The 54,729-nt window shown below is 69.9% G+C and carries 57 protein-coding genes and 2 tRNA genes (1 of these 59 only partly in view); 37 read left to right on the top strand and 22 right to left on the bottom strand.

Features of this window, described 5'->3' with window-relative positions; translation table 11 throughout:
* From GON04_RS13065 to GON04_RS13030, 8 genes are all read left to right on the top strand, one after another.
* Positions 1–207: the final stretch of a LemA family protein gene (locus tag GON04_RS13065; protein WP_157398270.1), read on the top strand. 378 nt of this gene lie to the left of the window's left edge; 207 of the gene's 585 nt are visible here — the last part of the coding sequence; its start codon lies beyond the left edge, outside the window; the stop codon is at positions 205–207.
* Between the two features lie 62 nt (positions 208–269).
* The gene (locus GON04_RS13060; protein ID WP_181654024.1) at positions 270–926 is read left to right on the top strand and encodes a redoxin domain-containing protein; all 657 of its coding nucleotides are present in this window, start codon (positions 270–272) and stop codon (positions 924–926) included.
* The gene (gene rsmB, locus GON04_RS13055; protein ID WP_157398268.1) at positions 875–2,278 is read left to right on the top strand and encodes a 16S rRNA (cytosine(967)-C(5))-methyltransferase RsmB; all 1,404 of its coding nucleotides are present in this window, start codon (positions 875–877) and stop codon (positions 2,276–2,278) included. Before GON04_RS13060 ends, rsmB begins: the two co-directional genes overlap by 52 nt.
* A complete protein-coding gene (locus GON04_RS13050; RefSeq protein ID WP_232532983.1) occupies positions 2,229–2,858 on the top strand; it encodes a DUF4390 domain-containing protein in 630 nt (209 codons plus the stop codon). Before rsmB ends, GON04_RS13050 begins: the two co-directional genes overlap by 50 nt.
* The gene (locus tag GON04_RS13045; RefSeq protein WP_338050951.1) at positions 2,855–5,143 is read left to right on the top strand and encodes a sensor histidine kinase; all 2,289 of its coding nucleotides are present in this window, start codon (positions 2,855–2,857) and stop codon (positions 5,141–5,143) included. The genes GON04_RS13050 and GON04_RS13045 overlap by 4 nt, the downstream gene beginning before the upstream one ends.
* Before the next feature lie 38 nt (positions 5,144–5,181).
* A complete protein-coding gene (locus GON04_RS13040; RefSeq protein ID WP_157398267.1) occupies positions 5,182–5,901 on the top strand; it encodes a response regulator in 720 nt (239 codons plus the stop codon).
* A gap of 19 nt (positions 5,902–5,920) precedes the next feature.
* A tRNA-Phe gene (locus GON04_RS13035) sits at positions 5,921–5,996 on the top strand.
* Between the two features lie 250 nt (positions 5,997–6,246).
* A complete protein-coding gene (locus tag GON04_RS13030) occupies positions 6,247–8,283 on the top strand; it encodes an acyltransferase family protein (protein WP_157398266.1) in 2,037 nt (678 codons plus the stop codon).
* Between the two features lie 48 nt (positions 8,284–8,331).
* On the opposite strand, the gene GON04_RS26785 is transcribed toward GON04_RS13030, so the two are convergent.
* The 4 genes from GON04_RS26785 to GON04_RS13015 form a co-directional block, all read right to left on the bottom strand.
* A complete protein-coding gene (locus tag GON04_RS26785) occupies positions 8,332–9,153 on the bottom strand; it encodes a tyrosine-type recombinase/integrase (RefSeq protein WP_338050950.1) in 822 nt (273 codons plus the stop codon).
* A gap of 155 nt (positions 9,154–9,308) precedes the next feature.
* A complete protein-coding gene (locus GON04_RS13020; RefSeq protein WP_157398264.1) occupies positions 9,309–9,545 on the bottom strand; it encodes a DUF4224 domain-containing protein in 237 nt (78 codons plus the stop codon).
* A 6-nt stretch (positions 9,546–9,551) separates the two neighbouring features.
* Positions 9,552–10,064 (bottom strand): rolling circle replication-associated protein, encoded by a 513-nt coding sequence (locus tag GON04_RS27260; protein ID WP_420821529.1) that lies wholly within the window; start codon positions 10,062–10,064, stop codon positions 9,552–9,554.
* 381 nt (positions 10,065–10,445) lie between these two features.
* The gene (locus tag GON04_RS13015) at positions 10,446–10,826 is read right to left on the bottom strand and encodes a hypothetical protein (protein ID WP_157398263.1); all 381 of its coding nucleotides are present in this window, start codon (positions 10,824–10,826) and stop codon (positions 10,446–10,448) included.
* A 315-nt stretch (positions 10,827–11,141) separates the two neighbouring features.
* Between GON04_RS13015 and GON04_RS13010 the strand changes: the two genes are divergently transcribed.
* The 9 genes from GON04_RS13010 to GON04_RS12970 all read left to right on the top strand — a co-directional run bounded on the left by GON04_RS13010 (position 11,142) and on the right by GON04_RS12970 (position 18,923).
* A tRNA-Gly gene (locus tag GON04_RS13010) sits at positions 11,142–11,217 on the top strand.
* 335 nt (positions 11,218–11,552) lie between these two features.
* Positions 11,553–12,053 (top strand): hypothetical protein, encoded by a 501-nt coding sequence (locus GON04_RS13005; RefSeq protein WP_232532982.1) that lies wholly within the window; start codon positions 11,553–11,555, stop codon positions 12,051–12,053.
* A gap of 2 nt (positions 12,054–12,055) precedes the next feature.
* Positions 12,056–13,408 (top strand): c-type cytochrome, encoded by a 1,353-nt coding sequence (locus GON04_RS13000; RefSeq protein ID WP_157398262.1) that lies wholly within the window; start codon positions 12,056–12,058, stop codon positions 13,406–13,408.
* An 11-nt stretch (positions 13,409–13,419) separates the two neighbouring features.
* On the top strand, positions 13,420–15,222 hold the full coding sequence (locus tag GON04_RS12995) for a cytochrome c oxidase subunit I (protein ID WP_157398521.1): 1,803 nt from the start codon (positions 13,420–13,422) through the stop codon (positions 15,220–15,222).
* A 1-nt stretch (position 15,223) separates the two neighbouring features.
* A complete protein-coding gene (locus GON04_RS12990) occupies positions 15,224–15,925 on the top strand; it encodes a cytochrome c oxidase subunit 3 (protein WP_157398261.1) in 702 nt (233 codons plus the stop codon).
* 2 nt (positions 15,926–15,927) lie between these two features.
* Entirely contained in the window at positions 15,928–16,647 is a 720-nt protein-coding gene (locus tag GON04_RS12985) for a heme-copper oxidase subunit III family protein (protein WP_157398260.1), read from the top strand.
* 15 nt (positions 16,648–16,662) lie between these two features.
* On the top strand, positions 16,663–17,055 hold the full coding sequence (locus tag GON04_RS12980; RefSeq protein ID WP_157398259.1) for a cytochrome C oxidase subunit IV family protein: 393 nt from the start codon (positions 16,663–16,665) through the stop codon (positions 17,053–17,055).
* 32 nt (positions 17,056–17,087) lie between these two features.
* Positions 17,088–17,603: a DUF1269 domain-containing protein gene (locus tag GON04_RS12975; RefSeq protein ID WP_157398258.1), complete on the top strand. Its 516-nt coding sequence runs from the start codon at positions 17,088–17,090 to the stop codon at positions 17,601–17,603.
* A 303-nt stretch (positions 17,604–17,906) separates the two neighbouring features.
* Entirely contained in the window at positions 17,907–18,923 is a 1,017-nt protein-coding gene (locus GON04_RS12970; RefSeq protein WP_157398257.1) for a hypothetical protein, read from the top strand.
* A gap of 3 nt (positions 18,924–18,926) precedes the next feature.
* On the opposite strand, the gene GON04_RS12965 is transcribed toward GON04_RS12970, so the two are convergent.
* Positions 18,927–19,820, bottom strand: coding sequence for a LysR family transcriptional regulator (locus tag GON04_RS12965; protein WP_157398256.1), 894 nt, complete (start codon positions 19,818–19,820; stop codon positions 18,927–18,929).
* Between the two features lie 101 nt (positions 19,821–19,921).
* Here GON04_RS12965 and GON04_RS12960 point away from each other — a divergent pair, with 101 nt between their 5' ends.
* Positions 19,922–20,344 (top strand): cupin domain-containing protein, encoded by a 423-nt coding sequence (locus GON04_RS12960; RefSeq protein WP_157398255.1) that lies wholly within the window; start codon positions 19,922–19,924, stop codon positions 20,342–20,344.
* Between the two features lie 9 nt (positions 20,345–20,353).
* On the opposite strand, the gene GON04_RS12955 is transcribed toward GON04_RS12960, so the two are convergent.
* On the bottom strand, positions 20,354–20,824 hold the full coding sequence (locus GON04_RS12955; protein WP_338050949.1) for an LEA/WHy family protein: 471 nt from the start codon (positions 20,822–20,824) through the stop codon (positions 20,354–20,356).
* A 143-nt stretch (positions 20,825–20,967) separates the two neighbouring features.
* Positions 20,968–21,669 carry a transporter family protein gene (locus GON04_RS12950; RefSeq protein WP_157398254.1) on the bottom strand — a complete coding sequence of 234 codons (702 nt, stop codon included), beginning with the start codon at positions 21,667–21,669 and terminating at the stop codon, positions 20,968–20,970.
* A gap of 114 nt (positions 21,670–21,783) precedes the next feature.
* On the opposite strand from GON04_RS12950, the gene GON04_RS12945 reads away from it, so the two are divergent.
* The 5 genes from GON04_RS12945 (at position 21,784) to GON04_RS12925 (ending at position 25,302) form a co-directional block, all read left to right on the top strand.
* Positions 21,784–23,019, top strand: coding sequence for an NAD(P)/FAD-dependent oxidoreductase (locus GON04_RS12945; RefSeq protein WP_157398253.1), 1,236 nt, complete (start codon positions 21,784–21,786; stop codon positions 23,017–23,019).
* A 51-nt stretch (positions 23,020–23,070) separates the two neighbouring features.
* Positions 23,071–24,057, top strand: a complete 987-nt coding sequence (locus tag GON04_RS12940) for a Bug family tripartite tricarboxylate transporter substrate binding protein (protein WP_157398252.1) — start codon at positions 23,071–23,073, stop codon at positions 24,055–24,057.
* 2 nt (positions 24,058–24,059) lie between these two features.
* On the top strand, positions 24,060–24,773 hold the full coding sequence (locus GON04_RS12935) for a haloacid dehalogenase type II (protein WP_157398251.1): 714 nt from the start codon (positions 24,060–24,062) through the stop codon (positions 24,771–24,773).
* A gap of 111 nt (positions 24,774–24,884) precedes the next feature.
* Positions 24,885–25,118: a hypothetical protein gene (locus tag GON04_RS12930; protein WP_157398250.1), complete on the top strand. Its 234-nt coding sequence runs from the start codon at positions 24,885–24,887 to the stop codon at positions 25,116–25,118.
* Position 25,119: 1 nt separating this feature from the next.
* Positions 25,120–25,302 (top strand): hypothetical protein, encoded by a 183-nt coding sequence (locus GON04_RS12925; RefSeq protein ID WP_157398249.1) that lies wholly within the window; start codon positions 25,120–25,122, stop codon positions 25,300–25,302.
* On the opposite strand, the gene GON04_RS12920 is transcribed toward GON04_RS12925, so the two are convergent.
* The 10 genes from GON04_RS12920 to gspG are packed head-to-tail and all read right to left on the bottom strand — an operon-like array spanning position 25,289 to position 34,440.
* Positions 25,289–26,683 carry a GspE/PulE family protein gene (locus GON04_RS12920; RefSeq protein WP_157398248.1) on the bottom strand — a complete coding sequence of 465 codons (1,395 nt, stop codon included), beginning with the start codon at positions 26,681–26,683 and terminating at the stop codon, positions 25,289–25,291. The two genes, GON04_RS12925 and GON04_RS12920, sit on opposite strands and share 14 nt — an antisense overlap.
* A gap of 11 nt (positions 26,684–26,694) precedes the next feature.
* Entirely contained in the window at positions 26,695–28,890 is a 2,196-nt protein-coding gene (gspD, locus tag GON04_RS12915; protein ID WP_157398247.1) for a type II secretion system secretin GspD, read from the bottom strand.
* Between the two features lie 5 nt (positions 28,891–28,895).
* Positions 28,896–29,714: a type II secretion system protein N gene (gspN, locus tag GON04_RS12910; protein ID WP_338050948.1), complete on the bottom strand. Its 819-nt coding sequence runs from the start codon at positions 29,712–29,714 to the stop codon at positions 28,896–28,898.
* Positions 29,711–30,193, bottom strand: a complete 483-nt coding sequence (gspM, locus tag GON04_RS12905; RefSeq protein ID WP_157398246.1) for a type II secretion system protein GspM — start codon at positions 30,191–30,193, stop codon at positions 29,711–29,713. Before gspM ends, gspN begins: the two co-directional genes overlap by 4 nt.
* Positions 30,190–31,401: a type II secretion system protein GspL gene (gspL, locus tag GON04_RS12900; RefSeq protein WP_157398245.1), complete on the bottom strand. Its 1,212-nt coding sequence runs from the start codon at positions 31,399–31,401 to the stop codon at positions 30,190–30,192. The genes gspM and gspL overlap by 4 nt, the downstream gene beginning before the upstream one ends.
* A 57-nt stretch (positions 31,402–31,458) precedes the next feature.
* Positions 31,459–32,442, bottom strand: coding sequence for a type II secretion system minor pseudopilin GspK (gene gspK, locus GON04_RS12895; protein WP_157398244.1), 984 nt, complete (start codon positions 32,440–32,442; stop codon positions 31,459–31,461).
* Entirely contained in the window at positions 32,439–33,146 is a 708-nt protein-coding gene (locus GON04_RS12890) for a prepilin-type N-terminal cleavage/methylation domain-containing protein (RefSeq protein ID WP_181654023.1), read from the bottom strand. The genes gspK and GON04_RS12890 overlap by 4 nt, the downstream gene beginning before the upstream one ends.
* A 1-nt stretch (position 33,147) precedes the next feature.
* Positions 33,148–33,534, bottom strand: a complete 387-nt coding sequence (gene gspI / locus GON04_RS12885; protein ID WP_157398243.1) for a type II secretion system minor pseudopilin GspI — start codon at positions 33,532–33,534, stop codon at positions 33,148–33,150.
* Positions 33,531–34,007 carry a pilus assembly FimT family protein gene (locus GON04_RS12880; protein ID WP_157398242.1) on the bottom strand — a complete coding sequence of 159 codons (477 nt, stop codon included), beginning with the start codon at positions 34,005–34,007 and terminating at the stop codon, positions 33,531–33,533. Before GON04_RS12880 ends, gspI begins: the two co-directional genes overlap by 4 nt.
* On the bottom strand, positions 33,982–34,440 hold the full coding sequence (gene gspG / locus GON04_RS12875) for a type II secretion system major pseudopilin GspG (RefSeq protein WP_157398241.1): 459 nt from the start codon (positions 34,438–34,440) through the stop codon (positions 33,982–33,984). Before gspG ends, GON04_RS12880 begins: the two co-directional genes overlap by 26 nt.
* A gap of 60 nt (positions 34,441–34,500) precedes the next feature.
* On the opposite strand from gspG, the gene GON04_RS12870 reads away from it, so the two are divergent.
* Positions 34,501–34,929: a type II secretion system protein N gene (locus tag GON04_RS12870; protein WP_338050947.1), complete on the top strand. Its 429-nt coding sequence runs from the start codon at positions 34,501–34,503 to the stop codon at positions 34,927–34,929.
* Positions 34,930–34,941: 12 nt separating this feature from the next.
* Here GON04_RS12870 and GON04_RS12865 read toward each other — a convergent pair whose 3' ends face one another.
* The 3 genes from GON04_RS12865 to ilvA are packed head-to-tail and all read right to left on the bottom strand — an operon-like array spanning position 34,942 to position 37,861.
* Complete coding sequence (locus GON04_RS12865) at positions 34,942–35,499, bottom strand: histidine phosphatase family protein (RefSeq protein WP_157398239.1); 558 nt, start codon at positions 35,497–35,499, stop codon at positions 34,942–34,944.
* Positions 35,490–36,317, bottom strand: coding sequence for an adenosylcobinamide-GDP ribazoletransferase (locus GON04_RS12860; RefSeq protein ID WP_157398238.1), 828 nt, complete (start codon positions 36,315–36,317; stop codon positions 35,490–35,492). Before GON04_RS12860 ends, GON04_RS12865 begins: the two co-directional genes overlap by 10 nt.
* Positions 36,317–37,861 carry a threonine ammonia-lyase, biosynthetic gene (gene ilvA, locus GON04_RS12855; protein ID WP_157398237.1) on the bottom strand — a complete coding sequence of 515 codons (1,545 nt, stop codon included), beginning with the start codon at positions 37,859–37,861 and terminating at the stop codon, positions 36,317–36,319. The genes GON04_RS12860 and ilvA overlap by 1 nt, the downstream gene beginning before the upstream one ends.
* A gap of 256 nt (positions 37,862–38,117) precedes the next feature.
* Between ilvA and GON04_RS12850 the strand changes: the two genes are divergently transcribed.
* Positions 38,118–38,567, top strand: coding sequence for an OsmC family protein (locus GON04_RS12850; protein ID WP_157398236.1), 450 nt, complete (start codon positions 38,118–38,120; stop codon positions 38,565–38,567).
* 24 nt (positions 38,568–38,591) lie between these two features.
* Here the strand turns inward: GON04_RS12850 and coq7 are convergent, their stop codons facing one another.
* A complete protein-coding gene (gene coq7, locus GON04_RS12845) occupies positions 38,592–39,209 on the bottom strand; it encodes a 2-polyprenyl-3-methyl-6-methoxy-1,4-benzoquinone monooxygenase (protein ID WP_157398235.1) in 618 nt (205 codons plus the stop codon).
* 286 nt (positions 39,210–39,495) lie between these two features.
* On the opposite strand from coq7, the gene GON04_RS12840 reads away from it, so the two are divergent.
* From GON04_RS12840 to GON04_RS12800, 9 genes are all read left to right on the top strand, one after another.
* Positions 39,496–40,668 (top strand): porin, encoded by a 1,173-nt coding sequence (locus tag GON04_RS12840; RefSeq protein WP_157398234.1) that lies wholly within the window; start codon positions 39,496–39,498, stop codon positions 40,666–40,668.
* Positions 40,669–40,772: 104 nt separating this feature from the next.
* Positions 40,773–41,549: a DUF3047 domain-containing protein gene (locus tag GON04_RS12835; RefSeq protein ID WP_157398233.1), complete on the top strand. Its 777-nt coding sequence runs from the start codon at positions 40,773–40,775 to the stop codon at positions 41,547–41,549.
* A gap of 110 nt (positions 41,550–41,659) precedes the next feature.
* Positions 41,660–43,240, top strand: coding sequence for an ABC transporter substrate-binding protein (locus tag GON04_RS12830; RefSeq protein WP_157398232.1), 1,581 nt, complete (start codon positions 41,660–41,662; stop codon positions 43,238–43,240).
* 124 nt (positions 43,241–43,364) lie between these two features.
* Positions 43,365–44,345 carry an ABC transporter permease gene (locus GON04_RS12825; RefSeq protein ID WP_157398231.1) on the top strand — a complete coding sequence of 327 codons (981 nt, stop codon included), beginning with the start codon at positions 43,365–43,367 and terminating at the stop codon, positions 44,343–44,345.
* Positions 44,345–45,571, top strand: coding sequence for a M20 aminoacylase family protein (locus GON04_RS12820; protein ID WP_157398230.1), 1,227 nt, complete (start codon positions 44,345–44,347; stop codon positions 45,569–45,571). The genes GON04_RS12825 and GON04_RS12820 overlap by 1 nt, the downstream gene beginning before the upstream one ends.
* A 33-nt stretch (positions 45,572–45,604) precedes the next feature.
* Positions 45,605–47,179 (top strand): ABC transporter substrate-binding protein, encoded by a 1,575-nt coding sequence (locus GON04_RS12815; RefSeq protein WP_157398229.1) that lies wholly within the window; start codon positions 45,605–45,607, stop codon positions 47,177–47,179.
* Positions 47,180–47,238: 59 nt separating this feature from the next.
* Positions 47,239–48,150, top strand: a complete 912-nt coding sequence (locus tag GON04_RS12810) for an ABC transporter permease (protein ID WP_157398228.1) — start codon at positions 47,239–47,241, stop codon at positions 48,148–48,150.
* Positions 48,150–49,127: an ABC transporter ATP-binding protein gene (locus GON04_RS12805; protein WP_157398227.1), complete on the top strand. Its 978-nt coding sequence runs from the start codon at positions 48,150–48,152 to the stop codon at positions 49,125–49,127. The genes GON04_RS12810 and GON04_RS12805 overlap by 1 nt, the downstream gene beginning before the upstream one ends.
* Positions 49,124–50,188: an ABC transporter ATP-binding protein gene (locus GON04_RS12800; RefSeq protein WP_157398226.1), complete on the top strand. Its 1,065-nt coding sequence runs from the start codon at positions 49,124–49,126 to the stop codon at positions 50,186–50,188. Before GON04_RS12805 ends, GON04_RS12800 begins: the two co-directional genes overlap by 4 nt.
* A gap of 25 nt (positions 50,189–50,213) precedes the next feature.
* Here the strand turns inward: GON04_RS12800 and zwf are convergent, their stop codons facing one another.
* Complete coding sequence (gene zwf / locus GON04_RS12795; RefSeq protein ID WP_157398225.1) at positions 50,214–51,668, bottom strand: glucose-6-phosphate dehydrogenase; 1,455 nt, start codon at positions 51,666–51,668, stop codon at positions 50,214–50,216.
* Positions 51,669–51,757: 89 nt separating this feature from the next.
* Here zwf and tal point away from each other — a divergent pair, with 89 nt between their 5' ends.
* The 3 genes from tal to GON04_RS12780 are packed head-to-tail and all read left to right on the top strand — an operon-like array spanning position 51,758 to position 54,678.
* Entirely contained in the window at positions 51,758–52,705 is a 948-nt protein-coding gene (tal, locus tag GON04_RS12790) for a transaldolase (RefSeq protein WP_157398224.1), read from the top strand.
* A gap of 2 nt (positions 52,706–52,707) precedes the next feature.
* Positions 52,708–54,258, top strand: a complete 1,551-nt coding sequence (gene pgi / locus GON04_RS12785; RefSeq protein ID WP_157398223.1) for a glucose-6-phosphate isomerase — start codon at positions 52,708–52,710, stop codon at positions 54,256–54,258.
* Between the two features lie 51 nt (positions 54,259–54,309).
* Entirely contained in the window at positions 54,310–54,678 is a 369-nt protein-coding gene (locus GON04_RS12780; protein ID WP_157398222.1) for a DUF805 domain-containing protein, read from the top strand.
* Positions 54,679–54,729 lie beyond the last annotated feature (51 nt).

The following is a 54,729-nucleotide window of genomic DNA, read 5'->3' as shown; positions in this document are numbered from 1 at the left end:
GGGCCCCGGCTGCCCGACGCGCTGATCGCGGCGCGCACCCACGTCACGCTGCAATGCATCGCCGCCGCCGACCGCTTCAGCCGCGCCGTGGCGCACTACAACGCCGCCATCCGCCAGTTTCCGGCGCTGCTGCTCGCCTGGCTGTTCGGCTTCCGGCCCGGCCTGGGCATCGCGCCGCTGCCGCCACCCAAAGGCCCCGCCGTTTGACAGGCTCTGGCGTGGCGGCGCATGATCGTTGCCCCTTGTCGAATCATCCCCAGGAGATTGACGTGCTGCGCATCAACGACACCGCCCCGAATTTCAGCGCCGACACGACGCAAGGCAAGATCGACTTCCACCAGTGGATCGGCGACAGCTGGGCGATCCTGTTCTCGCATCCCAAGGACTTCACGCCGGTCTGCACCACCGAGCTGGGCTACATGGCGCGCATCGAGCCCGAGTTCACCAAGCGCGGCGCCAAGCTCATCGGCCTGTCGGTCGACCCGGTCGACAGCCACAGCCGCTGGCTGGGCGACATCGAGGAGACGCAGGGCGCCAAGGTCAACTACCCCATCGTCGCCGACGGCGACCTCACGGTCTCCAAGCTGTACAACATGCTGCCGGCCGAGGACACCACCACCGACGGCCGCACGGCGGCGACCAACCAGACGGTGCGCTCGGTCTTCATCGTCGGCCCCGACAAGAAGATCAAGCTGATGCTCACCTACCCGATGACCACCGGGCGCAACTTCGACGAGATCCTGCGCGTGCTCGACTCCATGCAGCTGACGGCCAAGTACAAGGTGGCGACGCCGGCCAACTGGAAGCAGGGCGAGGACGTCATCATCGCCGGCTCGGTCTCCGACGACGACGCCAAGAAGCTGTTCCCGCAGGGATGGAAGGCCGTCAAGCCCTACCTGCGCGTGACCAAGCAGCCGGGCACCTGAACGCCGCGTTGGTCACCGCACTTCCCCTCTGGCGGCAGCTTCAGGCTGCCGCTTCCGTTCTGGCGGCGGTGCGCGGCGGCGAGTCCGCCACCCCGGCCATCGCGCGCGCCGCGCCGGAGCTGCGTGCCGCGGCCCAGGCGCTCGCCTACCAGGCGCTGCGCCAGCTCGGGCGGGCCGAAGCGCTGCGGCGCCAGCTGGCCCGGCGCGCGCCGCCGCCGGCCGCGGACGCCCTGCTGTGCACCGCGCTGGCGCTGTGCTGGCGCGTCGACGAGGCGCCCTACACCCCGTTCACGCTGGTCGACCAGGCGGTCGAGGCGGCCAAGCGCGCGCCCGCCACCGCCGCCCAGGCCGCCTTCCTCAATGCCTGCCTGCGGCGCTTCCTGCGCGAGCGCGACGCCCTGGTGGCGGCCACCGACGACGACCCGGTGGCGCGCTGGAACCATCCGCGCTGGTGGATCGAGCGCCTGCGGCAGGACCATCCGCACGACTGGGAAGCGATCCTGGCGGCCAGCAATCGGGCGGCGCCGATGACGCTGCGCGTCAACCGCCGCCGTGCCACCCGCGACGACATGCTGCGTCGGCTGGCCGACAACGGCATCGGCGCGCAGCCGGTGGGCGAGGACGGGATGGTCCTGGACCGCCCGCGCGACGTGCACGCCATCCCGGGCTTCGACCAGGGCCTGCTGTCGGTGCAGGATGCCGCCGCCCAGCTGGCCGCGCCGCTGCTGCTCGACGGCCTGGTGGCGCCGCCCGGGCGCCGGCTGCGCGTGCTCGATGCCTGTGCCGCGCCGGGCGGCAAGACCGCCCACCTGCTCGAGCGGGCCGACGCCGACGTGGTCGCCATCGAGGTCGACCCGCAGCGCGGCCAGCGCATCGAGCAGACGCTGGAGCGGCTCGGGCTGCAGGCCCGGCTGGTGGTGGCCGATGCCGCGGCCGTGCCGTCCTGGTGGGACGGCCAGCCGTTCGATGCCGTGCTGCTGGACGCGCCGTGCACCGCCTCGGGCATCGTGCGCCGCCATCCGGACGTGCGCTGGCTGCGCCGCCCGACCGACCTGCCGCAGCTGGCCGCCCAGCAGGAACGCCTGCTGCAGGCGCTGTGGCCGCTGGTGGCGCCCGGCGGCCGCCTGCTGTACTGCACCTGCTCGGTGTTTCGCGAGGAAGGCGAACGTCGGATCCGATCGTTTGTTGCGCACAACACAGAGGCCGTTTTGCAACCCGCCCCCGGTCATTTGCTGCCCCAGGATGGCGCCAACGTGGGGGGCGTCCGGGACAATCCCGGGAGTGATCACGACGGTTTTTTCTATGCGTTGCTGGCCCGCGATGCGGCTGGCGGCCGCCCGGCGCCCGCTTGAGGCCGCCCTGCGGCTGCTGGCCGCGCTGCTGGTGCTGCTGGCCGTGGCCGGCCCGGTGCACGCCGACGCCGAGGTCACGCAGATGCGGCTGGAGCGCAGCGAGGACGGCGTGCTGCTCAACGCCAGCGTGGCGTTCGAGCTGCCGCCGGCGGTCGAGGACGCGCTGCAGAAGGGCATCCCGATGTTCTTCGTGGCCGAGGCCACGCTGCTGCGCGACCGCTGGTACTGGTACGACAAGCAGGTGGCCTTCTCGCAGCGCCACATGCGCCTGTCCTACCAGCCCCTGACCCGGCGCTGGCGGCTGCAGGTCTCGCCCACGGCGATCGGCAACTCGGGCCTGGCCCTGGGGCAGAGCTTCGACACCCGGGAGGAGGCCCTGCGCGCGGTGCAGTCCTTCGCCCGCTGGAAGATCGCGGAACTGTCCGACCTGGAGCCCGACGCGCGCTACAGCCTGGACTTCCGTTTCCGCCTCGACGTGTCGCAGCTGCCGCGGCCGTTCCAGATCGGCGTGGTCGGTCAGGCCGACTGGAACGTGGGCGCCGCGCGCACGCAGCGCATCGCGGTCGAGAACGGGCGGTGAGCACGCAGGCCCCCTCCGCGCTGGCGCCGAAGCCCACCTTCGGCAGTTCGCGCGCCGTGCGCTGGGCCCTGGCGGTCGGCGCGGCGGTGATGGTGGGCATCGGCATCGTGCTGATGTTCCTGCTGACGCAGGCCACCGGCAACCGCGAGCTGTACGAGCGCAACTACGGGCGCCTGTTCGCCCTCAACATGGTCATCGCCGGCCTGCTGGCGCTGGTGATCGGCTGGGTGGTGGTGCGGCTGGTGTCGCGGCTGCGGCGCGGCAAGTTCGGCAGCCGCCTGCTGGTCAAGCTCGCCGCCATCTTCGCCCTCGTGGGCTTCGTCCCCGGGCTGCTGATCTACGTGGTGTCCTACCAGTTTGTCTCGCGCTCGATCGAGAGCTGGTTCGACGTCAAGGTCGAGGGCGCGCTGGATGCCGGCCTGAGCCTGGGCCGCTCGACCCTCGACACGCTGGCCAACGACCTGGCCAACAAGACGCGGGCGGCGGCCAACCAGCTGGCCGAGACGCAGGACACCTCGGCCGGGCTGGCGCTGGACCGCATGCGCGAGCAGCTCTCGGCCAATGACGTCATCCTGTGGGGCGCCAACGGCCAGCTGCTGGCCAGCGCCGGCCAGTCGCGGTTCCTGCTCAATCCCGAGCGGCCCAGCCCGCAGCAGATCCGCGCCGTGCGGGCCCAGCGCCAGCTCGCCGTGGTCGAGGGCCTGGACGAGCCCACCCTGGCGGCCGTGAGCCAGGGCCGCATCAAGGCGCTGGCGGTGGTGCCGGGGCCGGGCCTGGGCCTGCTGGCCGAGCCGCGCGTGCTGCAGGTCACCCAGAGCCTGTCGCCGACCCTGGTGGCCAACGCCATCGCCGTGCAGGAGGCCTACCGCGAGTACCAGGAGCGCGCGCTGGCGCGCCAGGGGCTGCGCCGCATGTACATCGGCACCCTGACCCTGAGCCTGTTCCTGTCGGTGTTCGGCGCCATTTTCCTGGCCGTGCTGCTGGGCAACCAGTTGGCGCGCCCGCTGCTGCTGCTGGCCGCCGGCGTGCGCGAGGTCGCGGCCGGCGACCTGTCGCCCAAGCCGGTGCTGCAGGGCAAGGACGAACTGGGCGGGCTGACGCGTTCGTTCGCCGAGATGACGCAGCAGCTCGCCGATGCGCGGGGGGCGGTGGAGCAGAGCATGGGCCAGGTGAACGCGGCCCGCGCCAACCTGCAGGCCATCCTGGACAACCTCACGGCTGGCGTGATCGTGCTCGACGAACAGGGCCGCATCCAGTCGTCCAACCCGGGCGCCACCCGCATCCTGCGCGTGCCGCTGGCGGCCCACGAGGGGCAGCCGCTGGCCTCGGTGGAAGGGGTGGAGGCGTTCGGTGCCGCGGTGCAGTCGCAGTTCGACGACTACATGACCGAGCGCCTGCAGCACGGCCTGGACCACTGGCAGCAATCGTTCGAGCTGAACGCGAGCCTGCCCGGGCTGCCGGCACCGAACAACGCGCTCACGCTGGTGGCCCGCGGCGCCGAGATGCCGTCGGTGGTGCCGGGGCAGATCGCGCGGCTGCTGGTGTTCGACGACATCTCCGAGGTGGTGTCGGCGCAGCGGGTGCAGGCCTGGGGCGAGGTCGCACGGCGGCTGGCGCACGAGATCAAGAACCCGCTCACCCCGATCCAGCTCTCGGCCGAGCGCCTGGCCCACAAGCTGGGCAACCGCCTGGCCGAGCCCGACCAGGCGGTGCTGCGCAAGTCGGTGCAGACCATCGTCGACCAGGTCGACGCGATGAAGCGGCTGGTCAACGAGTTCCGCGACTACGCCCGGCTGCCGGCCGCGGAACTCAAGCCGATCGACCTGAACGCGCTGGTGACCGACGTGCTGAACCTCTATGCGCGCGACGGCGAGACGGCGCACGGCTCGCACGTGCCGGTACGGGCCGACCTCGACCCGCACTGCCCGACCATCCTGGGCGACGCCCAGCAGCTGCGCCAGGTGGTCCACAACCTGGTGCAGAACGCGCAGGACGCCACCGAGGGCGCGGCCCGGCGCGAGGTCGTCATCCGCACCCAGTGGAGCGAGACCAGCCGGCGCGTCCGGCTGGTGGTGCAGGACACCGGCAGCGGTTTCCCGGAGCACATCCTCAAGCGGGCGTTCGAACCCTACGTCACCACCAAGGACAAGGGCACCGGGCTCGGCCTGGCGGTGGTCAAGAAGATCGCGGACGAGCACGGCGCCCGCATCGACGTCAAAAACCGGCTCGACGACGGGGTGGTTGCCGGGGCACAAGTCTCGCTATCATTCGCAGTTGCGGCTTGACAACACTTTCCGGCAGGCAGCGGAGCACACATCCATCCATGGCAAACATCCTCGTGGTCGACGACGAACTGGGCATCCGGGACCTGCTCTCGGAAATCCTCAACGACGAAGGCCACAACGTCGAGCTGGCGCAGAACGCCGCCCAGGCCCGCACCGCCCGCGCGAAAGCGCGACCCGACCTCGTGCTGCTGGACATCTGGATGCCCGACACCGACGGCGTGACGCTGCTCAAGGAGTGGTCGAGCGCCGGCCTGCTGACCATGCCGGTCATCATGATGAGCGGCCATGCCACCATCGAGACTGCCGTCGAGGCCACCAAGATCGGCGCGCAGTCGTTCCTCGAGAAGCCGATCACGCTGCAGAAGCTGCTCAAGGCCGTGGAGGCCGGCCTGCAGCGCGAGTCGGCTCCCACCCCGCCGGCCGCCCTGGTCGGCCAGCGCAAGCCCCTTCCCGGCTACCTGATGCCCAGCGTGCCGGTGATGACCGAACTCACCGTCGAAGCCGCCATGACCGGCGGCCAGACCCTGCCGGCGCCGGTGGAGATGGGACCGCAGGCGCGCCAGACCTTCGAGCTGGACAAGCCGCTGCGCGATGCGCGCGACGAATTCGAGAAGAGCTACTTCGAGTTCCACCTCGCCAAGGAAGGCGGCTCGATGACCCGCGTGGCCGAGAAGACCGGCCTGGAGCGCACCCACCTGTACCGCAAGCTCAAGCAGCTCGGTGTGGACCTTTCGCGCGGCAAGCGCACACCCGGCTAGGGTATACTTGCGGGCTCACGGCCCGGTAGCTCAGTTGGTAGAGCAGCGGATTGAAAATCCGCGTGTCGGTGGTTCGATTCCGCCCCAGGCCACCAGTCTTCATGCGCCCCAGCGCCCGATTCGGGTTCTGGGGCGTTTCTACAATTCGGTCTGGTTTTCTACAATTCCTTGCGAATGCCTGCTTCCGGCCAGGAGCGGACTTGCGACTCTGCAGATTGAGCACGACCAGGTGATGCCGGTATTTCTCCAGGCATGGCCATCTTTCCGGGCGGCCTGGAATGAGCATCTAGCGGAGTTCGCCGGCAACGCTTGGCTCTAATCGCAGCCGTAGACTTCTCGCGTCATTTGCAAAACAAGAAAGCACCGGGCCCTCACGGGTATCGGCCCGACATCGACGGGCTGCGGGCGCTGGCTGTCCTAGCCGTCGTTGTTTACCACGCGTTTCCGCAGTGGCTGCCCGGTGGCTTCACCGGCGTCGATGTCTTCTTCGTCATCTCGGGATACCTGATCACTGGCATCGTCCTCGGCGAGCTCGCGCTGGATCGATTCAGTCTCACGGATTTCTATGCTCGCCGGGTCCGGCGCATTTTCCCTCCGCTCCTGCTGGTGCTGGTGGCGTGCTGGGCGAGTGGCTGGTTCGTGCTATTGCCAGATGAATATTCGCATCTCGGGCGATACGTGCAGGGTGGTGCGGCGTTCGTCGCGAACTTCACTGCCATGAAGGAAGCCGGCTACTTCGATTCGGCAATCGAGATGAAGCCTTTGCTGCACCTGTGGAGCCTGGCAGTCGAGGAGCAGTTCTACTTGGTGTGGCCGCTGCTCCTCTGGTTCGCGGCACGCCGCCGGATGGCGCTGGTTGTGGCCATTGCGGTGCTGGGCGCCTGCTCCTTCGCGGTGGCTCTCGTGGCCGACCAGGAGGGCAGCGCGCGCTATTTTTCGACGCAAGCCAGGGGCTGGCAGTTGCTATGCGGTGCCTTGCTGGCCATGGTGGCCGGGCAGCCGGCGCCAAGCTGGGCGCGCGCGATCGGTGTTCGACTCCCGACGTTCGCGAAGGCTCGTGCAAACGTCGCAGCCACGGTTGGCTTGGCTCTCGTCGCCGCCGGCGTCATCTCGCTAAACAAGGTTTCCGCTGTGCCGGCGCCGGGCGGCCTGCTGCCGGTGGTTGGTACCAGCCTAATGATCTATGCCGGCTCCCGAGCTTGGGTCAATCGCCGCATCCTGTCGCACGCCTGGTTGGTCGCGCTGGGCCTTGCCAGTTATTCGCTCTACCTGTGGCATTGGCCGTTGCTGTCGCTCCTGCACATCGCAGAAGGGCGCGAGCCCTCCGCGTGGATTCGCGCGGCAGCGGTAGGCGTTGCCGTGCTGCTGGCCGCCGGCACTTACCAGTTTGTCGAGTTACCTCTGAGGCGGCACCACCGGCCCCGCGCCGCCGCCCTCGTGCTGCTACCAGCGATGGCCATAGTCTGCACGGTGGGCTGGCTCACCGCACGCTACGACGGCTTTGAGTTCCGTAAGCAGGCACTGCACGACGCGTTGGGCGACCTGAAGACGCCCCGTGTCGTCGACGATATATATTGCCGCGCCGCCCACCCCTACGCGCGCTCGGGGTGCTACGACTCCCCCAATCGGCACGCGGCGACGCTGTTCATGGTGGGCGACAGCCACATGGACGCCCTGGCGGTTGGTTTTCGCCGGATGGCCGAAGCGGATGAACTTCCGTTCAATCTGACGACCATCGGGCAGGGGGGATGCGGCCCTCTCCTCGACGTGGAAGCGTATTGGCCAGGGACAGGTGCGTCCCAGCATTGCCGGGACATCGTCACGCCGGCTCTGCAGGAAGCACTGGCGCGTGCCGACGTTCGATGGGTCATGCTGGTCGGCCGCCATGCCCTGTGGACGGAGGGCACGGGATTCGGCAACGCCGAGCGCACCTGGATCGAGAATCGCTGGCGGCATAGTTATGCCGATGAGGAAGGGACGTCCGCGCAGGCCTTCGAGCGGGGACTGAACCGCACGTTGGATGAACTGGAGCGGGCCGGCAAGCGCGTCGTGTTCGTGCACCAGGTGCCAGAGTTCGGATTCCAGCCGCGTAGTTGTTTGACGGGCTTTAGGCAGTTCACTCCCAAGCCTTGCGACATCAGCCGCGCCGAGGTCGAATTCCGGCAAAAGAGCTACCGGGACGTCGTCAGCCGGGTGCTTGCCACGCGCCCAGCAGTTATCGAATTCGATCCGCTGCCCCGGTTCTGCGATTCGGTGCGATGTTCGCCCTTTGATGCAGATGGCAAACCCTTGTACCTTGACGATGACCACCTGAACTGGCGGGGTGCCGAAGCTGTTGCAAGAGAGCTGATGGGGCGGATTGGTAACCTAGGAACGAGGTAGTCGCCGATTTGCTGAGTGTCTGCTATTGGCGGCGGACCTTGTACTTGGCTAGCGAAGCGGCTTAACGCGCTCGCCAAGCCGGGCGCGAACGTAGTGCTCTGTCATGTCCCGGTTTCGATGCGCGAGCAGCTTTTGTGAGTGCGCCAGGTCACCGGTATCAGTCGCAGCCTTGGCCCTCAGATCGCGGAACTGGAAGCTGACGCCCGCGGCTTGCCTTGCCTTGTCGAACCGTGAGCGCAAGGAGCCTTGGGTGAGTGGCTGGCCGACCTCGTCCTGAATTAGGTACGCGCTGATTGCGCGGCGGGGTCGCAGGTTGATGCGCTCCAACGTGGCGGCCAACTCGCCGGTTACCTCGATGCCAATGCGAGCGCCGGTCTTGTTTTGGACCACCCAAAGGGCTCCATCGCGAATGTCAGTGCGCTTCAGCTTAAGTACGTCAGCGGGACGTTGGCCGGTGAGCAGCGCGAGGTCCATCGCATCCGCCACCGTGTGGTGAGCCAGCGCTTTGACCTGGGCGAACTCGGCATCGGTCACGTAGCGGTCGCGCCCTGTCTCGCGGAAGCCCTTGACGCCTTGGCAAGGGTTCTGCGCCGCCGTGTAGCCCCATTCACGGGCCTTGTTGAAGATGTGCGAGAACAGTGCCTTCTCCCGATTGGCCCGGACCTTGGCGGCCTCACCGCGAATGTCCATGTATTGGCGGATGTGCATGGGCAGCACGGCATCAATTGGCATGTGGCCGAACACGCGCAGCAACTGCGCCAGTTCCTTGTCGTTGTCCTTTCGCGTGCGAACGGCCTTGGTTGGGTAGACCTCGCGAACGTACCGCTTGGCAATAACCGAGAACAGGCGGCTGGAGTCGTCCTCTTTCACGCCCTCCAGCTGGGCCCACAGTCGTAGCGCCTCGGCGCGATCTGCAGAGAGCTTGCGCCAAACACGCGGCCCGGAGCCGCTCACGTGGTAGTACGTATTACCCTTCTTGTGGAAGCGCGGAGGGTCGTCGTGATTGGATTGCCGCCGGCGGCCCATCAGGCGGCCCTCAGAGCGCCGAAATTGGGGCGCAGGACTACTGCCTCCTCATCAGCGCAGCCGAGCATCTTCTCGGCGTACTTGCGGGCCACCACGGGGCGGCCGATAGCATTGACCTCAAACCGCCAGCCCCGGCGACTGAGCCAGTCAACTTGAAGACGGCTTAGCTTGAAGCCTGTGATGTCCTGCACCTCTTCAGGCGTCAGGAGGAAGGGGGTGGTTCCGGCGTAACCCATGGCAGGTCACTGAACACAATTGCCGATTTCAAGGAGCGAATAAGGCCCGTCCGCCCATCGATCAGGTAGAGGGCCATTGGGGTACAGGCGCATGCCGGCAGGGACGACAACTCGCGTGTACATGGGCTCGAGAACTTCACCTGTCTCCCGCACCACACGACGACCGGCGACCGAGCAGAGTTGGCCAACTCCAAATCGCTGCTTACACCATTGGGGCCAATTGAGCCAGGTGCAGACCGACCGGGCCTGCGTTGTGAGTCCCCCATAGCCATGGATTCGCGCTCCTTTCGGAAAGGCCTGCAACGGACCGGTTTTCGACAGGTATTTCATGAGGTAGCCCACCGGAGCACGCCCGATGACCGTTTGAGTCATGCCGTGCGGCCACCAGCCGCGCCCGTCGAACTTCGGCAGCTGGAGGCGGACAGGGAGCCAGATCGCAAGGTGGTAATGGGGATCGCGCCGCGCTTCTGCAGCTCCGCCACCCAGACGTACTTGAAGATCACAGCTTGCCGCTGGCACCGTGCCTTGGAAGCCAGTCCCCAACGCGTCGATATGTGAGGGTGACGAACCACACGCGTTCCCTGTGGCCCTTCGGTACGGTGAGCAGGTGCCAGTTGGAGCACGCCCAAACTGTGCGCTTCAATCGACCCAGCCGTCGACGCTGCACCTCGCCGACGTCGAAGCTGACTTCTATTGGTGGTGTCCCACTTGTTTTAGATGAGACAAGCCCCGCGCGCGGAACATCAGCCGGAGTCACCCCGCACAGCGGGGCCCCCTCCGGCTGATGCCCGCACGCAGCCAGGTTGCCAAAGGAAGATGAAGGGCGTTTCATGTTCCCTCCGACTATGGAGGGAACGTGAGATGCCTGTCAAGGGAACTTGATTGTCCCTTGTTGCGGAGCTACGACGTGAAGTGCTTGCGCTCGTCCCTGGGTACGTCGAGCTTGGCTTCTCCAGAGACGATCTTCCAGAAGTTGGAAAGCGCCTGAGCGGCGGTGTACGCAATTGAACGATCAGATTCCGGGCCTGTTTCGGGGAACTCCTCGCGCACCACGATGCCGAGAATCTGTTCGTACTTGCGAATCGTCGCCTTGCTGTGCATCAGCACCAACACGCGCCAGCCTACGTAGTGGCCGAGGACATACATGCCAATGGCCGACTCCAACTCGTCAAATGAACCGTCGAATCGTTGCACCGCATCCCGGAAGCGCTCCATCGCGCGCTCGACTTCGGGAGGCTCCAGCAGTCGTACGGGCGGGCGCTTCGGCTTCGTCTTTGCCATCCCGCCAGCATAGCAGTCGAGGGAACATGGCGACCCCTCCGCCGAGTTGCCCACCGCGTCGGTCGGTTCGTCGCAAGCGCCGCCCGCCGCCGTGGACAACTCTCCGACTTCTACAAAGCAGAGGAAGCGCCCTCTTAGCAGTGGTATCATTCGACCCGGTTTTTGTAGGTGGACAACCGAGCTAAGTGCTTGAAGCACAAGGCGATTCGCGGCAGATTGAAAATCCGCGTGTCGGTGGTTCGATTCCGCCCCAGGCCACCAGATTCCAAGGCGAAGCCCTTGATCGCAAGATCAGGGGCTTTTTCTTCGGCATCCGCGGGAGTAGCTCAGTTGGTAGAGCGCAACCTTGCCAAGGTTGAGGTCGAGAGTTCGAGACTCTTCTCCCGCTCCAGTCGCAGCCCCTGATCGGAAACGATCAGGGGCTTTTTTCTTGGCTTCACGGTCGGAAACCGGGCGACAGCAGCCTCAGGACCTTGGAACGGTACAAGCTCTGCTGTTGCGAATGCATACCCGCGCATCAGCTTCGGACGAACAAGAAACGCGTGCCTTGCTTGTAATGCTGGGCGCTCGGGTGTAGAAAAAAGTCATTTGCGGCAAAGCCTCGGCAAGATGTGAGGCGGCATGCGTCGACAGGTCGGCGCTCCTCGGCCACGTGCCGAGCGAGCGGCCATCCGGACCGCATGGACTGGCAGGGCGGGACTGCGCCGCGCACGACAGGAGCTCACCATGGAAACGCTCATGGGGTCGGGTACTTGGAAGTGGCGCGCGATGGACTGGCCGGCGGCGGCGGTGTCCGGATTCGCGGCGGGCGCGGTGCTGATGGTGCTGGACCTGGTCTGGTCGGCCCTCTTCAACCCGGACGGCCCATGGCGAACCTCGCACATGATCGCGCCGATCCTGACCGGCGCCGATCAGCCGTCCAGCTACGAGTTCCGACTGGGCGTGGTCGCCACCTCGCTGGGTATCCACTACCTCCTGGGCACCGTCTTCGGCATGGTGATGGCGGCACTGCTGGTGCAGGCCAAGCTCGATTCCACGCCGGGCCGGGCGATGCTGGCCGGCGCGTTGATGGGCTTCGCGCTCTACCTGATCAATTTCCATCTCCTGGTCGCACTCTTTCCCTGGCTGACGGCCCTGCGTGGCATTGACACCCTGGCGGCGCACGCTGTCTTCGGCGTCGCGGCGGCGTACCTCTACACCAGGCTCAAGAGAACGGCCGGGGAGTAGCCATGGGCATCGCGATTGTCCTGATCCTCCTGGCACTCGGCTCGGTCCTCTTCCACTTCCTGAGTCCCTGGTACTTCACGCCAATCGCTTCCAACTGGCATGCCATCGACACCACGATCTCCATCACCTTCTGGGTGACCGGGATCGTGTTCGTCGCCGTCGCCGGGTTCATGGCCTGGGCGCTGATCCGCTACCGCCACCGCCCGGGCGGGCGTGCCAGCTACCAGCCCGAGAACAAGCGGCTCGAGGGATGGCTGATGGTCGTGACCACCGTCGGCGTGGCCGCCATGCTGGCCCCGGGCCTGCTGGTCTGGGCCCAGGTCATCGAGGTGCCGCACGAAGCCATGGTGGTGGAGGTCGTGGCCCAGCAGTGGAACTGGAGCTACCGCCTGCCCGGCAAGGACGGCAAGCTGGGAACGGTCCATCCCCGTTTCGTGAGCGACGCCAACCCGTTCGGAATCAACCCGGCCGATCCCCACGGGCAGGACGACGTGCTGGCGCAGACCCCCGAGCTGCGCCTGCCGGTGGGCAAGCCGGTCAAGCTGTTGCTGCGCTCCAAGGACGTGCTGCACGACTTCGCCGTGGCCCAGCTGCGCGTCAAGATGGACATGGTGCCGGGCCTGGTGACGTACTCCTGGTTCACGCCCACGCGCACCGGATCGTTCGACCTGCTCTGCGAGGAGCTGTGCGGCGTCGGCCACTTCTCGATGCGCGGCCGGATCGTGGTCGACGAGCCCGGCGCCTACCAGGCCTGGCTCGAGCGCCTGCCCACCTTCGCCCAGGCGGCCAGCCGGGCACCGGGCAATGCCGTGGCCGGCAAGGCCCTGTACGCGACCTGCGCCGCCTGCCATGGCGCCGGCGGCGAGGGCAACCTGGCCATGAATGCGCCCAAGCTGGGTGGCCAGGGCGCTTGGTACCTGGAGCGGCAACTCAGGCAGTTCAAGCTGGGCGCCCGCGGCACGCACGACAAGGACGTGTTCGGCAAGATGATGGCGCCGATGGCGGCCACGCTCGCGGACGACACCGCCATCGCCGACGTCGTGGCCTACATCGGGACCCTGCCCGACGCGCGGGTGGCCGCGACGATCAAGGGCGACGTGGACACCGGCCGCCGGCGCTACGCCACCTGCGCGGCCTGCCACGGTGCCGAGGGCCAGGGCGTGGCGGCGACCCAGGCACCCCGGTTGCAGGGGATGAGCGACTGGTACATGGCCCGGCAGCTGAAGAACTTCCGCGAGGGGGTTCGCGGCGCGCATCCGCAGGACGTGTACGGCGCGCAGATGGCGCTGGTCGCCGGGATGCTGGCCGACGATGCAGCGGCCGGCGACGTGCTGGCCTACATCAACACACGGTGACCGGGGGCTCCATGGCCACGCACATTGCACACGACGAATCGGACTTCGCGCCGCCGGCGGAGGTCGCCGAGGTCGAGCTGCACCACCCGAAGACGTTCATCGGCAAGTACATCTGGAGCCAGGACGCCAAGGTGATCGCGATCCAGTACGCGGTGACGGCGATGGCGATCGGGCTGGTGGCGCTGGTGTTCTCGTGGCTGATGCGGCTGCAGCTCGGGTTCCCGGGCCGCTTCGCCTTCATCGATCCCGGCGTCTACCTGCAGCTGGTGAGCATGCACGGGATGATCATGGTGATCTACCTGCTGACGGCCCTGTTCCTCGGCGGCTTCGGCAACTACCTGATCCCGCTGATGGTCGGGGCCCGCGACATGGTGTTCCCGTACGTGAACATGGTCAGCTACTGGCTCTACCTGCTCGCGGTGCTGCTGCTGGTCGCCAGCCTGTTCGTGCCGGGCGGGCCCACGGGCGCCGGCTGGACCCTGTACCCGCCGCAGGCGATCCTGGACGGCACGCCGGGCGCTCGCTGGGGGATCATCCTCATGCTGGTGTCGCTGGGCATCTTCGTCATCGGCTTCACCATGGGCGGCCTGAACTACGTGGTGACCGTGCTGCAGGCGCGCACGCGCGGCATGACGCTGATGCGCCTGCCGCTCACCGTGTGGGGCATCTTCATGGCCACCATCCTGGCGCTGCTGGCGTTCCCGGCCCTGTTCGTCAGCGCCATCATGATGCTGCTGGACCAGGCGCTGGGCACCAGCTTCTTCATGCCGGCCCTGGTGTCCAAGGGACAGCAGCTGAGCTATTCGGGCGGCAATCCGCTGCTGTTCCAGCACCTGTTCTGGTTCTTCGGCCACCCCGAGGTCTACATCGTGGCGCTGCCCGCCTTTGGCATCGTCTCGGACCTGATCAGCACCCATGCGCGCAAGAACATCTTCGGCTACCGCATGATGGTCTGGGCCATCCTGATCATCGGCGGCCTGAGCTTCGTCGTGTGGGCGCACCACATGTACGTCAGTGGCATGAACCCGTACTTCGGCTTCTTCTTCGCCACCACCACGCTGGTCATCGCGGTCCCCACCGCCATCAAGGTCTACAACTGGGTCCTGACGCTGTGGCGCGGCAACATCCGGCTGACGGTGCCGATGCTGTTCGCCATCGCGTTCATCTTCACCTTCGTCAACGGCGGCCTGACCGGCCTGTTCCTGGGCAACGTGGTGGTGGACCTGCCGCTGTCGGACACGATGTTCGTTGTCGCCCACTTCCACATGGTGATGGGGATCGCACCCATCCTGGTGGTGTTCGGCGCCATCTACCACTGGTACCCCAAGGTCACCGGCCGCATGCTGGACGACACGCTGGGCAAGCTGCACTTCTGGGTCACGTTCATCGGCACGTACACGATCTTCTACCCGATGCACTACCTGGGCTTTCTGGGTGTTCCGCGCCGCTACTACGCCATCACCGGCACCAACTTCATTCCCGACTCGGCCCATGCCCTGAACGCGGGGATCTCCATCGCCGCCTTCGTGGTCGGCGCGGCGCAGATGGTGTTCCTCTACAACCTCATCGCCAGCTACTTCCGCGGCCGGCCGGCCGGCGGCAACCCCTGGGAGGCCACCACGCTGGAGTGGCAGACGCCGCAGACGCCGCCCAAGCACGGGAATTTCGGCAAGGAGCTGCCGGTCGTCTATCGCTGGGCCTACGACTACGGCGTCCCGGGCCTGCAGACCGACTACATCCCGCAGAACGTCCCGCCCGCGCAGGTCGCGGCCGAAGCCTGGGCCGGGCGCGCGCAGCCGGCAGGAGGCGAGTGACATGACCATCGGCCTGGTGTCCCTGTCGCTGCTGATGGCCGTCATCGTGGGGTGGCTGTTCCGGCAGACCATCCACGTGCAGCCGTGGCAGGCGCAGGCCCTGGTGCCCGAGGCTGCCGGCGACGCGGTGCCGCCGTCGGCGATCCGCACGGCACTGTGGGTCTTCCTCGCCGTCGCGACCTCGCTGTTCGCGCTGTTTGCCAGCGCCTATGCGATGCGCCTGGGCGCGCTGGCGGACTGGAGCCCGCTGCCGCGGCCGCGGCTTCTCGTCCTGAACACCGCGCTGCTGGTCGGCGCGAGCCTGGCCATGGAATGGACGGTCCATGCCGCACGGCGCGCCGACCTCGGCGACGTGCAGCGGCGCCTGCTGGTCAGCGGCCTGCTGACACTGGGCTTTTTGCTGGGGCAGCTGGTGGTCTGGAAGCAGCTGAACGACGCCGGGTTCTTCCTCACCAGCAGTGCCGCAGCCGCCTTCTTCTACCTGCTCACGGCGGCGCACGGCCTGCACGTGCTCGGCGGCCTGGTGGCCTGGGGCCGTGCGGCGATGAGGGCTTGGCGTGGCGCGGACCCGGCTGCCCTCCGGCTGCTCGTCGGGTTGTGCGCGACCTACTGGCACTACCTCCTGGTCGTCTGGGTGGTGCTGTATGCGCTGCTCGTGTCCAACGAACTCGGGCTGGCGATCTGCACATCGGAGCCTCTCTGATCATGAAGATGCACGAAGCCAACGGCGTGACCGACCTGATGCCTCCCGGCGGCTGGCGCAGCGCGGTCGCGGACGTGTCCTCGGACCAGCGGGTGTTCAAGGACGTGCCGTGGGGCAAGCCGATGATGTGGATCTTCCTGCTCAGCGACACCTTCATCTTCGGCAGCTTCCTGATCTCGTACATGGCGGTCCGCATCTCGACCACCGTGCCCTGGCCCAATCCGAGCGAGGTGTTCTCGCTGACCATGTTCGGGCGGGATGTGCCGCTGCTGCTGATCGCGATCATGACCTTCGTGCTGATCAGCAGCAGCGGGACCATGGCCCTGGCGGTGAACTACGGCTACCGGCGCGACCGCCGAGTCACCGCCGGCCTGCTGCTGGCCACGGCCGCCCTGGGCGCCACCTTCGTCGGCATGCAGGCGTTCGAGTGGTCCAAGCTGATCCACGAGGGTGTTCGCCCCTGGGGCAATCCGTGGGGCGCGGCCCAGTTCGGCTCCTCGTTCTTCATGATCACCGGCTTCCACGGCACCCACGTCAGCATCGGCGTGATCTTCCTGGTGATCGTGGCGGTGAAGGTGCTGCGCGGCGATCTCGACCGGCAGCGGCCCGGGTTCCTGACCGGCCGGCGGGGCAACTACGAAATCGTCGAGATCCTGGGCCTGTACTGGCACTTCGTGGACCTGGTGTGGGTCTTCATCTTCGCGTTCTTCTATCTCTGGTAACCCGAGGAGCTGCTCATGGCCGACGCCGACCTGACCCACGCGCCACCCACCGGCGAGCCGCCGGCGCCGCAGGCGCACGGGCAGCAGCACCCGCTGGGCATCTACTTCAAGATCTGGGGCCTGTTGTTCCTGCTCAGCCTGGCGTCCTACCTGGTCGACTACTTCCACTTCCAGGGCCTGCTGCGATGGACGCTGATCATCCTGTTCATGCTGCTGAAGGCCGGCCTGATCGTGTCGGTCTTCATGCACATGCTGTGGGAGCGGCTGGCCCTGGTCTACGCCATCCTGGTGCCGCCGCTCCTGTTGATCACGCTGCTGGGGATCGGCGCGCTCGAGGCCGACTACACGTTCCTGACCCGGGGCACGTTCTTTGCCCCCGTGGCGGAGCAGCCCGCAGCGACGCATTGAACGGTTGAGGGGATCACCCCGAAGGAGATGACATGCACAGTCGAATCTACTGGCTCCTGCCCGATGTCGAGAGCGCCCGGCGCACGATGGACGACCTCCTGCTGGCGCGCATTCCCTACAACCGCATGCATTTCGTCGGCCGCGAGGGCAGCGACATGCGGGGCCTGCACGCCGCGAACGTGCTGCAGACGTCCGACATCGTCCGGTCGGCCGAGGTGGGACTGATCCTCGGCGCCGCGACGGGCGCCTTGGTCGGCGGGCTGGTCGCGGTGTTCTATCCGATCGTCGGCGACCAGCCGCAGTGGATGCTGGCCCCGGCGCTGGCCGTCGCCGGTGCCCTGTTCGGCACCTGGGCGTCGACCATGCTCGGCATCTCCACGCCGAGCAAGCGGCTGGCGCGCTTCACGCCGCAGATCGAGGAGGGGCAGATCCTGCTGATGGTGGACGTGCCCATGTGGAACGTCGAGGCCATCGAGGCCCGCCTGCGGGCGCTGCACCCGGAGGCACACCTCGAGGGCACCGAACCGGACATCCCGGCCTTCCCCTGAGCCGCGGGCGGGGCGCGCCCTCAGTCACCCGCCAGCCGGTCCACCTGCGCCGCCCTGTGGCACCGTGGTGGAGGACGACTTCGGCCCGGCTGCGCCGGCCCAGCTGCGCCGGCCCAGCTGCGCCGGCCCACCCATTGGACAAAGGTCCACTTCTCCCGTCCGGCTGCAGTGGCCATGCTCGCGTTGGCGTGACGGCGGGCCGATCCGGTGCGGATGGCAGGCGCGGACGGGGCCGCGGCGCGCGAGGCAGCGACCTGGGGCCGGCACGGCCGGCCCCTGCCGCGGCGGGGAGACCTCATGCACATGACCAGGCGATCCGTCCTTTCCGTGCTGGGCGCCGGCGCGCTGGCCGGCTGTGGCGGCGGCAGCAGCGGCGGTGGCGGCGGTGCGGGCGGGGCCGGCGCGGGCCGCCCCACTGGTGGCGCCGCGCTGCGCGGCGTGCAGGGCACCAGCCTGCCGGACCTGCTGCAGGTCGGCAGCGCGCCGGCCTACTGGATCGGCGACGACGCGTGGAATGCCGTGGGCCTGCGGCGCGGGACCTACACCGGCCCGGGCGGGACCGAGTTCGAGTCCGACTACGCCCGCTCGGCCACGCTCGGTCCCAACGGCGAGGTTGCCTGGCGCTCGGGGTGGAAGTGGCCGATCGGCATCACCGAGGTCAAGGCCTATCCGTCCGCCATCTTCGGCAGCAAGCCGGGGCTCGCCAGCGACGGGCCGCGACCGGGCGGCTTTAACGTGGTGCTGCCGGACAACACGGTGTCGACGGCCCGGCCCTCGGGCACCACGCCGGGCTCGTTCCTGCCGGTCACGCCGCCGGCGGGAGCGCCGGGTGCCTGGCCGGACATGTTCGCCTCGTTCGACTACGCCCACCTGGTGGCGCCGAGCGGCCGCGGCCAGCTCACGTTCGACCTCTGGCTGCAGGATAGCCCGGTCCAGGCGAGCGACTTCGACGCCGCGCCGATCACCCACGAGATCATGATCCCGCTCGACTACTGGGGCGGCTACGGCGCCCACGGCAGCCGCGACCGCTCCTGGTACTCGCACGATGCGGTGATCGACGGCCGCCTCTGGCACCTGTACTTCGTGCGCAACCTGCTGAACCGCGGCTGGGACCTCGTGGTGTTCGAGCCCGATGCGCCGCTGCGCGCCGGCACGCTGAACCTCGGCCTGTTCCTGCAGCACCTGTCGACGCGCACGGATCCCAGCGGCGCGCCATGGGTGACCGGCACCGAGGTCCTGGTCAGCATCGAGCTGGGCGTCGAGCCGGTCGAGGGCATCGGCAACCTGCAGCTGTCGAACTACCGGGTGTGGCGGGCGTGACCGCTAGCCGGTCAGGATCGGCCGCAAGGTCGCCGTCTCCTGCACCATGAAGTCGAAGAACGACGCGACCCGCGGCGTGCGGCGCAGCGCCCGGGTGGTCAGGAGGCGCCAGATGCGCGTGAGCTCGGGCACCGGCCCGAACAGGCGCACCAGGTCCGGCTCGGCATCGCCGAGCGCGGTGGGCAGGGCGGCCAGGCCGACGCCGGCCTTGGCGGCATGCACCAGGCCCAGGACGCTGCCGCTGGTGGCCGCGATCCGGGCGTCCGGGGCCGCCTGCCGCATCCACTGGGTGGAGCGATGCTTCGGCATGGTCGCGTCCAGCGCCACCCAGTCGAGCCCGGCCGCCGCCGCGAGCGAGGCCGGCGCCGCCCGCGGGCCGAGATAGCCGCGCCCGGCGTAGACCGCCCACAGGGACTGCCCCACCTTGCGGCCGACGAGCTGGTTGTCGACGGTGTCGCCGGAACGCAGCGCCACGTCGGCTTCGCCGCGTGTCAGGTCGACATAGTGGTCGGTGGTGATGAACTCCAGCCGCAGCCCGGGATGGCGCGCATGCAAGTGGTCCAGCAGCGGCGAGCGCGTGATGCGCGGCACCAGCGGCTCGGGGCAGGTGAGCCGCAGCAGGCCGTTGACTTCGCGCGCGGAGCGGCGGATCTTGTCTTCCAGGCGGGCCACCTGCTGCTCGACGGCTTCTGCCAGGGGGAGCAGTTCGGCGCCATAGGCGGTGAGGCGGTAGCCGCTCGGGCTGCGCTGCACCAGCGGCTGGCCGATGCGCCGCTCCAGTTCCACCAGCCGGCGCTGCACGGTCGACTGGTCGACGCCCAGGGCGCGCGCGGCGGCCGTCGTGCTGCCGTGCCGGGCCACCGCCAGCAGCGGCTTCAGGTCGTCCCAGTCGAACATGCGGGCCCCCGCAGAAGTGCGGCCCCATTATGCAAACGCGCGGCTGTTGCCGGCGGGCTTGCGTCCCTAGACTGGGCCCAGGTCCCCTCCAGGAGTTCGCCATGCACCCCGTCGTCCTGCGCGCCAGCGCATCGCTGTTCCTGCTGGGCTGCTGGCTCACGGCAACCGCTCAGCAGCCGGGCATGGCCCGCCCCGACCTGGTGTTGGCCCAGACCGTGGAGCAGATGCCGCGCGGCGAACGGCAGCAGGTGCGCGTGCTCAAGGCGAAGTTCCAGCCTGGCGACCGCACGGTGTTCCACAGCCACCGCGCGCCGGTCACCGTCTACGTGCTCAGCGGCCAGTTCACGCTCGAACTGGAAGGCCGGCCGACGGTGCGCGTGGATGCCGGCACGGCCTACGTGGAACCGGCGCACGTCAGGATGACCGGCTTCAACCGCAGCGCGACGGAGCCGCTCGAGGTGGTGATCTTCTACGTCAGCGACGTCGACACGCCGTTCCTGGATCCGGTGTCCAGGGCGCCCTGAACCCGGTGCTCACTGCAGGGCCGATCCTCCCGTCATCACGGGGATGGCCATCTCGCCGTTCATGGTGAAGCTGTTCGAACCGATGCCCGGGCTGTCCAGCTTGCCTTGCAGCGTGTAGTTCACCTTCTCGATGCGCGGGCCGGTCACGAAGCCCAGTGCACCCATGGCCACCCGCAGGGCCGACACCGTCACCGGCACGCTGATGACCGCCTCGCCATAGCGCGGCACGGTGCCGCGCACGTCGCTGACGCCGGTGGCGAAGGTCTTGTTCAGCACGTCGAGCTTGACGTAGACGCCGTCGTAGTCGACCGGCGTTTCGTTGGGGTTCTGCACCCGCAGCTTGACCTCCATGCGCAGTTCCAAGCCTTCGCCGGGGAGCGATTCGATGCCGGCCACGGTGACCTGCAGCGGCTCCTGGTGCGGCAAGGCCGCGCAGGCGCAGAGCAGCAGCGCGAGGAGGGTGGTCAGGAAGGTGCGCACGATCGGCTCCTTGGCGGTGCTGTCGGGGCGCCTACTCTAGGCTCTGGGCCGGCGAATGCAACCATGACCGCTCCGTGCAGGACATGTACTCGGCAGTGCCGATTCCACCCCGGCAGCCGGCGTGGCCGCGGGCCGGCGCGCCCTCAGGGCAGGAAGGCCGGCGTGAGCACCCGCAGCCCGATCGAGACCCAGCGTTCCTCGCCCGCGCTGCCATTGCGGTTGCCGTAGGTCGCATCGACCTGCAGCCGGTTCGGCACGATCCAGTGGCGCAGTCCGAGCTGGTGGAAGGGCGCGCCCTCGCCTTGGCGGAACATCTCGGCGATCAGCCAGGTGTTGCTGGCCAGCTGGGCTTCGGTGGCCAGGCCCCAGGTCAGGTGCGTGCGGCGCTCCTCGCCGACGCGCAGCGCGCCGACATTGGTGTGCAGCACGATGCGGTCGTCGCGGTAGGAGAAGCTGGCCGGCACGTAGCCATAGAAGTCGCGGCTGCGGCCATCCGGGTGGCCGATGGTGCCGGCGGCCAGGCCGATTCCCCAGCCGTTGGTCTCCAGGCGCCGCAGCAGCGTCTTGGCCTGCGCCTGCACGTCGGTGGTCTGCGTCCGGCCCGCCTCGCGGGTCCGGGCGCCGCCCAGCGTGAGCTCGAGGTTGCCGGTGAAGTTGCACGAGGGCAGGGCCCAGAACTCGGTGCTGTTGTCGCGGTTGCTGCGCACCCAGCTCTCCACCTGGCAGGACTTGGCATCCACCAGCCGGGCGTCGTCGGTGATCATGGGCCGTGCGGCCCGGGCCGGTGGCAGGGCAACGGCGCCGAACGCGAGCAGGAGGGGCAGGAGGAAGCGGCGACCAAGCATGGCGGGCGATTGTGCAGTGTCACCGTGACACCGGGTCCGCCCGCTGCCGCGTGCCTTCATTGCCCAGGGCGCGCCGGCGGCGCCGTCCCGGCGCCCCTCGCTACACTGTCCCGCATGCATCTGGTCGTGCTCGGCACCGGCATCGTGGGCACCTGCACCGGGGCCTGGCTGCAGCGCGACGGTCACCAGGTCACCTTCGTCTCGCCGGTGCCGCCGGGCGAGGCCTGTTCGTTCGGCAACGCCGGCTCCCTGTCGCCCAGCGCCTGCCTGCCGGTCGGCATGCCGGGCATGTGGAAGCAGGTGCCGGGCTGGCTGCGCGACCCCGATGGTCCGTTGGCGATCCGGCCGTCCTACCTGCCGACCGTGCTGCCGTGGCTGCTGCGCTTCCTGCGCCATTCCAGCCGCGCCGAGGTCGTGCGCATCGCCGGCGCCCTGCGCGGGCTGCTGGCGCCGATCTTCGACAGCTATGCGCCGCTGCTCGAACGTGCCGGCGCCACCGCGCTGGTGCGCCGCAGCGGCTGCCTGTACGTGTACGGCTCCAGCGCCAGCGCGCGCCGCTGGCAATGGGGCATGGACCTGCGGCGGCGGCTGGGCGTGGACCTGCGCGACGTCGGCGAGCAGGAGCTCGCGCAGCTCGAGCCGGACCTGCGGGGCCGGTTCCGCTTCGGCATCCTGGCGCCCGACAACGGCTCGACGCTCGATCCCGAGGCGCTGGTGAAGGCGCTGCACCGCCAGTGCATCGCCGATGGCGCGCGGCTGGTCCAGGAGGCGGCGGCGGGCTTCGAGCAGCACGGCGACCGCGTGCGCGGCGTCCGGCTCGCCTCGGGCCAGCGGATCGAGTGCGACGGCGTGGTGGTGGCCGCCGGCGCCTGGTCGCGCCCGCTGGCGCAGGCGCTGGGCCTGCGCATCCCGCTGGAGACCCAGCGCGGCTACCACGTCACGGTGCAGAGCAGCAACCTGGGCCTGCGCCACACCGTGATGGCGCCCGAGTACAACCTGATGGTCAACCCGATGGCGATGGGGCTGCGCCTGGCCGGCAGCGTCGAGTTCGCGGGCCTGCGGCCGCCCCCCAACGAGCGCCGCGCCGACGTGCTGCTGGCCAAGGGCCGCGAGATGTTTCCCCACCTCGACAGCTCGCGCTACACGCGCTGGATGGGCCACCGGCCCTGCCTGCCCGACAGCCTGCCGGTGATCGGCCGCGCGCCGCGCCTGGCCAACGCCTGGCTCGCGTTCGGCCACGGCCATGTCGGCATGTGCGCCGGCGCCAGCACCGGCCGCGAGGTCGCCCATCTCGTGGCGGGACGGACGCCGCAGGTGGACCTGCGGCCCTTCGCGCCCGACCGCTTCTGAGCACGCTTCCTACCTCCCCCAGCCCAACCGACTTCCTCGAAGGCCCACCGCATGACCCTCTCGCTGTCCCGTCGCCGTCTGGCCGGCCTGCTGGCCGCCGCGCTGCTGCCCGGCGTGGCGCTGGCGCAGGCCTTTCCGTCCCGCCCGATCCGCATCGTGGTGCCGTTCCCGCCCGGCGGCAGCACGGACCTGCTGGCGCGCCGCCTGGGCGAGAAGCTGGCCGTGGCGCTGGGCCAGCCGGTGGTGGTGGAGAACCGGCCCGGTGCCGGCGGCACCACTGGCGCCGATGCCGTGGCCAAGGCGCCCGCCGACGGCCACACGCTGCTGATGGGCGTGACCGGCAGCAATGCCATCGCCGCCAGCCTGTATCCCCGGATGCCGTACGACACCCTGCGCGACTTCACGCCGGTGAGCCTGGTCGTCTCGGCGCCGCTGGTGCTGGCGGTCGGCAGCGGCAGCCCGATCCGGACGGTGCGCGACTACGTGGCGGCGGCCAAGGCCGCGAGGCCGCCCATGACCTACGGCACGCCGGGCAACGGCACCTCGATGCACCTGACCGGCGAGATGTTCGACCTGGCCACCGGCGCCGGCCTGACCCACGTGCCCTACAAGGGCAGCGCGCCGGCCATGAACGACCTGCTCGGCGGCACGTTGCAGTCGATGTTCGGCGACTTCCTGGTGCTGCTGCCGCAGATCAGGGCCGGCAAGGTGACGCCGATCGCCGTGACCTCGACGCGGCGGCATCCGTTGCTGCCGGAGGTGCCGACCCTTGCCGAGAGCGGCGTGCCCGGCCTGGAGCGCTTCGAGGCCACCTCGTGGCAGGGCGTGTTCGCGCCGGCCGGCCTGCCGCGCGAGGTGCTGGCCCGCCTGAACGCCGAGGTGGTCAAGGCGATGGAGGCGCCCGACATCAAGGAGTTCTTCGGCGGCCAGGGCTTCATCGTCGGCGGCAGCACGCCCGAGCAGTTCCGTGCACTGGTCGAGGCCGAGGTCCCGAAGTGGGGCCGGGTGATCAAGGCCGCCAACGTGAAGGTGGACTGACCATGGCCGCTCCTGCGGATCTGGCTGGCGTGCAGGTGCTGGCCTTCGACATCTTCGGCACCGTGGTCGACTGGCACGGCAGCATCGTGCGCGAACTGCAGGAGCTGTACCCCGAGGTGGACGGCGATGCGTTCGCGCGCGCCTGGCGGGCCGGTTACCAGCCGGCCATGGCGCGGGTGCGCAGCGGCGAGCTGGGCTGGACGCGCATCGACGAGCTGCACCGCCTCATCCTCGACCAGATCCTGCCGCCGTTCGGCCTGGCCCACCTCGACGAAGCGGCGCGCCGCCATCTCAACCGCGTGTGGCACCGCCTCGATCCGTGGCCCGACAGCGTGGCGGGGCTCACGCGGCTGAAGGCCCGCTACACGCTGTGCACGCTGTCCAACGGCAACCTCGGCCTGCTGACCAACATGGCCAAGCGCGCCGGCCTGCCCTGGGATTGCGTGCTGTCGGCCGAGGTCTTCCGCGCCTACAAGCCCGACCCGGCCACCTACCTCGGCGTGGCGAACGTGTTTGATCTGGCGCCTGCCCAGGTGATGCTGGTCGCGGCCCACCACGACGACCTGGCCGGCGCCCGCGCCTGCGGCCTGCGCACGGCCTACATCGAGCGACCGCTCGAGTTTGGCGCCGGCCACCCCAAGGAGGTGGCGCCCCGGCCCGGCAATGACCTGCATTGCGCCAGCCTGCTGGCGCTGGCCGACCGGCTGGGCTGCTGACACCGCCGGGCTTGTCGTCCTGCACCGACAGCCAGGTTCGGCGCCGGCCGAGTGCCGGCGGCGCGGCCGCGGCGCAGCATGAGCCCATCCGATGCAGCAGGAGGATCTGTCATGCCCACCGACACCACCCCCGACCCGCTCGACATGGAGCGCCGGTCCGAAGCGCAAGTCATTCCGCAGGCCGTGCCGGGCGGCCGCCGCGTGGAGGCCCCCAAGCCGGACATCTCGCAACGCCCCGGCCTGCCCGAGCGGCCGCAGATCATGGCGGCCGACATCGAGGACGAGGACGAGGATCCCGTGGTCGACAGCGGCCCGGGCATCACCGACCAGGGCGAGCGGAGGTGAGATGCAGCGCCTGCACGACGTCCCGGCGCCGGAGTCCGTGCCGCCGGTGAACAACCCCGACCCGCAGCCGGGGGACGAGAAGCCCAGGATGCCGCCCTCGGAGGGCGGGCGCGACCAGGTGCCGGTGGAACTGCCCGGCAAGCCGGGTGTGCCGGAACGGGTGGGCGGCGCTAGTCGCGCGTGACGCGCAGCAGTTCCTCGCGCGAGGTGATGCCCTCGCGCACCAGCCGCTCGCCGTCGTCGCGCATCAGGGTCATGCCGGCGGCCAGGGCGGCCTCGCGGATCTCGGCCTCGGACGACCGGCCGTGGATCTGAGCGCGGATCGCGTCGCTGGCGGTCATCAGCTCGAACACCCCCGTGCGGCCCTGGTAGCCGGTGGTGCCGCAGGCGGCGCAGCCGCTGCCGTGGCACACGGGACAGAGCTTGCGCACCAGCCGCTGGGCCAGCACGCCCAGCAGGGAGGAGCTGAGCAGGAAGGGCTCGACCCCCATGTCGGTCAGGCGGGTGACCGCGCTGGCGGCGTCGTTGGTGTGCAGCGTGGCCAGCACCAGGTGGCCGGTGAGCGAGGCCTGGATCGCGATCTGGGCGGTCTCGTAGTCGCGGATCTCGCCGATCATGATGATGTCGGGGTCCTGGCGCAGGATGGCGCGCAGGGCCTTGGCGAAGTCGAGCTCGATGCGCGAGTTGACCTGGGTCTGGCCGACGCCGGGCAACTCGTACTCGATCGGATCCTCGACCGTCATGATGTTGCTGCTGCTCGCGTCCAGGCGCGACAGCGCGGCGTACAGCGTGGTGGTCTTTCCCGAGCCGGTGGGCCCGGTCACGAGGATGATGCCGTGCGGCTGCGAGATCAGGCCGAGGAAGCGGCGCAGGGTGTCGCCGGTCATGCCCACCGACTCGAGGCTGAGCTTGCTCTCGCTCTTGTCCAGCAGGCGCAGGACCGCCCGCTCGCCGTGCGCGCTGGGCAGGGTGGACACGCGCACGTCGACCGCGCGGGTGCCGATGCGCAGCGAGATGCGGCCGTCCTGCGGCAGGCGCTTCTCCGCGATGTCGAGGTCGGCCATGATCTTCAGCCGCGAGATCAGGGCCGCATGCAGCGCGCGATTGGGCTGCACCACTTCGCGCAGCGTGCCGTCGACCCGGAACCGCACCGAGGAGTGGCGCTCGTAGGGCTCGATGTGGATGTCGCTGGCGCCGTCGCGTGCCGCCTGGGTGAGCAGCGCGTTGAGCATCCGGATGATGGGCGCGTCGTCGCTGGTCTCCAGCAGATCCTCGACCGCCGGCAGCTCCTGCATCATGCGCGACAGGTCGGCCGCGTTCTGCACCTCGCTGACCACCGTGGCCGCGCTCGATTCGCCCTGCGCATAGGCGGCGCTGATGCGCTGGGCCAGGGCGGCCGGGTCGAGCTGCTGCAGCGCCCGCACCTGGAACTTGCGCATGACCTCGCTCCACGCGCCCGGCGCCGGCGAGCCGGCGTGCCACAGGGTGGGCGTGCTGCCGTCGTCCTCCACCAGCAACTGGTGGCTGCGGGCGAAGCTGTAGGGCAGGGGGTAGCGGGTGGGCATCAGGTGGGCAATCAGCGCACGGGCGCGGTCTGGGCGGGGGCCGGTGGCGCGGCCGGTGCCACCGGTGCGGCCGGCGCAGGCACCGCGGGGGCGGGCGCGGCTGGCGGCACCGGAGCGGTGGGCGACATCGGCATGGACCCGCCCGGGGTGGTGCGGGTTCCCGGCACCGGCAGCATCGGCCCCTCGTTGATCGGCACCACCACGCTGGAGCGCGGCTGCACGCTGTCCTGCTTCAGGCGCATGAGGTCGTAGCGGTCGAGCGACAGCTCGTCGGTCTGGGCGGCATCGCGCACCACCACCGGACGCATGAACACCATCAGGTTGGTCTTCTTGCGGCTGCGCGCCTCGCTCTTGAACAGGTTCCCGAACACCGGCACGTCGCCCAGGCCGGGCACCTTCTCCACGCTGCCCGCGTATTCGTCCTGCAGCAGGCCGCCCAGCACCACCACGGCGCCGTCCTCGACCAGCACGTTGGATTCGATCGAACGCTTGTTGGTGATGAGGCCGGTGGGCGAGTTGACGGAGGTGGCCAGCACGCTCGAGACCTCCTGGAAGATCTGCATGCGCACCGTGCCGTTCTCGCTGATCTGCGGCCGCACCCGCAGCGTCAGGCCGACGTCCTTGCGCTCGATGGTCTGGAACGGGTTGACCGAGCCGGCGGCGGCGCCGGTGTTGGTGAACTGGCCGGTGATGAACGGCACGTTCTGGCCGATGACGATGCGCGCTTCCTCGTTGTCCAGCGTCAGCAGGTTGGGGGTGGAGAGGATGTTGCCGTCGGCGTTGGATTCCAGGAAGCGCGCCAGCGCACCCAGGTAGAAGGTGCCGTTGATGTTCTTGACGATGCCGAGGTTGATGCCGGTGGACGGCGCCACGGTGCCGTCGGCGGCGCCGCGCTGCAGGCTGATGATGTTGGTGCCGCCGACGCTGAAGTTGGTGCCCAGCACGCCGATCCGGCTGCTGCTGCTGTCGCCGAAGATGTTCTGCCACTGCACGCCGAACTCGGCGGCCTTGTCGGCGTTGACCTCGGCGATCAGGCTCTCGACGAAGACCTGGGCCCGGCGCGCGTCCAGCCGGTCGATGACCGCGCGCAGCTGGCGGTACTGCGGCTCCGGCGCCGTGATGATCAGCGAGTTGGTGGCGGGGTCGGCCTGGATCTGGCCGCCGGTGGACGGCTGGGCCGTGGGCTGGGCGGCGGTGGTGGCCGGGCCGCTCAGGGTGCTGCCGAGCGTGCCGCCGATCTGCTGCGGCTGCACCGCCGCCGCCGTCGGGATGGTGCCGCCCTGCACCGAGAGGGCGCCGGTGCCGGTGCCCATGGCGGCCATCGCCGCACGCAGCGTGGTGGCCAGCCGGGTGGCCTCGGCGTTCTTCAGGTAGACGACGTAGATGTTGCCGGCGGGGTTCACGTCGCGCGGCTGGTCGAGGCGGTCGACCAGGGTGCGCACCAGGTTCATGCGGGCTGCGTTGGAGGCGCGCACGATCAGCGTGTTGGTGCGCGGCTCGGCCAGCACCGTGGTGCGGAACGAGGTGTCGGCCTGGCCCTGCGCCGCCGCGGCCGGCGAGCCGCTGGCCTCGACCAGGCGTTGCACCATTGGCGCCAGGTCGGACGCGAGGGCGTTCTTCAGCGGCAGCACCTCGACCTCGGTGGCATTGGAGACGTCCAGCGCCGCGATGATGCGGCCCATGCGCTGCAGGTTGTCGGCGTAGTCGGTGATCACCAGCGAGTTGTTGCCGGGATTGACGTTGATCGTGTTGTTCGGGCTGATCAGCGGCCGCAGGATGGGCACCAGGTTGTTGGCCGTCTCGTAGTTGAGCCGGAAGATCTGCGTCACGATCTGCGCGCCGCCCGGCGGCGAGCCGACCGACACCGTGCCGCCCTGCAGCTTGGCGTCGGCCTCCGGCACCACCTTCAGCAGGCCGGCCGCATCGACCACGGTGAAGCCCGACAGGCGCAGCGTCGAGACGAACTGGTTGAAGGCCTGCTGCGGCGGCACCGGGCGTTCGGTGGACAGCGAGATGGTGCCCTTCACGCGCGGGTCGACCACGATGTTGCGGCCGGTGATGGCGGCCATGGTGCGGGCCACGGCCTCGATCTCGGCGTTGGCGAAGTTCAGCGTCACCGGCTCGCTGGCCCGCTGCGCGTGGGTGCCACTGGCGCCGGCGACCAGCAGGCCGGCGGCGAGGGTCACGAGAGAGCGACGGAGAGTCATGACGATCAGCCTATGGAGATGATGGAGCGGGTGCCGGCAGGTCGGCCGATGATGTTCAGGAGGTTGGCAAGCGCCGCGCCACGCTCCGGCGCGGCGGTGGCCTCGCCGGTGAAGCGCAGCCGGTCGCCGACCCATTGGCCGCTGCCGGACAGCTGCAGCGCGCCCTCGACCGTGGCCAGCTGCAGGGATGGCACGGCGCCGCCCGACAGCGTGAGGCGGTAGGTGCCCATGGGACGCAGCGTCGACAGCCGCGAGCCGAGGCGCTCGGCCGTCAGCTCGGCGCTGCCGGCGACGGTGAACCGGCCCTCGGTCCAGCGCAGCGCCAGGTCCTTCGTGCGCAGCACCAGGTTGCCGTCCAGCTCGAGCGTGTTCCAGGGCGTGCCCAGGCCGCTGAGCAGGGCGGCCGGCCACTGCGACACGCCATCGCCCACGCGCACCGCGGCGCCGCGCCAGCCGGGACGGGCGAGCACGGCGATCGGGGTGGTGATGCAGCAATCCGAGCGCAGCGTCGCGCGCACGCCCGTGACGGCGGGCCGCAGGGTCCACGTCAGCCGGGAAGGCAGGACGGCGGCGTCGTTGCTGCCGGCCCCGCCAGCCAGCACCAGTTGCGCCGAGCCGTTCCACACCGTGCCGCGGGGGTCGTGCAGGCGCACCCGGCCGGCCGTCGCCTCGCTGAGGCTGTCGGCCAGCCAGCGGGCCGGCATGGACAAGACCAGCGTCAGCGCGAAGCCGAGGGCCGCACCGGCCACGGCCCAGGCCCACGGCCCGGGCGGGATGCGGGACAGGGGAGACGGCGTGCGGCGCACCGGTTGCTCCCGCCTCACCGACTCGGCAGGGTGACGACGACGGTGCCGTCCCAGCCGCCCGAGGCGCCGCGGCTCAGGCGAGCTTCACTCGGCAGGGCGCGGGCGTTGATGCGAGCTTGCGTCAGCCAGGTGGCCAGCGCATCGGCCGGCGCGGCGGTGAGCGTGATGGTGACGCGCTCGCCGCTGACCGTCATGCGGGCGCTGGTGCCCAGGCGCTGGCGCACCGCCGCCTCCAGCTGCTTGAGCGATTCGTCGTAGCCTTGCTTGGGCTGGGCCTGCAGGGCCTTGGCCTGCTGCTGCAACCCCTGCATGCGGCCCAGCTGTGCATCGAGCGCCTGGTGCTGGCTCTCGGCCGTGCGCACCACCGCCAGGGCCGGCCCCACGGCCAGCCACCACAGCAGGGCCAGCACCACCAGCGCCGCCGCGGCGCCGGCCAGGATCTTCTCGCGCGGCGCCAGGGTCTGCCAGGCGGCCGTCCATTTGGGCGGGAGCTTCATGGCTGCCCCTCGGCGCGCACGACCAGCGTGTCACCTTGCAGCGTGCCGGCGTAGCCCTGGCTGCGCAGGGCCTGGAGCACCGGCCGGGCCTCGGCTTCGGAGGCGGCCAGGCCGCGCACGCGCAGCTCGGACCCGTTGAATTCCAGCGCCGTGGCGGCGCGGCCCGGCGGCGCCGCCGCCGCCAGCGCGCCCAGCTGCGCCTCCAGGTCGCGCGACGACATGCCGCCGGTCACCTGGCGCAGCGCGGCGACCTCGCGGTCCATCTGCACCGGCGCATCGACGACCGCCCGCACCTGGGGGAAGGTGTCGGTGAGGACCGTGCGGGCGGCTTCGCGCTTGGCGGCGAGCGCCGAGCGCTCCTTCCAGGCCCAGGCGTTGAGGCCCAGCAGCTGGGCGGCGACCAGCACCGCCGCCGCCCAGCGCGCGGGCCGCCACTGCGGCGCCCGCAGCAGGTCGGCCCAGCCGGTCGAGAGCTTCTTCATGGTCCGGGCGCGCCCGGAACTGGCGAATTCGAACTGGGCCAGGTCCCAGCGGGTGCGGGCCGCGGCCAGCAGACGGGCCGCGGTGGGCTGCAGCTGGGGCGGGCGTTGCAGTACCTGCTCGGCCAGCGAGGCGACCGCCGGTTCGGCCACCACGGGGGTGGCCGCCGGCAAATCAGGCGGCAACAACGCCAGGGAACTGCTGGCCAGCGGCAGCAGCAGCACGCCGTCGGCGCCGGCATAGGCCAGCTGCGGCAGGTCGGGGTCGTCCAGTGCGTACAGGGCCGGTTCGCCTTCGGGCGCGAACTCGGGCACGACGCGCGCCGCCGGGCGCCCCGCCATCTCGAGCACCTGCAAGGCGCTGCGCAGCCAGGCGCGATCGCACGCGACGACCCAGGCGGGGGCCTCGGCGGCCGCCTGGGGCTGGACGGCGAAGTGCAGCTGGTCGGGGTCGTCCAGCAGGCGCTCCTCCAGCAGGCCCTCGAGGACGGCGCGCAGCCGCGGCGACCGCGGACCGGCGCCGCGCGGCAGCGTGACCTGGTGCCAGGACAACGCCGCGGCCGGTGCGATCGCCACCACCTCGCTGCCGGCACCGGCCGGCAGAGGCAGCAGGGCCGGCACGGCCTGTGCATGGACCGACACCGTCTGGCCGTCCGACGAGACCAGATACTCGAACTCGGCCTGCGCCGTGACGGGCGTGGGGGGAAGCAGGACGTAGATCGAACTCATGGGAAGGGCCATTGTAGGGAGCCGGCCAACTCTGCAGCCGAGCCAGACGCGGCCTTTTTACCGACTGGTGCCGGCCTGCATCACGAGCGCGGGATCGACCGCCGCCCGTTCGCGCGCGAGGGTGCGGACCTCGAGGCCGTCGCGCCGCACCAGCGACCTCTCCTCGACGATCAGCCGGTCCAGCCGCAGGCGGCCGCGCACCTCGAAGTAGCGCGAGTTCACCCCGACCGTCCCCTCCGTGAAGGCGGCTGCGTACTGGGGCATCAGCCGGCTGGCGTCCGACAGGTTGGTGTAGGGCGAAACGGCCCGGCGGGCCACCAGCTCCTGGGCGTCGGCCAGGGTGATGCCGTTGATGGCGGCATAGATCACCTCGGCGCTGGCCGTGTTGATGTTCACCTGGTAGCGGGGCAGCAGGGCGACGAAGGGGGCCACGTGCGGTGTCAGCGCCGCGATGGTGGCCGGCGACAGCCCCAGCCAGGCCAGCTGTTCAACCCGTTGCGGCATCAGGGGCGCCTGCGCCGCCGACTGGTTGTCGATATTGATATCGGAGGCGAAGCGCAGGTTCTCGGCCAGGCGGTTGAGTTCGGCCTGCGGCAGGCCCAGCAGCTCGAACAGGCGCTGGAAGCTGCGCAGGCCCACCTCGGAGATCTTGCCGGCTTCCACCAGGTTGTTGAGGTTCAGGCGGCCCTGCATGTCGATGATCTGGCCCGACAGGAAGACGTTGTCGTTGTCGCCGGTCGCATCGGCGGCCCCGCGGTCGGCCGCCAGGAAGGTCGACAGGCGGGCCTCCTGCAGCGGCACCGCCCAGGGCTCGTTCAGGTGGTCTGCTCCCCCGTTGCGCGCATCCTCGCGCAGGATGAGCCGGCCCCAGTCCTGGGCCCCGGTGAGCACCCAGGCGGCCTGCAGCCGCATGCGCTCGGACGCCTCCACCTCGACGCCGCGCCATTGCTGCCATAGTGCCGCCGATGCCAGCGTGGCCACCAGAGTGACCGTCAGCATGGCCGCCAGCAGGGCGGCACCGGTCTGCCGGGGCCGGGTCATGACGACTTGCCCCCGCCGACGGTGGGCCGCACCCAGTCGCGCGTCAGCTCGCCGGTGATCGCCTGGCCGGGCGGCAGCAGCAGCACGATGCGCACGCCATCCGGGACGGTGGCCGTCCGCGTGCCCGCCGGCGGCGTGGTGGCGCCGGCCCCCGGTGCCGGAGTGGTGGTCGACGACTGGGTCTGGTCACTCGACAGCGGGTTGGTCCAGGCGTCGCTGCGGTAATAGAACACCTGCCAGTCCTGCAGGCCGGTGACCGCCACTTCGCTGGCGCCAGGGATGGCGGCGTTGTTCTGCGCCCAGGCATCGGCGCGCCGCCAGGCTTCGTCGAGCTGGCCACGGGTGGTCACCGGCGGCGACTGCCAGCGCATCCAGCGGGCGACGCCGCGGTCGATCCGCCGGCTCCAGCCGACCACCACCACGCCGTCGGTGGGCGTGCCCGGCGCGCTGCGCGTCAGGCGCAGCACGCGGCCGTTCCAGTCGATCGCGTTGGACGGCGGCAACTCGACCAGGGCGTCCAGGTCGGCGCCCCATTGCGCCAGGCCGGTCTGCAGGACCTGCACCTCGTCGGCCCGCACCCGGGTCTGTTCCTGGGCCCGCGCCATGCCGTCCAGCCCGCGCCAGCTGAGCACGGCCATGAGGGCGAGCGCGAACAGCGCCACCAGCAGTTCGACCAGCGTGAAGCCCCGGGCCCTGCGTGCCACCTCAGTACCTCCCCAAGACCGTGGACAGCCGCAGCACCGGCGCCGCGGCCTCGAAGACCTGGGCGTCGACGCGCAGGAAGTTCGGGTTCGGCGTCGCCGCCACCGTGACGGCCACCTCGAAGTCGACGTTGCCCTGGCGGCAGCCGCTGCGGTTCTCGCCGACACCGGGCATCTGGCGTGCCAGCCGGATCTTCGTGAGGGCGTTCTCCGCGCACAACTGCGCAAGCAGCACGCTCGATTGCCGCAGGGCGTTGTTGGTGAGCGAGGTCGTGGCCTGCAGGCCGGCGGTGAGCGCGATGGCGACGATGGCCAGCGCCACCAGGACTTCGATCAGCGTGAAGCCGACCAGGCGGGCGCGGCGCCGGCGCGGACAGGCCCTGGTCGTCATGGCGCCACCTCGTTGCCGACCGTGAACGGGCGCAGGCCGTCGGTGGCGATGCGCAGCGTGCGTTGCGGCACGGCGGTGGACCCCAGCACCAGCTCCTGGCGGGCGATGATGGGCTCGGGGCCGAGCACCACGCGGGCGTCGCCCGCCACCACGGTCGCGTCGCTCAGCCAGCGCTCGGGCAGCGCGCCGCGCGGCAACCCCTCGAACCGGAACCCGCCCTGCACCGGATGCCAGACCACCGGAATGCCGCTGCTGCGCGATTGCGCGCGCGCCGATTCGAACAGGGCCGAGAGCCGTTGCGCTTCGCGCTCGAGCTGGGTGGAGGCGCTGTCGCGCAGCGCGAAGGCGACGCCGGCACTGGCGAACGCGATGATCGCGACCACCACCAGCAGTTCGATCAGCGTGAAGCCGGCGTGGCGCCGGCGTGCGAGGGGAGAGCCGATCGGACTACTGCCAGGAGCCGACGTCGGCATTCTTGCCTTCGCCGCCCGGCTGGCCGTCGGCGCCGTACGACATGACATCGATCTCGCCTCTCACGCCCGGGTTGAGGTACTGGTAGGGACGGCCCCAGGGGTCGTTCGGGAGGCGCTCGAGGTACTGCTTCCAGTTCATCGGAGCCGGTGCCGCCGTGGGGCGTGCCACCAGCGCCTGCAGCCCCTGTTCGGCCGTCGGGTAGCGCTGGTTGTCCAGGCGGTAGAGCTTGAGCGCCTGCATGAGGTTGTTGACGTCCGTCTTGGCCGCGGTGACGCGCGCATCGTCGGCACGGTCCAGCACATTGGGCACGATGAGGGCCGCCAGCACGCCGATGATGACCAGCACCACCATCAGTTCGATCAGGGTGAAGCCGGCCTGGGCCAGGCGCCGCGGCGCACGGCGCAGCGGGTTCAGGAGGGTCGTCGTGGACATTGCATCAATGATAATCGGCGCATGGTGAGCAATAGGGCCGGAAGCTGGACCTTGCGGGGCGTGACGTTCCTGCTCTGGGCATTGGCCGCGGCCAGCATCGCCTACTGGGGCCTGAAGCTCGGCTCTTCGCCCGCCGTTGGAGCCGGTCCGGTCGCCGGAGTTCGCGGCCCCGCGCCGGTCGACCCGGCGGCGGTCGGCCGCCTGCTGGGCCAGGTCGCCCCCGGCCCCACCACCGCCGGTCCCGCGCCGGCTGCACCTGCCGTGTCGAGCCGGTTCAACCTCATCGGGGTGGTGGCCGCACGCTCCCACCAGGGCGCCGCCCTGATCGCCGTCGACGGCCGGCCCGCCAAGCCGTACCGGGTCGGCAGCGCGATCGACGAAGGCCTGGTACTCAAGTCGGTCGAACCGCGGCGGGCGGTGCTGGCTGCCAGCAGCGACGGCCCGGCCGTCGTCACGCTCGAACTGCCGAAGGCACCGCAAGCGCAGTGAGCACCCGGCCGTTCAGGCCAGGTCGATCGTTTCCCAGCTGCCGAACGGCACCGGTTCGCGCGGCCAGTCGGCCGCCAATTCGACACGGTCGACACCGCGGGCAATCAGCCGGCAGGCACGGATCACACCGGCGTGCGTGATCCAGGCGCCGGGCTGCCGCGCGGCCCGGGCATCGGCCAGGGCCCGGCCGACGCGGGCGAGCAGGGCCTGCACCGTCTCGCCGCCACCCGGTGCATGGCAGGCGAAATCCGCGGTCCAGGCCGCCAGGGCCGGCGCGCCGATGGCCTCCCAGGGACGGCCTTCCCAGGCGCCGAAGTCCATCTCGTGCAGCCGCTCGTCGACGATCGCCGCGGGCAGGTCGGGGCGCAGCTCGGCGAGCGCCTCGGCCAGCTGGCGGCAGCGCTGCGCCGGCGAGCGGCGCAGCGGGGTTGCAGGCGGCAGTGCGCGCGCCAGCGCCTGGGCCGCGGCGCGCGTGGCTGGCCCGGCGGCCGGCAGGTCCAGTCGTCCGTAGCACAGGCCGGGTGCCGCCAGGGTGACGGCGTGGCGCACCAGCCAGAGCGTCACGCCCATGCCAGCGCGACGGCGGCGCCGCCATAGAACGCGAGCTCACCCAGTTGCTGGGTGGCGCCGAGCGCATCACCGGTGAAGCCGGCCAGTCGGCGCGCCAGCAGGCGCCGCATCCACGCCGCGGCGAGTGCGCTGGCCGCGAGGCCGGCGAGCGCAAACGGCGCGCCCAGGGCCAGGCCGGCCAGCACCAGGGGCACGCTGCTCCAGGCAGCGCCGGTCCACACCGCCGCCGTCGTGATGCGCTCGGCCAGCGGCTTGCTCTTGGAGCCGTCGGCGTCGCCGACATAGGCCATGGTGCGGATCAGGACCAGGGGCCAGAAGCGCGACACGGCATGCGCGGCGAGCAGGGCGGCGAGCACCGCCAGCGGAGCCACCGAGGCCAGCACGGCCAGCAGCGCGACCTTCAGCAGCAGCGCCAGCAGGAGGGCGATGGCGCCGTAGGCGCCGATGCGCGAGTCCTTCATGATGGCCAGCGCCCGCTCCCGCTCGGCACTGCCGCCCAGGCCATCGGCCAGATCGGCCAGTCCGTCCTCGTGGAACGCGCCGGTGAGCCACACGGTGCAGGCGGTCGAGGCCACGGCTGCCGCCAGCGGGGTGTAGGGCGAGACGGGCAGGGCCAGCGCGGTGACCGCGAAGGCCAGGCAGGCCGCCACCCCGACCAGCCAGCCGACGCCGGGGAAATGCGCCGCGCTGGCGCGCAGCATGGCGGGGCTGAAGCCCACCCAGCGCGCCAGGCCGCCGGTCACCGGCAGGCGGGTGAAGAACTGCACCGCCAACAGGTAGTGCCGCAGGAACCCGGTCGTCCGTGCGGTCCAGCCCATCAGCTGCGCAGGAACAGGCGGTAGGCCGGGTTGGCGGTTTCCTCGACGTAGGGATAGCCCAGCGTGTCGAGGAACGACTGGAAGGCGGCGCCGTCGCTGGCCGGCACCTGGATGCCGACCAGGATGCGGCCGTAGTCGGCGCCCTGGTTGCGGTAGTGGAAGAGCGAGATGTTCCAGCTCGGCCGCATGTGCGAGAGGAACTTCATCAGCGCGCCGGGACGCTCCGGGAACACGAACCGCAGCAGGCGCTCGTCGCGCGCCAGGCCGGAATGGCCGCCGACCATGTGGCGCAGGTGCTCCTTGGCCAGTTCGTCGTGCGTGAGGTCCAGCGCCTCGAAGCCGTGCCGGGTGAAGTTGGCGGCGATGCGGGCCGACTCGCCCTTGCCGCTGGTGGTCAGGCCGACGAACACGTGGGCCTGCGCTGCGTCGCTGATGCGGTAGTTGAATTCGGTGACGTTGCGCACGCCGCCGGGCAGGGTGCCGATCAGTTCGCAGAAGCGCTTGAAGCTGCCGCGCTCCTCGGGGATGGTGACCGCCAGCAGGGCCTCGCGCTCCTCGCCGACCTCGGCCCGTTCGGCGACGAAGCGCAGGCGGTCGAAGTTCATGTTGGCGCCGCACAGGATGGCGGCATAGGTCTGCCCGCGCGTCTTGTTGCTGGCGACGTACTGCTTGATGGCGGCCACCGCCATGGCACCGGCGGGCTCGACGATGCTGCGCGTGTCGACGAACACGTCCTTGATGGCGGCGCACACGGCATCGGTGTCCACCACCACGTACTCGTCGACCAGCTCGCGGGCGATACGGAACGTCTCCTCGCCCACCAGCTTGACGGCGGTGCCGTCCGAGAACAGGCCGACGTCGGCCAGCGTGACGCGCTTGTGCGCCGCCACCGACTGCTGCATGGCGTCGGAGTCGTTCATCTGGACGCCGATCACCTTGATCTCGGGACGCACGGCCTTGATGTAGTTGGCCACGCCCGAGACCAGGCCGCCGCCGCCGATGGCGACGAACACCGCATCCAGCGGCCCCTGGTGCTGGCGCAGGATCTCCATCGCGATCGTGCCCTGGCCGGCGATGACGTCGGGGTCGTCGAACGGGTGGATGAAGGTCAGGCCCTGCTGCTCGCACAGCGCGACGGCGTGCCCGTAGGCATCGGAGTAGCTGTCGCCGTGCAGGACCACCTCGCCGCCGAGCGCCTTGACGGCGTCGACCTTCAGGTTCGGGGTGGTGACCGGCATCACCACCAGCGCGCGGGTGCCCAGCCGGTGCGCCGCCATCGCGACGCCCTGGGCATGGTTGCCGGCCGAGGCGCAGATCACGCCCTGCTTGAGCGCCTGCGGCTCCAGCTGCGCCATCTTGTTGTACGCGCCGCGCAGCTTGAAACTGAACACCGGCTGCTGGTCTTCCCGCTTGAGCAGCACCTTGTTGTGAAGGCGCCGGCTGAGGGCCTTGGCCGGTTCCAGCGCCGATTCCACGGCCACGTCGTAGACCCGCGCCGTCAGGATCTTCTTCAGGTAATCGGCCGGCTTCAGGTGCTTGGTCATCGCACGGGATGATAAGTGGCGGGTTTTCGGCCGCCCCGCGAGCCCGTCCGGGCGCAGAAAAAAGCCCCTGGACCTTGCGGTCCGGGGGCTAAGTCCACCAAAGGAGAAGGTGGAGGAGACAAACGGTGCACAACGGGTTCGTTATGCTGCGAAACGAGTATAGCGTCAGATTTGCTGCGTCGCAGCAAGCCGGACGGCAGGTGCGTCGAAAACTTCACGGCTGAGCTCGGGCTCGGCCTCACGGGCGGGGCTAGACATGGAATGCACAGTGAGTTGGACCGGGGCGGCGGGCACGCAGTCCCCCATGGGGTTCGTGGCTGAAACGGGAAGTGGGCATGTGCTCACCATGGATGGGGCGCCGGACGAGGCGCGTCCCGAGAACGGCGGCCGCAACCTCGCGCCGCGCCCGATGGAGACCGTCCTGGCCGGCACCGGCGGCTGCACCGCCTACGACGTCGTCCTGATCCTCAAGCGCGGCCGGCACGCCGTCACCGGCTGCACGGTCAAGCTCACGTCCGAGCGGGCCCCGGTCGATCCCAAGGTGTTCACCAAGATCCACCTGCACTTCACCGTGACCGGCCGGGGCATCCCGGCCGTGGCGGTGGAGCGCGCCGTGCAGATGAGCCACGACAAGTACTGCTCGGCGACCATCATGCTGGCCAAGACGGCCGAGATCACCACCAGTTTCGAGGTGCGCGAGGCCTAGTGGCCGGCCGCCAAGGCGGCTCCTCTAGATGTAGTGCGCGGTGGTGGTCATGACGCGGGCCGCGGCGCGCATCAGGCCCCTGACCGGCGCCGGCAATTCCAGGGCGCCCCGGTCGAGGGCCTGCTGCGCATGTGCGGCCTCGTCCGCCTTCATCTGCGCCACGATGGCACGGGAGGCGTGGTCACCGGCGGGCAGCCGGCGCAGGTGGCTGTCGAGGTGGCTTTCGACCTGCCGCTCGGTCTCCACCACGAAGCCGAGGCTGACCCGATCGCCCAGCCGCCCCGCCAGCAGGCCCAGCGTGAAGGCGCCCGCGTACCACAGCGGGTTGAGCAGCGAGGGCCGGGCGTCCAGCTCGTCGAGTCGGGCCTGGGTCCACGCCAGGTGATCGGTTTCCTCGCGCGCGGCCTGCTCGAACTGCTCGCGCAGCAGCGGGTCGCGGGTGGCCACCGCCTGGGACGCGTAGAGGGCCTGGGCGCAGATCTCGCCCACGTGGTTGACCCGCATCAGGGCCCCGGCGTGGCGTCGCTCGTCGGCCGTCAGGTTCGACGGTTCGGCCGGCACGACCGGGCAGTCGCGCAGCGCCCGCGGCTTGGCAAACAAGGTCCGCAGCGCGGCATCGGCGGCTCCCAGCAATCTGTCCATGGACCGAGTTTAGGACGCCGGCGCTCGACCGGGCGCGGGCCGCGCCGCGGCAGCCCCGGCGGGCCCCTGTTGCGCAGTTTCCACTGTGCCTGAGGGACCTTGTTGCCCCCGTGCAACGAAACGGCTTGGCAGCGGCTAAATACTTTGCGTCACGAATGGCCCTCTGGTGCAATAGCGCCAACCTTCCAAAAGGAGGTTGGCCCGGGGATCCGGCGGGAGCATGTGAGTGCCTGCATTCGTGAGCCCTTCGAACCGGAGCCCTATGTTTAACCTTGGAGAAACTTGCATGAAAAAGTCCCTGATCGCTCTGGCCGTGCTGGCTGCCGCCGGCGCTGCCTCTGCTCAGTCGTCCGTCACCCTCGGCGGTATCCTGAAGGAAGGCGTTGGCCGCACTTCGTTCTCCGGCACGGGCACCGGTAGCAACACCGCCCTGATCGACGGTTCTTCGCGCATGCTGATCAGCGGCACGGAAGACCTGGGTGGCGGCCTGGCTGCCTTCTTCCAGCTCGACACCCGCTTCCGCATGGACGACGGCACCGCCGGCGCCACCCGCGTGAACAGCGGCAACACCTTCGTCGGCCTGCGTGGCGGCTGGGGTGCGTTCCAAGCTGGTCAGATGGACACCCACTACTGCACGAGCGTGAACGATGACATCGCCGGCAACGGCACCGCCATCGCTCTGCAAGCATCCAGCTGCGGCCTGCAAGGCTTCGTGAACGGTTCGGGCGGCACGGGCCGTTCGATCGCCGTGACCTCGCGTTCGCAGAACACCCTGCGCTACGTCACGCCGAACCTGGCTGGCTTCACCGGCCAAGTGTCGTACAGCTTCAACCCCTACGGTTCCGAGCGCGCCGTGACGGCCACCACCTCGCGTGGTAGCGCCGCCCAGCTGGGCCTGAACTACGACCAGGGCCCCCTGGCTGTTCGCTTCTCGTACTACCGTCACACCGCCACCGGCGGCACGGTTGCCACGACCGGCGACAACGCCGCCACCGGCACCGCCGCTTCGCAGCGCGCCTACACCCTGGGCGCTGGCTGGGACTTCGGCGTGGCCAAGGTCGGCCTGACCTACGACCGTTCCGAGCTGCGTGACCTGACCGCTGCCGCCTCCCCCTCGGTGGCCGGCGTCGGCACCGCCCAGCGTAGCGTCTGGATCCTGCCGGTCACCGTGCCGCTGGGCACCGGCCAGCTGATCGGTATGTACGCCCGCGCTGGCGACGTCAAGCTGGGCGTTGGCGGCACCGCTGCCAACACCGGCGCCAAGATGTTCTCGCTGGGCTACAACTACCCCCTGTCCAAGCGCACCTCGCTGGGCGTGAGCTACACCAAGCTGGACAACGAGTCGGCCGCCGTGTACCAGCTGTACACGAACAACAGCCTGGGCAACTCGGGTGCTGCCGCCATCGGCGCCGGCGCCGACCAGAGCCTGGTGTACCTGGGCCTGCGTCACGTCTTCTAATCTGGAGCCCGGGTCACCGGGCTTCCGACAGGAAGAATCCAAAAGCCGCCTTCGGGCGGCTTTTTTTCATTGAACGGCGTCGTTGTGATGAACGCCGAAGACCGATGCGCCTGCCTGCCTGCCTGTCCCCTTCCCTCACCCTGTCCCTGCTCGTGGCCCTGTGCGGGCCGCTGTCCGGATGCATGACCACGCCCGCCGAGCCGGCACCGATCGGCGCCAGTGCCTGGGCGCAAGCCTCGCGGCTGCCGGCGGGCACCGGGACCGAAGGCTGGTTGCACCAGAGTTTCCCCGGCAAGCGAGACGTGCAATTCGAGTCCGTGCGCCAGGACGGCCGCGACACCCTGGCCGCGACGGCCGATGCGGCGGCCAGCACCGTGCGCCACAAGGTGCGGATCGAGCCGGCCGAACTGGGCAGCCTGCGCTTTTCCTGGAAGGTCCCCGAGCTCATCGCCGAGGCCGACCTGGCCACGCGCGATGCCGACGATTCCCCGGTGCGGGTGATGCTCGCCTTCGACGGTGACCGCTCGCGCCTGTCGGCCAAGGACGCCATGCTGTCCGAGCTGATGCGCACGCTCACCGGCGAGGAGATGCCCTATGCGACGCTGATGTACGTGTGGTGCAACCAGCGCGCGCCGGGGACCGTCATCCGCAGCCCGCGCACCGAGCGCATCCGCAAGCTGGTGCTGGAGTCGGGACCGAACAAGCTGAACCGCTGGCTCGAGTACGAGCGGGACATCCGGGCCGACTACGAGCGCGCGTTCGGCGAACCGCCCGGCGCGCTGATCGGCGTGGCCATCATGACCGACAGCGACAACACCCGCTCGCTCGCCAAGGCCTGGTACGGGCCGGTGCGGTTCGGTGCCCTGGCCGCCACGCCCTGATCGCGACGCCGGACCGGGGAAATCCCGGTTTGACGCCGACCATCCCGCACCGCAGAGTCGTTCCCGGCGGCCTGGGGGCCGCCGCCCTTCCACGACAAGACGAGGTGATCATGGGGATGAAATCCGCACTCGTGTGCGCCGCCGCGATCGCGGCGCTGGCCGGCGCTCCGGCGCTGCACGCCAAGACGTTCCGCTGGTCCAGCGCGAGCGACATCCCGACGCTCGACATCCACTCGCAGAACAACGCGCTCGGCAACGGAGTCCACGCCGCCATCTACGACTCGCTGGTCTACTACAACAGCCAGACCTTCAAGCCGGAGCCGCAACTGGCCACCAGCTGGCGCGAGATCACGCCGACCCAGGTCCGGTTCACGCTGCGCCCGGGCGTGAAGTTCAGCGACGGCTCGCCCCTGACGGCGGACGACGTGGTGTTCTCCATCACGCGTGCGATGTCCAAGTCCTCCAACTACCAGGTCTATACGCAGGGCATCGACCGGGTGGTGAAGGTCAGCGACGACACGGTCGACTTCCTGATGAAGGGGCCCAACCCGGTGCTGCTGAACCAGCTGACCGAGCTGCGCATCATGAGCAAGGCCTGGGCGGAGAAGAACCGCTCGGTCGACCCCAAGGACATCCGCACCAAGGATGAGACCTTCGCCCACCGCAATGCCTTGGGCACCGGCCAGTTCACCGTCAAGGAGTGGCAGCCCGACCAGCGCCTGGTGCTGGTGAAGAACCCGAACTACTGGGGCCGCACCGACAGCAACGTCACCGAGATCGTGTACACGCCGATCAAGTCGGAGGCCACCCGGGTGGCGGCGCTGCTGTCCGGGGAGGTCGATTTCATCCTCGACCCGAGCCCGCAGGACCTGGCGCGCCTGCGCTCCAGCCAGGCGCTCAAGGTGATCGACGGCGTCGAGAACCGCACCATCTTCTTCGGCATGGACCAGTCGCGCGACGAGCTGCCGGGCTCCAGCGTCAAGGGCAAGAACCCGTTGAAGGACCTGCGGGTGCGCAAGGCGCTGTACCAGTCCATCGACAGCGACAGCCTGCACCGCGTCACCATGCGCGGCCTGTCGCAGCCCACCGGCACCATCGTCGCGCCGCAGGTGGCCGGCTGGACCGAGGCCGTGCACAAGCGCCTGCCCTACGACCCCGACGGCGCCAAGAAGCTGCTGGCCGAGGCCGGTTACCCGCAGGGCTTCGAGGTCGACTTCGCCTGCCCGAACAACCGCTACATCAACGACGAGGAGATCTGCCAGGCGGTCACGGCCATGTGGTCGCGCATCGGCGTGCGCGCCAAGCTGCGCACCCTGCCGCTGGTGACCTATTTCCCGATGATCCAGCGCTACGAGGCCAGCATCTACATGCTCGGCTGGGGCGTGCCGACCTTCGATTCGCTGTACAGCCTGCAGTCGCTCACGCGCACGGTGGGCCAGGGCGGCGACGGCAACTACAACGTCGGCCGGTACAGCAACCAGCGGATGGACTACGTCGTCGACCGCATCAAGGTCGAGACCGACCTGCCGGTGCGCAACCGCCTGCTCACCGAAGGCCTGCAGCTGAGCAACGACACGGTGTCGCACATCCCGCTGCACAACCAGATCATTCCCTGGGCGATGAAGAAGACCATCGATGCCACACATCGCGCCGACAACCGGCTCGACTGGCGCCTCATCAAGGTGAACTGACGTCACGAAACCCGGTCGCGAGCGTCCCTTCGCGCGGTCGCGCCGGGGACGCAGACGCGCGTTTCTACCGGGGCTGGCCCGTTGCTTGCTCTGCTAGCATCGCCACCCGCATTCCGCCGGTCCGATGTTCGCCTTCATTCTTCGCCGCCTGCTGCAGGCCGTGGTCGTCATGGTCGCCGTGGCCTTCATCGCGTTCCTGCTGTTCCAGTACGTCGGGGATCCGGTGGTGTTCCTGCTCGGCCAGGATGCCAAGCCGGAGGACATCCGCCAGCTGCGCTCCGACCTCGGCCTCGACCAGCCGTTCTTCGTGCAGTTCTGGCACTTCCTGGTCAACGCGGTGCAGGGCGAGTTCGGCCTCAGCCTGCGCCAGGGCGCCAAGGTGTCGCGCCTCATCGCCGAACGCTTCCCGGCCACCCTGGAGCTCGCGTTCGTGGCCGCCTTCCTCGCGCTGGCGATCGGCATCCCGATGGGGGTGTACGCGGCGCTGCGGCGCGGCACGGTCATGAGCCAGGTGTTCATGACGCTGTCGCTGCTCGGGGTGTCGCTGCCCACCTTCCTGATCGGCATCCTGCTGATCCTGGTGTTCGCCGTGCACCTGGGCTGGTTCCCCAGCTTCGGCCGCGGCGAGACCGTGCAGCTGGGCTGGTGGACCACGGGCCTGCTCAAGGCCAAGGGCTGGCACCACATCACGCTGCCGGCCATCACGCTGGCGATCTTCCAGCTCACCCTCATCATGCGGCTGGTGCGGGCCGAGATGCTGGAGGTGCTGCGCACCGACTACGTGAAGTTCGCGCGCGCCCGCGGCCTGTCCGACCGCGCCATCCACTTCGGCCACGCGCTGAAGAACACGCTGGTGCCGGTCATGACCATCACCGGCCTGCAGCTGGGCGGCCTGATCGCCTTCGCCATCATCACCGAGACGGTGTTCCAGTGGCCCGGCATGGGGCTGCTGTTCATCCAGGCCGTCACCTTCGCCGACATCCCTGTCATGGCGGCGTACCTGTGCCTGATCGCGCTGATCTTCGTCGTCATCAACCTGGTGGTCGACCTGCTGTATTTCGCCGTCGATCCGCGCCTGCGCGTGGGCGGCGGCCGGGGGCACTGATGCTCGGCACCGTTCCCAACCTGCGCTTCCGGGCCAACGGCCGGGCATTCGCGCGCATCGCGCAGTTCCACCCCGAACTCACGGCGTTCCGCCGCGACCTGCATGCCCACCCCGAGCTGGGATTCGAGGAGGTGTACACGGCGGCGCGGGTGCGCGAGGCGCTGAAGGTCTGCGGCGTCGACGAGGTCCACACCGGCATCGGCAAGACCGGGCTGGTGGGCGTCATCCACGGCCGCCGCAACGGCAGCGGCCGCATGGTCGGCCTGCGCGCCGACATGGACGCGCTGACCATGGCCGAGAGCAACGAGTTCGCCTGGCGCTCCACCCGCGCCGGCATGATGCACGGCTGCGGCCACGACGGCCACACCGCCATGCTGGTGGGGGCGGCGCGCTACCTGGCCGAGACGCGCAACTTCGACGGCACCGCTGTCGTGATCTTCCAGCCCGGCGAGGAAGGCTTCGCCGGCGCGCGCGCCATGATCGAGGACGGCCTGTTCGACCGCTTCCCGGTCGAGGCGGTGTACGGCATGCACAACTGGCCCGGGCTGCGGCCCGGCACCATCGGCCTGAACCCCGGCCCGATGATGGCGGCCGCCGACAAGATCACGATCGAGATCACCGGCAAGGGCGGCCACGGCGCCCACGCCTACCTGGCGGTCGACCCGGTGCTGGTCGCCGGCCACATCATCACCGGCGTGCAGAGCATCGTCTCGCGCAACGTCCGCCCCGTCGACGGCGCGGTCATCAGCCTGTGCGCCTTGCAGGCCGGCGACGTGCACGCGATGAGCGTCATCCCCGGCAAGGCCCTGCTGGTGGGCACGGTGCGCACCTTCACCTCCGAGGTGCAGGAGCTGGTCGAGCGCCGCCTCACCGAGCTGTGCAGCGCGATCGCGCTGGGGTTCGGCGCCACCGCCTCGGTCAAGTACGAGCGCGTGTACCCGGCCACCACCAACAGCGCGCGCGAGGCCCTGTTCGCCGCCCACGTGGCCGAATCGCTGGTCGGCGCCGACCACGTGGTGCGCGACCTCGAGCCCAGCATGGGCGCCGAGGACTTCTCGTTCATGCTGCAGGTCAAGCCGGGCGCCTACCTGCGCATCGGGCAGGGCGGCGAGGGCAGCTGCATGCTGCACAACGCGCGCTACGACTTCAACGACGACATCCTGCCCCTGGGCTCGGCACTGCATGCCGGGCTGGTCGAACAATCCCTGCCGATGCATCCGGCCTGATCCCGCCGCTCACCCGTTCCGAAGGAGCTGACAATGAAGATGAAGACCTCCCTGCTGTCCACCGCGCTGCTGCTGGCGCTGGCCACGGGCGCCTCGGCGCAGACCGTGCGCGTCGCCAACCAGGGCGACGCATTGTCGATGGACCCGCACTCGCTCAACGAGTCGCTCCAGCTGTCGGTCACCGGCAACGTCTACGAGCCGCTGGTCGGCCGTGCCAAGGACCTGAGCCTGGCGCCGGCGCTGGCCACGTCCTGGAAGCAGACCTCGCCCACCGTGTGGCGCTTCGAGCTGCGCAAGGGCGTCCAGTTCCACGACGGCACGCCGTTCACGGCCGACGACGTCATCTTCTCGTTCCAGCGCGTCGCCGGCGAAGGCTCCGACCTCAAGAGCAACGTCAACGACATCAAGGAAGTTCGCAAGGTCAACGACCTCACGGTCGACATCGAGACCAAGGCGCCGTTCCCCATCCTGCCCAACCAGCTCACCACCACCTACATCCTGAGCAAGAAGTGGTGCGAGACCAACCAGGCCACGCGCCCGGTCGACCGCCGCAAGGGCATCGAGAACGCCGCCTCGTTCCGCGCCAACGGCACCGGCCCGTTCCGCCTGCGCGAGCGCCAGCCCAACGTGCGCACGACCTTCGTGCGCAACGGCAACTACTGGGGCACCATCGACGGCAATGCCCAGGAGGTGATCTACACGCCGATCGGCAACGACGCCACCCGCGTGGCCGCGCTGCTGTCCGGCGAGATCGACGTGATGGAGCCGGTGCCGGTGCAGGACATCGAGCGCATCAACGCCTCGCCGGCGGCGCAGGTGCTGCAGGGCCCCGAGCTGCGCACCATCTTCCTGGGCATGGACCAGAAGCGCGACGAACTGCTGTATTCCAGCGTCAAGGGCAAGAACCCGTTCAAGGACAAGCGCGTGCGCCAGGCCTTCTACCAGGCCATCGACGTCGACGGCATCCAGAAGACGGTGATGCGCGGCGCCGCCAAGCCCACCGCCCTCATGGTCGGCCCGGGCGTCAACGGTTTCGTACCCGAGCTGAACAAGCGCCTGCCCTTCGACGCCGACGGCGCCAAGAAGCTGCTGGCCGAGGCCGGCTACCCGAGCGGCTTCGAGGTCACGATGAACTGCCCGAACGACCGCTACGTCAACGACGCGCGGATCTGCCAGACCGTCGCCGCCAACCTGGCGCGCATCGGCGTCAAGATCAACCTGGCCGCCGAGACCAAGGGCACCTACTTCCCCAAGATCCTGCGCCGCGACACCAGCTTCTACCTGCTCGGCTGGACGCCCAGCACCTACGACGCGCATGACGCCCTGAATGCGCTGATGGCCTGCCCGGACGACAAGGGCGCCGGCCAGTTCAACCTGGGCGCCTACTGCAATCCCAAGGTCGACCAGCTGATCCGCACCATCCAGTCCGAGGTCAACCAGCCCAAGCGCTCGGCCATGATCAAGGAGGCCTTCGAGCTGCACACGGCCGACATCGGCCACCTGCCGCTGCACCAGCAGGCGCTGGCCTGGGGCACGTCGCGCAAGGTGACCCTCACCCAGCGGGCCGACAACTACATGCCCTTCAAGTGGATCTCCATCAAGAAGTGACCGGCTGACGCGACACGCTGCGGCCCCGAGCAGGGACCGCGGCGTGGCGCCCCACCCCCATGCGACAGACCCTCGCCCGCTGGTTCGACAGCGACATCGGCTACAGCTTCCGCACCTCGCCCATGGCGATGGTGGCGGCGGCGATCGCCTTCGTCTGCGCCTTCTGCGCCGTTTTCGCCGATTTCGTGGCGCCGCACAACCCGTTCGACCTCACCACGCTGGTGCTGTCCGACGCCCGCCTGCCGCCGGCCTGGGCCCCGGAGGGCAGCACCAAGTACCTGCTGGGCACCGACGACCAGGGCCGCGACATCCTGTCGGTGCTGATGTTCGGGGCCCGCATCTCGCTGATCGTGGGCCTGGCCTCGGTGCTGCTGTCCACCGTCATCGGCGTCGCGCTCGGGCTGCTGGCCGGCTTCAAGGGCGGCTGGATCGACAGCGTCCTGATGCGGCTGTGCGACGTGATGCTCAGCTTTCCCGCCATCCTGGTCGCGCTGCTGATCGCCGGCGTCGGCCGCGCCCTGTTCCCGAACGCCCACACCTCCGTGGCGTTCGGCGTGCTGATCATCGCCATCACGCTGACCGGCTGGGTGCAGTACGCACGGACGGTGCGCGGCTCCACCATGGTCGAGCGCAACAAAGAATACGTGCAGGCCGCCCGCGTCACCGGCGTGGCGCCGATCCACATCATGCTGCGCCACGTGCTGCCCAACGTCACCGGCCCGGTGCTGGTGCTGGCCACCATCCACGTGGCCACGGCCATCATCACCGAGGCCACGCTGTCGTTCCTGGGGGTGGGGGTGCCGCCCACCTCGCCGTCGCTGGGCACGCTGATCCGCGTCGGCAACGACTACCTGTTCTCCGGCGAGTGGTGGATCACCATCTTCCCCGGCCTCATGCTCATCCTGATCGCGCTGTCGGTGAACCTGCTGGGTGACTGGCTGCGCGACGCGCTCAACCCGAGGCTGCGCTGATGTCGCTGCTGGACGTCCAGAACCTCGTCGTCGAATTTCCCGGCCGCCGCGGCACGCTGCGCGCGCTGGACGACATCTCGTTTTCCATCGCACCGGGCGAGATCCTGGGCGTGGTGGGCGAGTCCGGGGCCGGCAAGAGCCTGACCGGCGCCTCCATCATCGGCCTGCTCGAGCCGCCCGGGCGGGTGGCCTCGGGCCGCATCCTGCTGGACGGCCAGCGCATCGACAACCTGCGCCACGAGCAGATGCGGCACATCCGCGGCCGCAAGATCGGCGCCATCTTCCAGGACCCGCTGACCTCGCTGAACCCGCTGTACACCATCGGCCGCCAGCTGGTCGAGACCATCCAGGCCCACCTGCCGGTCGACGGCGCCGAGGCGCGGCGGCGCGCCATCGGGCTGCTCGACGACACCGGCATCCCGGCCGCGGCCGAGCGCATCGACCACTTCCCGCACCAGTTCTCCGGCGGCATGCGCCAGCGGGTGGTGATCGCCCTGGCGCTGGCGGCCGAGCCGAAACTCATCGTCGCCGACGAGCCCACCACCGCGCTCGACGTCTCCATCCAGGCGCAGATCATCCAGCTGCTCAAGCGCATCTGCCGCGACCGGGGGGCGGCGGTGATGCTCATCACGCACGACATGGGTGTCATCGCCGAGACCTGCGACCGCGTCGCCGTCATGTACGCCGGCCGCATCGCCGAGATCGGGCCGGTGCACGAGGTCATCCACCAGCCGGCCCATCCCTACACCATGGGGCTGATGGCCTCCATCCCCGACATGGACAGCGAGCGCGAGCGCCTGAACCAGATCGATGGCGCCATGCCGCGGCTCAACGCCATCCCGCCCGGCTGTCCCTACAACCCGCGCTGCCCGCGCGCCTTCGAGCGCTGCACGCGCGAGCGGCCCGAGCTGCTGGCGGCCGGCGCGACGCGCGCCGCCTGCTGGCTGCACGATGCCCACGCGGGGGTGGCTGCATGAGCACGGCGCTCGTGCAGCCCGCGCCGGCGCCGGCCACCGGCAGCACGCCGCCGGCCGCGTCCGCGGCCTCCTCGGCGCTGGTGCAGGCGCACGACCTGGCCAAGACCTTCGACGTCTCCGCCCCCTGGCTCAACCGGGTGCTGGAACGCAAGCCGCGCCAGCTGCTGCACGCCGTCGACGGCGTCAGCTTCGAGATCGAGCGCGGCCAGACCCTGGCCCTGGTGGGCGAGTCCGGCTGCGGCAAGAGCACGGTGGCGCGGCTGCTGGTCGGGCTGTACGAGCCCACCCGCGGCGGCTTCACCTTCGACGGCCAGGACGCGCACGCGGCCTTCCGCACCGGCCAGGGGCGGCACTTGCGGCGGCGCATCCAGATGATCTTCCAGGACCCCTACGCCAGCCTCAACCCGCGCTGGAAGGTCCGTGACATCGTGGCCGAGCCGCTGCGCGAGCACGGCCTGCTGGCCGGGCAGGGCGAGCTGGACGAGCGGGTCGGCCAGCTGCTGCAGAGCGTCGGGCTGTCGCCGCTGGACATGGTCAAGTACCCGCACCAGTTCTCCGGCGGCCAGCGCCAGCGCATCTCCATCGCGCGCGCGCTGGCCACGCAGCCGGACTTCCTGGTCTGCGACGAGCCCACCTCGGCGCTCGACGTCAGCGTGCAGGCCCAGGTCCTGAACATCATGAAGGACCTGCAGCGCCGGCACGGCCTCACGTACCTGTTCATCTCGCACAACCTGGCGGTGGTGCGCCACGTCAGCGACCGGGTCGGCGTCATGTACCTGGGGCGGCTGGTCGAGGTGGCGGGCAAGCACCAGCTGTTCGGCAACCCGCGCCATCCGTACACGCGCATGCTGCTGGACGCGATCCCGAAGATGCACGACACCGGCCGGGCCCGCACGCCGGTGCAGGGCGAGGTGCCCAATCCGCTCAACCCGCCGCCCGGTTGCGCCTTCAACCCGCGCTGCCCGCATGCCAACGAGCGCTGCCGCGCCGAGCGGCCGGCGCTGCTGTCGATCGGTGGCATCCGCGTGGCCTGCCACGCGGTGCAAGAGGGCCGGATCTAGCGCGGCGGCGCGGGCCGGCCGCGGCCTAGCATTCCTCGCTCCAGCAGAAGCCGTCGCGCGCGATCATGGCCGAGGCGGCGCTGGGGCCCCAGCTGCCGGCCGTGTAGGGCCGCAGGCCGTTGTCGTTGCCCTGCCAGGCGTCCAGCAGCGGCTCGACCCAGCGCCAGGCCGCCTCCTGCTCGTCGCTGCGCACGAACAGGTTGAGCCGGCCGTCGATGACGTCGAGCAGCAGCCGTTCGTAGGCGCCGACCCGCTCGGAGCCGAAGCGCTTGTCGAAGTCCAGGTCCAGGTGCACCGGCGTGAGCGACTGGCCCTGGCGGCGGTTCTCCTGGCCCTGCGCCAGCAGGTGCAGCTGCAGGCCGTCGCGCGGCTGCAGGGTGATGACCAGCCGGTTGGCCTCGCCCAGCGGGGTGCGGAAGATGGCGTGCGGCGCCGGCCGGAAATTGACCACGATGTGGGCGTCGCGCGCCGCCAGCCGCTTGCCGGTGCGGATGTAGAACGGCACGCCGGCCCAGCGCCAGTTGGCGATCACCGCGCGCAGCGCGACGAAGGTCTCGGTGGTGCTCTCCGCGCCCACGCCGGGCTCGCTGCGGTAGCCGGGCACCGGTTCGCCGCCCACCGTGCCGGGCCCGTACTGGCCGCGCACGGCGAACTGCCCGATCGCCTCGGTCGTCCACGGGCGCAGCGAGCGCAGCACCTTGAGCTTCTCGTCGCGCAGGGCGTCGGCGTCGGCGCTGATGGGCGGCTCCATGGCCAGCGCGCACACCAGCTGCAGGGCGTGGTTCTGCACCATGTCGCGCAGCGCGCCGGTGCTTTCGTAGAAGGCCCCGCGCTTTTCGACGCCCAGGTCCTCGGCGATCGTGACCTGGATGTTGGAGATGTGCTCGCGCCGCCAGAGGGGCTCGAACAGCGAGTTTCCGAAGCGCAGCGCGAACAGGTTCTGCACCGACGGCTTGCCCAGGTAGTGGTCGATGCGGAACACCTGCTGCTCGCTGAAGCCGCGCAGCACCGTCTCGTTGATCTGGCGGTTGGACGCGACGTCGTGGCCGAGCGGCTTCTCCAGCACGATGCGGGTGGCGGGCGTGTTCAGGCCGGCGACGGCCAGCTGTTCGCACACCGTCGTGAACAGCGTGGGCGCGGTCGCGACGTACATCACCACCGTGTCGGCGTTGCGCTGCTGCAGCCGGTCCTTCAGGCGGCCATAGTCCTGCGGCTTGGACAGGTCCAGTCGCTGGAACTGCAGCAGCTCGGCAAAGCGGCCGAATTCCTCGTCGCTCGGCCGCTTGGCCAGGTCGACCTGCGCGAAGCGCTGCTGGATCAGGGCCCGGTACTGCTCGTTGCTGAGGTCATCGCGGGCCACGCCGATGATGCGGCCGTCGGCCGGCAGCGTGCCGTGGCGGAACGCCTGGAACAGCGCCGGCATCAGCTTGCGCCACGCCAGGTCGCCCGTGCCGCCGAAGAGGACGAGGTCGAAGCTCATGGGTGAGGGATGAAGAAGGAAACCCCAATGTAGCGTGGTTCCGGCTGGACGGCCGCGGCCGCCGTGTTCCTCCCATAATGACCCTCACCATGAACCAACTCGAGGCCCTCAAGCAGTTCACCACCGTGGTCGCGGACACGGGTGACTTCCGGCAACTGGCGCAGTACCGGCCCCAGGATGCCACCACCAACCCCTCGCTCATCCTCAAGGCGGTGCAGAAGCCCGAGTACGCCCCCTTGCTGCGCGACACGATGAGCCGCTTCGGCAGCCGGCCGCTCGACGAGGCCATGGACCGGCTGCTGGTGCAGTTCGGCCGCGAGATCCTGTCCATCATCCCGGGCCGGGTGTCCACCGAGGTCGATGCGCGACTGAGCTTTGACACCGAGGCGACGGTGGCGCGCGCCGAGCGCATCATCGAGCTCTACCAGGCCGAGGGCGTGCCGGTCGAGCGCGTGCTGGTCAAGGTCGCGTCCACCTGGGAAGGCATCCAGGCGGCGGCGCGGCTGGAGCGGCGCGGCATCCACACCAACCTGACGCTGCTGTTCTCGTTTTGCCAGGCGGTGGCCTGCGGCCAGGCCAAGGTGCGGCTGATCTCGCCCTTCGTCGGCCGCATCTACGACTGGTACAAGAAGTCCGCCGGCAGCGCCTGGGACGAGGCCGCGAGCGCCGGCCCGAACGATCCCGGCGTGCAGTCGGTGCGGCAGATCTACCTGCACTACAAGCACTTCGGCATCGCCACCGAGGTGATGGGGGCGAGCTTCCGCAACACCGGGCAGATCCAGGCGCTGGCCGGCTGCGACCTGCTGACCATCAGCCCCGAGCTGCTCGCGCAGCTGGCCACGGCCGAGGCGCCACTGGCGCGCGCGCTCGACCCGCAGCAGGCCCGGGCGCTCGACCTGCCGCCGGTGAACTTCGACGAGGCGGGCTTCCGCTACGCCCTGAACGAAGACGCGATGGCGACCGAGAAGCTGGCCGAGGGCATCCGGTCCTTTGCCGCCGACGCCGTCAAGCTCGAGAAGCTGATGAAGGCGGCCTGAGCATGGCAGCCGCGTTCCCGCGTTGCGACGAGACCGGCGCCTGGGCGGCGCTGCAACGCCACCACCAGGGCGCCGGCCGGCAGTTCGACCTGCGCCAGGCGCTGGACGCCGGGCGGGTCGCAGCCTTCAGCCTGCAGGCGCCGCACGTGTTCGCCGACCTGTCGAAGAACCTGGTCGACGCACAGGCGCAGCAGCTGCTGCTGCAACTGGCGCGCGAGTGCGCGCTGGAAGCGCAGCGCGATGCCCTGTTCCGCGGCGAGCGGATCAACGCGACCGAGGAGCGCGCCGTCATGCACTGGCTGCTGCGCACACCCGAGGGCGCCCGCGTCGACCCGGCGCTGGCCGGCGACCTCGCCCAAGTGCACGGCACGCAGCGGGCGATGCTGGCGTTCGCCGACCAGGTGCGCGCCGACGCCGCGATCACCGACGTGGTCAACATCGGCATCGGCGGCTCCGACCTGGGGCCGCAGATGGCCGTGCTGGCGCTCGACACCCTGGTCACGCCGGGCAAGCGCTTCCACTTCGTCTCCAACGTCGACGGCCATGAACTGGCCGCGGTGCTGCGCGGACTGCGGCCGGAGAGCACGCTGTTCCTGGTCGCCTCCAAGACCTTCACCACCATCGAGACCATGACCAATGCCCGCTCGGCGCGGCAGTGGTTCACGCAGGCTGGCGGCAGCGACGTTGCGCGGCATTTCGCCGCCCTCACCACCAACGTGCAGGCCGCCGCCGAGTTCGGCATCGAGCGCACCTTCGGCTTCTGGGACTGGGTGGGCGGCCGCTATTCGCTCTGGTCGGCCATCGGCCTGCCGGTCGCCATCGCGATCGGCGGCGCCGGCTTCCGCGCGCTGCTGGCCGGCGCGCACGCCATGGACGAGCACGTGCGAGCCGCGCCGCTGGAGGGCAACCTGCCGCTGCGGCTGGCCCTGCTGGATGTCTGGTACCGCAACTTCCATGGCTTCACCAGTCGCAGCGTGGCGCCGTACCACAGCGCCCTGCGGCGCTTGCCTGCCTACCTGCAGCAGCTCGAGATGGAGAGCAACGGCAAGCGGGTCGACCGCCAGGGCCGGGTGCTGCCGTTCGCCACCGCGCCGGTGGTGTGGGGCGAGCCCGGCACCAACGGCCAGCACGCCTACTTCCAGATGCTGCACCAGGGCACGGACGTGGTGCCGGTGGAGTTCATCGCGGCGCGCGAGGCGGCCCATGACCTGCCCGGCCACCAGCCGCAGCTGCTGGCCAACGTGCTGGCCCAGGCCCAGGCGCTGATGCTCGGCAAGGCCGACCCCGGCGGCCACAAGCACTTTCCCGGCAACCGGCCGAGCACCATGCTGCTGCTGGAGCGGCTCGATCCGGCCAGCCTGGGGGCGCTGATCGCGCTTTACGAGCACCGCGTCTTCTTCGCCGGCGCGCTGTGGGGCATCAACAGCTTCGACCAGTGGGGCGTGGAGCTCGGCAAGGTGCTGGCCAGGGACATCGCACCGCGCCTGGCATCGGGCGACGTGGCCGGGCTGGATGCGTCGACGGCCGCGCTGGTCGCGCGCTTGCGGGGCTGAGCGGCGGTCCTATGATCCGGACCGGGCGCTGGTGCCCGGAGGAGGGACTGCATGGATTTCGTTGAGTCGATCAAGACCTGCCTGCGCAAGTACGCGGCGTTCAACGGGCGCGCGAGCCGGCCGGAGTACTGGTGGTTCGCGCTGTTCTATTTCCTGGTGTCCGTGGTCGCGGCGATGTTCAGCGACGTGCTCAACGCGCTCGTCGGGGTGGCGGTGCTGTTGCCGTCGCTCGCGGTGGGCACCCGCCGCCTGCACGACATCGGCAAGAGCGGCTGGTTCCAGCTGGTCTGGTTCATCCCGCTGATCGGCTGGGCGCTGATGATCTACTGGCTCGTGCAACCCACCGGTCCGGCCAACGAGTACGGCACCGGTCCCGAGCTGCCGCGCAACGACCCGCTCGAGATCCCGCCGGGCCTCTGACCCCCGGGCGCAGCCAAGAAAAAAGCCGGGCAGTGCCCGGCTTTTTCGTCT

The sequence above is a fragment of the Ramlibacter pinisoli genome (assembly GCF_009758015.1).
Lineage (GTDB): Bacteria > Pseudomonadota > Gammaproteobacteria > Burkholderiales > Burkholderiaceae_C > Ramlibacter > Ramlibacter pinisoli.
The sequence above is the reverse complement of the archived record's forward strand: the minus strand, read 5'-3'. Positions and strand labels throughout refer to the sequence as shown.

What these genes read in the sequence shown, in the direction of transcription:
- GON04_RS12970 (WP_157398257.1), top strand. Translation starts at nt 17,907, where the DNA reads ATGACCAGGCGATCCGTCCTTTCCGTGCTGGGCGCCGGCGCGCTGGCC.
- GON04_RS12945 (WP_157398253.1), top strand. Translation starts at nt 21,784, where the DNA reads ATGCATCTGGTCGTGCTCGGCACCGGCATCGTGGGCACCTGCACCGGG.
- GON04_RS12810 (WP_157398228.1), top strand. Translation starts at nt 47,239, where the DNA reads ATGCGACAGACCCTCGCCCGCTGGTTCGACAGCGACATCGGCTACAGC.
- gspG (WP_157398241.1), bottom strand. Translation starts at nt 34,440, where the DNA reads ATGTCCACGACGACCCTCCTGAACCCGCTGCGCCGTGCGCCGCGGCGC.
- pgi (WP_157398223.1), top strand. Translation starts at nt 52,708, where the DNA reads ATGGCAGCCGCGTTCCCGCGTTGCGACGAGACCGGCGCCTGGGCGGCG.
- GON04_RS12850 (WP_157398236.1), top strand. Translation starts at nt 38,118, where the DNA reads ATGGAATGCACAGTGAGTTGGACCGGGGCGGCGGGCACGCAGTCCCCC.
- GON04_RS12980 (WP_157398259.1), top strand. Translation starts at nt 16,663, where the DNA reads ATGGCCGACGCCGACCTGACCCACGCGCCACCCACCGGCGAGCCGCCG.
- GON04_RS12925 (WP_157398249.1), top strand. Translation starts at nt 25,120, where the DNA reads ATGCAGCGCCTGCACGACGTCCCGGCGCCGGAGTCCGTGCCGCCGGTG.
- GON04_RS12880 (WP_157398242.1), bottom strand. Translation starts at nt 34,007, where the DNA reads ATGCCGACGTCGGCTCCTGGCAGTAGTCCGATCGGCTCTCCCCTCGCA.
- GON04_RS12950 (WP_157398254.1), bottom strand. Translation starts at nt 21,669, where the DNA reads ATGCTTGGTCGCCGCTTCCTCCTGCCCCTCCTGCTCGCGTTCGGCGCC.
- GON04_RS13015 (WP_157398263.1), bottom strand. Translation starts at nt 10,826, where the DNA reads ATGGCAAAGACGAAGCCGAAGCGCCCGCCCGTACGACTGCTGGAGCCT.
- gspL (WP_157398245.1), bottom strand. Translation starts at nt 31,401, where the DNA reads ATGAGTTCGATCTACGTCCTGCTTCCCCCCACGCCCGTCACGGCGCAG.
- rsmB (WP_157398268.1), top strand. Translation starts at nt 875, where the DNA reads ATGGAAGGCCGTCAAGCCCTACCTGCGCGTGACCAAGCAGCCGGGCAC.
- coq7 (WP_157398235.1), bottom strand. Translation starts at nt 39,209, where the DNA reads ATGGACAGATTGCTGGGAGCCGCCGATGCCGCGCTGCGGACCTTGTTT.
- ilvA (WP_157398237.1), bottom strand. Translation starts at nt 37,861, where the DNA reads ATGACCAAGCACCTGAAGCCGGCCGATTACCTGAAGAAGATCCTGACG.
- GON04_RS12835 (WP_157398233.1), top strand. Translation starts at nt 40,773, where the DNA reads ATGCGCCTGCCTGCCTGCCTGTCCCCTTCCCTCACCCTGTCCCTGCTC.
- GON04_RS12830 (WP_157398232.1), top strand. Translation starts at nt 41,660, where the DNA reads ATGGGGATGAAATCCGCACTCGTGTGCGCCGCCGCGATCGCGGCGCTG.
- GON04_RS13050 (WP_232532983.1), top strand. Translation starts at nt 2,229, where the DNA reads ATGCGTTGCTGGCCCGCGATGCGGCTGGCGGCCGCCCGGCGCCCGCTT.
- GON04_RS12985 (WP_157398260.1), top strand. Translation starts at nt 15,928, where the DNA reads ATGAAGATGCACGAAGCCAACGGCGTGACCGACCTGATGCCTCCCGGC.
- gspM (WP_157398246.1), bottom strand. Translation starts at nt 30,193, where the DNA reads ATGAAGCTCCCGCCCAAATGGACGGCCGCCTGGCAGACCCTGGCGCCG.
- GON04_RS13005 (WP_232532982.1), top strand. Translation starts at nt 11,553, where the DNA reads ATGGAAACGCTCATGGGGTCGGGTACTTGGAAGTGGCGCGCGATGGAC.
- GON04_RS12820 (WP_157398230.1), top strand. Translation starts at nt 44,345, where the DNA reads ATGCTCGGCACCGTTCCCAACCTGCGCTTCCGGGCCAACGGCCGGGCA.
- GON04_RS12975 (WP_157398258.1), top strand. Translation starts at nt 17,088, where the DNA reads ATGCACAGTCGAATCTACTGGCTCCTGCCCGATGTCGAGAGCGCCCGG.
- GON04_RS12840 (WP_157398234.1), top strand. Translation starts at nt 39,496, where the DNA reads ATGAAAAAGTCCCTGATCGCTCTGGCCGTGCTGGCTGCCGCCGGCGCT.
- GON04_RS12805 (WP_157398227.1), top strand. Translation starts at nt 48,150, where the DNA reads ATGTCGCTGCTGGACGTCCAGAACCTCGTCGTCGAATTTCCCGGCCGC.
- zwf (WP_157398225.1), bottom strand. Translation starts at nt 51,668, where the DNA reads ATGAGCTTCGACCTCGTCCTCTTCGGCGGCACGGGCGACCTGGCGTGG.
- GON04_RS12860 (WP_157398238.1), bottom strand. Translation starts at nt 36,317, where the DNA reads ATGGGCTGGACCGCACGGACGACCGGGTTCCTGCGGCACTACCTGTTG.
- gspK (WP_157398244.1), bottom strand. Translation starts at nt 32,442, where the DNA reads ATGACCCGGCCCCGGCAGACCGGTGCCGCCCTGCTGGCGGCCATGCTG.
- GON04_RS12965 (WP_157398256.1), bottom strand. Translation starts at nt 19,820, where the DNA reads ATGTTCGACTGGGACGACCTGAAGCCGCTGCTGGCGGTGGCCCGGCAC.
- gspD (WP_157398247.1), bottom strand. Translation starts at nt 28,890, where the DNA reads ATGACTCTCCGTCGCTCTCTCGTGACCCTCGCCGCCGGCCTGCTGGTC.
- GON04_RS12825 (WP_157398231.1), top strand. Translation starts at nt 43,365, where the DNA reads ATGTTCGCCTTCATTCTTCGCCGCCTGCTGCAGGCCGTGGTCGTCATG.
- GON04_RS12780 (WP_157398222.1), top strand. Translation starts at nt 54,310, where the DNA reads ATGGATTTCGTTGAGTCGATCAAGACCTGCCTGCGCAAGTACGCGGCG.
- GON04_RS12960 (WP_157398255.1), top strand. Translation starts at nt 19,922, where the DNA reads ATGCACCCCGTCGTCCTGCGCGCCAGCGCATCGCTGTTCCTGCTGGGC.
- GON04_RS12800 (WP_157398226.1), top strand. Translation starts at nt 49,124, where the DNA reads ATGAGCACGGCGCTCGTGCAGCCCGCGCCGGCGCCGGCCACCGGCAGC.
- GON04_RS12815 (WP_157398229.1), top strand. Translation starts at nt 45,605, where the DNA reads ATGAAGATGAAGACCTCCCTGCTGTCCACCGCGCTGCTGCTGGCGCTG.
- GON04_RS13020 (WP_157398264.1), bottom strand. Translation starts at nt 9,545, where the DNA reads ATGGGTTACGCCGGAACCACCCCCTTCCTCCTGACGCCTGAAGAGGTG.
- GON04_RS12930 (WP_157398250.1), top strand. Translation starts at nt 24,885, where the DNA reads ATGCCCACCGACACCACCCCCGACCCGCTCGACATGGAGCGCCGGTCC.
- GON04_RS13000 (WP_157398262.1), top strand. Translation starts at nt 12,056, where the DNA reads ATGGGCATCGCGATTGTCCTGATCCTCCTGGCACTCGGCTCGGTCCTC.
- GON04_RS13040 (WP_157398267.1), top strand. Translation starts at nt 5,182, where the DNA reads ATGGCAAACATCCTCGTGGTCGACGACGAACTGGGCATCCGGGACCTG.
- GON04_RS12935 (WP_157398251.1), top strand. Translation starts at nt 24,060, where the DNA reads ATGGCCGCTCCTGCGGATCTGGCTGGCGTGCAGGTGCTGGCCTTCGAC.
- GON04_RS12920 (WP_157398248.1), bottom strand. Translation starts at nt 26,683, where the DNA reads ATGCCCACCCGCTACCCCCTGCCCTACAGCTTCGCCCGCAGCCACCAG.
- GON04_RS12865 (WP_157398239.1), bottom strand. Translation starts at nt 35,499, where the DNA reads ATGGGCGTGACGCTCTGGCTGGTGCGCCACGCCGTCACCCTGGCGGCA.
- tal (WP_157398224.1), top strand. Translation starts at nt 51,758, where the DNA reads ATGAACCAACTCGAGGCCCTCAAGCAGTTCACCACCGTGGTCGCGGAC.
- gspI (WP_157398243.1), bottom strand. Translation starts at nt 33,534, where the DNA reads ATGACGACCAGGGCCTGTCCGCGCCGGCGCCGCGCCCGCCTGGTCGGC.
- GON04_RS12995 (WP_157398521.1), top strand. Translation starts at nt 13,420, where the DNA reads ATGGCCACGCACATTGCACACGACGAATCGGACTTCGCGCCGCCGGCG.
- GON04_RS12940 (WP_157398252.1), top strand. Translation starts at nt 23,071, where the DNA reads ATGACCCTCTCGCTGTCCCGTCGCCGTCTGGCCGGCCTGCTGGCCGCC.
- GON04_RS12990 (WP_157398261.1), top strand. Translation starts at nt 15,224, where the DNA reads ATGACCATCGGCCTGGTGTCCCTGTCGCTGCTGATGGCCGTCATCGTG.